43 protein-coding genes (1 of these 43 only partly in view) are annotated in these 43,011 nt (G+C 62.5%); 15 read left to right on the top strand and 28 right to left on the bottom strand.

Features of this window, described 5'->3' with window-relative positions; all coding sequences use genetic code 11:
- Positions 1–131: 131 nt before the first annotated feature.
- Positions 132–995 carry a universal stress protein gene (locus tag ABOA88_RS08185; protein WP_196170461.1) on the bottom strand — a complete coding sequence of 288 codons (864 nt, stop codon included), beginning with the start codon at positions 993–995 and terminating at the stop codon, positions 132–134.
- A gap of 153 nt (positions 996–1,148) precedes the next feature.
- Between ABOA88_RS08185 and ABOA88_RS08180 the strand changes: the two genes are divergently transcribed.
- The gene (locus ABOA88_RS08180; protein WP_196170460.1) at positions 1,149–1,766 is read left to right on the top strand and encodes a tRNA-(ms[2]io[6]A)-hydroxylase; all 618 of its coding nucleotides are present in this window, start codon (positions 1,149–1,151) and stop codon (positions 1,764–1,766) included.
- Between the two features lie 23 nt (positions 1,767–1,789).
- Here the strand turns inward: ABOA88_RS08180 and ABOA88_RS08175 are convergent, their stop codons facing one another.
- Positions 1,790–2,110 carry a DUF883 family protein gene (locus ABOA88_RS08175; RefSeq protein ID WP_196170459.1) on the bottom strand — a complete coding sequence of 107 codons (321 nt, stop codon included), beginning with the start codon at positions 2,108–2,110 and terminating at the stop codon, positions 1,790–1,792.
- A gap of 126 nt (positions 2,111–2,236) precedes the next feature.
- Here ABOA88_RS08175 and ABOA88_RS08170 point away from each other — a divergent pair, with 126 nt between their 5' ends.
- Positions 2,237–2,500, top strand: coding sequence for a hypothetical protein (locus ABOA88_RS08170; protein WP_070571827.1), 264 nt, complete (start codon positions 2,237–2,239; stop codon positions 2,498–2,500).
- A gap of 18 nt (positions 2,501–2,518) precedes the next feature.
- Here ABOA88_RS08170 and ABOA88_RS08165 read toward each other — a convergent pair whose 3' ends face one another.
- A complete protein-coding gene (locus tag ABOA88_RS08165; protein WP_196170458.1) occupies positions 2,519–2,998 on the bottom strand; it encodes an LEA type 2 family protein in 480 nt (159 codons plus the stop codon).
- Positions 2,999–3,087: 89 nt separating this feature from the next.
- Positions 3,088–3,978, bottom strand: coding sequence for a LysR family transcriptional regulator (locus ABOA88_RS08160; protein WP_367851903.1), 891 nt, complete (start codon positions 3,976–3,978; stop codon positions 3,088–3,090).
- Between the two features lie 102 nt (positions 3,979–4,080).
- Between ABOA88_RS08160 and ABOA88_RS08155 the strand changes: the two genes are divergently transcribed.
- The 6 genes from ABOA88_RS08155 to ABOA88_RS08130 all read left to right on the top strand — a co-directional run bounded on the left by ABOA88_RS08155 (position 4,081) and on the right by ABOA88_RS08130 (position 9,595).
- Positions 4,081–5,160, top strand: coding sequence for an extracellular solute-binding protein (locus ABOA88_RS08155; protein WP_196170456.1), 1,080 nt, complete (start codon positions 4,081–4,083; stop codon positions 5,158–5,160).
- Between the two features lie 27 nt (positions 5,161–5,187).
- Positions 5,188–6,153 (top strand): agmatinase, encoded by a 966-nt coding sequence (speB, locus tag ABOA88_RS08150; RefSeq protein ID WP_196170455.1) that lies wholly within the window; start codon positions 5,188–5,190, stop codon positions 6,151–6,153.
- Between the two features lie 194 nt (positions 6,154–6,347).
- Positions 6,348–6,668 (top strand): hypothetical protein, encoded by a 321-nt coding sequence (locus tag ABOA88_RS08145; RefSeq protein ID WP_367851902.1) that lies wholly within the window; start codon positions 6,348–6,350, stop codon positions 6,666–6,668.
- Positions 6,669–6,690: 22 nt separating this feature from the next.
- Entirely contained in the window at positions 6,691–7,830 is a 1,140-nt protein-coding gene (locus ABOA88_RS08140; protein ID WP_367851901.1) for a PQQ-dependent sugar dehydrogenase, read from the top strand.
- 62 nt (positions 7,831–7,892) lie between these two features.
- Positions 7,893–8,999 (top strand): cell division protein ZapE, encoded by a 1,107-nt coding sequence (gene zapE, locus ABOA88_RS08135; protein ID WP_367851904.1) that lies wholly within the window; start codon positions 7,893–7,895, stop codon positions 8,997–8,999.
- A gap of 11 nt (positions 9,000–9,010) precedes the next feature.
- Positions 9,011–9,595 carry a DinB family protein gene (locus tag ABOA88_RS08130; protein ID WP_367851900.1) on the top strand — a complete coding sequence of 195 codons (585 nt, stop codon included), beginning with the start codon at positions 9,011–9,013 and terminating at the stop codon, positions 9,593–9,595.
- A 70-nt stretch (positions 9,596–9,665) separates the two neighbouring features.
- Here ABOA88_RS08130 and ABOA88_RS08125 read toward each other — a convergent pair whose 3' ends face one another.
- The 3 genes from ABOA88_RS08125 to trhP all read right to left on the bottom strand — a co-directional run bounded on the left by ABOA88_RS08125 (position 9,666) and on the right by trhP (position 12,112).
- The gene (locus ABOA88_RS08125; RefSeq protein WP_196170451.1) at positions 9,666–10,103 is read right to left on the bottom strand and encodes a YqaA family protein; all 438 of its coding nucleotides are present in this window, start codon (positions 10,101–10,103) and stop codon (positions 9,666–9,668) included.
- Entirely contained in the window at positions 10,103–10,531 is a 429-nt protein-coding gene (locus ABOA88_RS08120; protein ID WP_367851899.1) for a DUF411 domain-containing protein, read from the bottom strand. The genes ABOA88_RS08125 and ABOA88_RS08120 overlap by 1 nt, the downstream gene beginning before the upstream one ends.
- A 237-nt stretch (positions 10,532–10,768) precedes the next feature.
- A complete protein-coding gene (trhP, locus tag ABOA88_RS08115; RefSeq protein ID WP_367851898.1) occupies positions 10,769–12,112 on the bottom strand; it encodes a prephenate-dependent tRNA uridine(34) hydroxylase TrhP in 1,344 nt (447 codons plus the stop codon).
- A 121-nt stretch (positions 12,113–12,233) separates the two neighbouring features.
- Here trhP and ABOA88_RS08110 point away from each other — a divergent pair, with 121 nt between their 5' ends.
- Complete coding sequence (locus tag ABOA88_RS08110) at positions 12,234–13,295, top strand: AI-2E family transporter (protein ID WP_367851897.1); 1,062 nt, start codon at positions 12,234–12,236, stop codon at positions 13,293–13,295.
- Between the two features lie 4 nt (positions 13,296–13,299).
- Here the strand turns inward: ABOA88_RS08110 and ABOA88_RS08105 are convergent, their stop codons facing one another.
- On the bottom strand, positions 13,300–15,360 hold the full coding sequence (locus ABOA88_RS08105) for a TonB-dependent receptor family protein (protein WP_437437102.1): 2,061 nt from the start codon (positions 15,358–15,360) through the stop codon (positions 13,300–13,302).
- A 228-nt stretch (positions 15,361–15,588) separates the two neighbouring features.
- On the opposite strand from ABOA88_RS08105, the gene ABOA88_RS08100 reads away from it, so the two are divergent.
- Together ABOA88_RS08100 and ABOA88_RS08095 are read left to right on the top strand one after the other, a co-directional pair.
- Positions 15,589–15,837 (top strand): helix-turn-helix domain-containing protein, encoded by a 249-nt coding sequence (locus tag ABOA88_RS08100; protein ID WP_196170446.1) that lies wholly within the window; start codon positions 15,589–15,591, stop codon positions 15,835–15,837.
- Entirely contained in the window at positions 15,834–16,274 is a 441-nt protein-coding gene (locus tag ABOA88_RS08095; RefSeq protein WP_419183393.1) for a head completion/stabilization protein, read from the top strand. The genes ABOA88_RS08100 and ABOA88_RS08095 overlap by 4 nt, the downstream gene beginning before the upstream one ends.
- Here ABOA88_RS08095 and ABOA88_RS08090 read toward each other — a convergent pair.
- Positions 16,223–16,624: a helix-turn-helix domain-containing protein gene (locus ABOA88_RS08090; protein ID WP_196170445.1), complete on the bottom strand. Its 402-nt coding sequence runs from the start codon at positions 16,622–16,624 to the stop codon at positions 16,223–16,225. The two genes, ABOA88_RS08095 and ABOA88_RS08090, sit on opposite strands and share 52 nt — an antisense overlap.
- A gap of 422 nt (positions 16,625–17,046) precedes the next feature.
- Here ABOA88_RS08090 and ABOA88_RS08085 point away from each other — a divergent pair, with 422 nt between their 5' ends.
- On the top strand, positions 17,047–17,337 hold the full coding sequence (locus ABOA88_RS08085) for an ogr/Delta-like zinc finger family protein (RefSeq protein ID WP_196170444.1): 291 nt from the start codon (positions 17,047–17,049) through the stop codon (positions 17,335–17,337).
- Positions 17,338–17,411: 74 nt separating this feature from the next.
- Here ABOA88_RS08085 and nuoN read toward each other — a convergent pair whose 3' ends face one another.
- From nuoN to ABOA88_RS08005, 16 genes are all read right to left on the bottom strand, one after another.
- A complete protein-coding gene (nuoN, locus tag ABOA88_RS08080; protein WP_196170443.1) occupies positions 17,412–18,881 on the bottom strand; it encodes an NADH-quinone oxidoreductase subunit NuoN in 1,470 nt (489 codons plus the stop codon).
- Between the two features lie 7 nt (positions 18,882–18,888).
- Entirely contained in the window at positions 18,889–20,421 is a 1,533-nt protein-coding gene (gene nuoM / locus ABOA88_RS08075) for an NADH-quinone oxidoreductase subunit M (RefSeq protein WP_043209137.1), read from the bottom strand.
- Positions 20,422–20,461: 40 nt separating this feature from the next.
- Entirely contained in the window at positions 20,462–22,315 is a 1,854-nt protein-coding gene (gene nuoL / locus ABOA88_RS08070) for an NADH-quinone oxidoreductase subunit L (protein ID WP_070091880.1), read from the bottom strand.
- Entirely contained in the window at positions 22,312–22,620 is a 309-nt protein-coding gene (gene nuoK, locus ABOA88_RS08065; RefSeq protein WP_023631349.1) for an NADH-quinone oxidoreductase subunit NuoK, read from the bottom strand. Before nuoK ends, nuoL begins: the two co-directional genes overlap by 4 nt.
- A gap of 3 nt (positions 22,621–22,623) precedes the next feature.
- Positions 22,624–23,124 (bottom strand): NADH-quinone oxidoreductase subunit J, encoded by a 501-nt coding sequence (gene nuoJ, locus ABOA88_RS08060; protein WP_043209139.1) that lies wholly within the window; start codon positions 23,122–23,124, stop codon positions 22,624–22,626.
- Positions 23,125–23,134: 10 nt separating this feature from the next.
- Positions 23,135–23,683 carry an NADH-quinone oxidoreductase subunit NuoI gene (gene nuoI / locus ABOA88_RS08055; protein ID WP_043209143.1) on the bottom strand — a complete coding sequence of 183 codons (549 nt, stop codon included), beginning with the start codon at positions 23,681–23,683 and terminating at the stop codon, positions 23,135–23,137.
- An 11-nt stretch (positions 23,684–23,694) separates the two neighbouring features.
- The gene (gene nuoH, locus ABOA88_RS08050; protein ID WP_043209145.1) at positions 23,695–24,702 is read right to left on the bottom strand and encodes an NADH-quinone oxidoreductase subunit NuoH; all 1,008 of its coding nucleotides are present in this window, start codon (positions 24,700–24,702) and stop codon (positions 23,695–23,697) included.
- On the bottom strand, positions 24,699–27,413 hold the full coding sequence (gene nuoG, locus ABOA88_RS08045) for an NADH-quinone oxidoreductase subunit NuoG (protein ID WP_196170442.1): 2,715 nt from the start codon (positions 27,411–27,413) through the stop codon (positions 24,699–24,701). Before nuoG ends, nuoH begins: the two co-directional genes overlap by 4 nt.
- A gap of 132 nt (positions 27,414–27,545) precedes the next feature.
- Positions 27,546–28,925: an NADH-quinone oxidoreductase subunit NuoF gene (gene nuoF, locus ABOA88_RS08040; RefSeq protein WP_043209150.1), complete on the bottom strand. Its 1,380-nt coding sequence runs from the start codon at positions 28,923–28,925 to the stop codon at positions 27,546–27,548.
- Positions 28,922–29,419 carry an NADH-quinone oxidoreductase subunit NuoE gene (nuoE, locus tag ABOA88_RS08035; RefSeq protein ID WP_084859167.1) on the bottom strand — a complete coding sequence of 166 codons (498 nt, stop codon included), beginning with the start codon at positions 29,417–29,419 and terminating at the stop codon, positions 28,922–28,924. Before nuoE ends, nuoF begins: the two co-directional genes overlap by 4 nt.
- A 2-nt stretch (positions 29,420–29,421) precedes the next feature.
- A complete protein-coding gene (gene nuoC, locus ABOA88_RS08030) occupies positions 29,422–31,203 on the bottom strand; it encodes an NADH-quinone oxidoreductase subunit C/D (RefSeq protein WP_043209154.1) in 1,782 nt (593 codons plus the stop codon).
- A gap of 79 nt (positions 31,204–31,282) precedes the next feature.
- Positions 31,283–31,960: a NuoB/complex I 20 kDa subunit family protein gene (locus ABOA88_RS08025; RefSeq protein WP_043209157.1), complete on the bottom strand. Its 678-nt coding sequence runs from the start codon at positions 31,958–31,960 to the stop codon at positions 31,283–31,285.
- A gap of 9 nt (positions 31,961–31,969) precedes the next feature.
- On the bottom strand, positions 31,970–32,383 hold the full coding sequence (locus ABOA88_RS08020; RefSeq protein ID WP_043209159.1) for an NADH-quinone oxidoreductase subunit A: 414 nt from the start codon (positions 32,381–32,383) through the stop codon (positions 31,970–31,972).
- Between the two features lie 379 nt (positions 32,384–32,762).
- A complete protein-coding gene (locus tag ABOA88_RS08015; protein ID WP_196170441.1) occupies positions 32,763–33,425 on the bottom strand; it encodes a lysoplasmalogenase in 663 nt (220 codons plus the stop codon).
- A gap of 186 nt (positions 33,426–33,611) precedes the next feature.
- Positions 33,612–34,937, bottom strand: a complete 1,326-nt coding sequence (gene aceA, locus ABOA88_RS08010) for an isocitrate lyase (protein ID WP_043209162.1) — start codon at positions 34,935–34,937, stop codon at positions 33,612–33,614.
- A gap of 488 nt (positions 34,938–35,425) precedes the next feature.
- The gene (locus tag ABOA88_RS08005) at positions 35,426–36,190 is read right to left on the bottom strand and encodes a secretin N-terminal domain-containing protein (protein ID WP_196170440.1); all 765 of its coding nucleotides are present in this window, start codon (positions 36,188–36,190) and stop codon (positions 35,426–35,428) included.
- A gap of 255 nt (positions 36,191–36,445) precedes the next feature.
- Between ABOA88_RS08005 and ABOA88_RS08000 the strand changes: the two genes are divergently transcribed.
- Positions 36,446–37,888, top strand: a complete 1,443-nt coding sequence (locus ABOA88_RS08000; RefSeq protein WP_196170439.1) for a SulP family inorganic anion transporter — start codon at positions 36,446–36,448, stop codon at positions 37,886–37,888.
- A gap of 137 nt (positions 37,889–38,025) precedes the next feature.
- On the opposite strand, the gene fusA is transcribed toward ABOA88_RS08000, so the two are convergent.
- Complete coding sequence (gene fusA, locus ABOA88_RS07995; protein ID WP_196170438.1) at positions 38,026–40,137, bottom strand: elongation factor G; 2,112 nt, start codon at positions 40,135–40,137, stop codon at positions 38,026–38,028.
- A gap of 149 nt (positions 40,138–40,286) precedes the next feature.
- Here fusA and dsdA point away from each other — a divergent pair, with 149 nt between their 5' ends.
- On the top strand, positions 40,287–41,648 hold the full coding sequence (gene dsdA / locus ABOA88_RS07990; protein ID WP_367851895.1) for a D-serine ammonia-lyase: 1,362 nt from the start codon (positions 40,287–40,289) through the stop codon (positions 41,646–41,648).
- A 22-nt stretch (positions 41,649–41,670) separates the two neighbouring features.
- Here the strand turns inward: dsdA and ABOA88_RS07985 are convergent, their stop codons facing one another.
- The gene (locus tag ABOA88_RS07985) at positions 41,671–42,099 is read right to left on the bottom strand and encodes a hypothetical protein (protein ID WP_196170436.1); all 429 of its coding nucleotides are present in this window, start codon (positions 42,097–42,099) and stop codon (positions 41,671–41,673) included.
- A 202-nt stretch (positions 42,100–42,301) separates the two neighbouring features.
- Between ABOA88_RS07985 and ABOA88_RS07980 the strand changes: the two genes are divergently transcribed.
- Positions 42,302–42,601 carry a hypothetical protein gene (locus tag ABOA88_RS07980; RefSeq protein ID WP_043209175.1) on the top strand — a complete coding sequence of 100 codons (300 nt, stop codon included), beginning with the start codon at positions 42,302–42,304 and terminating at the stop codon, positions 42,599–42,601.
- A gap of 4 nt (positions 42,602–42,605) precedes the next feature.
- Here ABOA88_RS07980 and ABOA88_RS07975 read toward each other — a convergent pair whose 3' ends face one another.
- A protein-coding gene (locus ABOA88_RS07975) for a 2-aminoadipate transaminase (RefSeq protein ID WP_367851894.1) crosses the window boundary here: on the bottom strand, positions 42,606–43,011 show its 3' portion. The gene runs 845 nt beyond the window's last position; 406 of the gene's 1,251 nt are visible here — the last part of the coding sequence; its start codon lies beyond the right edge, outside the window; its stop codon occupies positions 42,606–42,608.

Raw genomic sequence — 43,011 nt, 5'->3', positions numbered from 1 at the left:
CCCCATGTGAGAGTAGGTCATCGTCAAGATTCATTTCGCAAAACCCCTATCTGCGCGAGTAGGTAGGGGTTTTGTCTTTGTGCTCCTGAAACAAGCACCTATAGAGATCGTGTCGCAGCCCCTTGGCTCCATCAGCCACGCGCCAGCTCTGCCAGGTGCGCGACAGTCTCTTCGCTCTTGAGCACCAACACGTCACCCTCCAGGGCGTCGAGGACCACTTCCGAAGTATTGCCAATCAAGGCGCCGGAAATACCCGTGCGGGCCACAGTGCCAATGACGGTCATCACCGCATCGAGCTGCTTTTCTGTGTAAGGGATAAGAACATCTGCCGGACCTTCGGCAATGTGTAAATGATCATCAGGAATGTCGAATTCGGCCTGAAAGGCCTTGCAGGCTTCACGATATCGCTGCTCGATGGTTTCGGAGAGCTGGTACGTCGGATCAGACGCCGAAAGCATGGGAGAAGGGTGGGCGGTGATGACGTGCAGATCACCCTTGGCCAGGCCGGCAATGGCATAGCCATGGTCGATGATGCTGGCATGTAGACGCCTATGGTCTTCATCGTTGTTGCCTACATCCACCGCGGCAAGAATCGCGCCTCCGGTCCAAGGCCGCTCGTTCTTCACCATCAGTACTGCACAGGGGCAATAGCGCAGGAGTTTCCAATCGCTAGGGGTCAGTAGTGCCTTGCGCAGTGGATTGTCTGGGCGGTGCTCCTTGATGACCAGTTCGCAACCTTCGGCCTGCTGCACCTCGATGATCGAGTCATGCAGGCTTTCATGCCAGGTCTGTTCATGGGTGATGTTGTCATACCCGTCATCGTGTAGCTGGCTGCTCAACAGGCTGAGCAGGGCGCTGTGGTCCTGGCGCTTGTCGCACATCAGCAAGTGTAGGCGTGCGCCAGTCACCCCGGCGATGAGCTTGGCGCGCGTCAAGGCTCGACTGTGGGCGTGTTCGGGGTCTAGGACGACGAGGATGCTGCGGACGGCTTGCATGGGCATTAACTCCCTTGGTAGGTGGCGGCCAGTGCCTGACTATAGTCAGCATCCCGCGCAGTGCCGCTTGACATGTATCAGCATAGTCGCTGGCGATCGGCGCCACCCCCGGTATAATCGCCGATCCTGCCGTTGGCCTGTTGTTGTGAGCTTATGTCCCTGATTCCCGAAATCGATGCCTTCCTGGGCTGTCCTACCCCTGACGCTTGGATAGAAGCGGCGCTCGCTGACCAGGAAACCTTGCTGATCGATCACAAGAACTGCGAGTTCAAGGCCGCCAGTACCGCGCTGAGCCTGATCGCCAAGTACAACACCCATCTTGACCTGATCAACATGATGTCGCGCCTGGCCCGTGAGGAGTTGGTGCACCATGAGCAAGTCCTGCGTCTGATGAAGCGTCGTGGTGTTCCGTTGCGACCGGTGTCGGCGGGGCGTTATGCCTCCGGTCTGCGGCGTCTGGTGCGGGCTCACGAACCCGTCAAGCTGGTGGATACGCTGGTGGTTGGTGCTTTCATCGAGGCCCGCAGTTGCGAGCGTTTCGCAGCGCTGGTACCGCATCTGGACGAAGAACTCGGGACCTTCTATCACGGCCTGCTCAAGAGCGAAGCGCGCCATTACCAAGGCTACCTCAAGCTGGCCCACCAATATGGTGACGCCTCGGACATCGCTCGAGTCGTGGAGCAGGTGCGTGAAGCCGAGGCAGAGTTGATCAGTTCGCCAGATCAGGAGCTGCGCTTCCACAGCGGTATCCCAATGGCCACGGCGGCCTGAGCGGTTTCGGGGATTGGGGCGGGTCAGCGTCGCTGGCCCAACACAAGGCCGATCACCAGCCCCACACCCGCTGAGATTGCCACCGTCTGCCATGGATGTCCGCCCATGTAGTGCTCGGCAGCCTCCATCGCAGGCTGTGCCTTGCCACGCAGGGTATTGGCGGCCTGGCGTGCTTGGCGCAGCTTGAGGGCGATCTGGGCACGTAGGGTATCGGCCTCGTCCCCCACCAGCGCAGCACTGTCATGGAGCAGTCGCTCCGATTCTTCGATCAAGGCCTGCAGTTCGCTGAAAACCTGGTCCTTGATTTGTTCGTTGTCGCTGTGTGCGGCGATTTTCCTGGCCATGAACGTGTCCTCGATCGTAGGGGCTTGAGCAATGGATGCCGCACCGTGCGGAAAGTTGCCGCGGCGTACCGGTTGCTCGCCGCTACAGTGTAAGATAGCGGCCATTTTCAAGCGGTAGGTAATCCCATGAGTTTCAATCTGGCCAACAGAAGCTTCGAGGAACGGGCACAGATCGAGGCAGAGAAGTCCCGGCTGTTCGAACATTGGCAGAACAACCTCGGCAAGGCCAAGGGCGAGGCTGCCCGGCTGATCGGCGAGAAGCCACGGCGCAAGAGCAAATGGGCGGAATGGGTTCGCGCCGAACTCGATGGCATGTCTCCCCCTGAGTTCGCCAACATGGTGCGCAGCGAAGTCAACAAGATGATGGCCGCGGCCAGCAGCAATCGCTGATCCTCGCCGCCTGCGCGATCACCAGGTCGCGCTACCGACAGCGGGCAGGTCGAGCTTGCCCTTGTCGGTGAAACGCACGGTCCCCAAGGGGCCGCCCGCCATCTTGCCCTGCAGCACGTAGGGCAGCCCCTGCAGTGAACCCAGCCGTCCCAAGCCATAGGCTTGGCGCACCATCGCAAAGGCCGTGACGCTCATGGGCACTACGATGACCGCTTCGTCGTAGCGGCCAATGTGCCCCTTCTGATCGCTGACCCCAGCGGCCAGGGGCTGGCCGTTGACTTCAAGCTTGAGTGCGATGCCGTTGAAATCAACGGGCGTCTCGTTGGGATTCTGCACGCGGATCTTCACTGCCATGCGCATTTCCAGTTCCGCGGAGGGTAGTGGTTCGATCCCGACGACGTTGATGTTCAACGGATCACGCGCCTGGAACAGCGCGCAGGCATTGAGGGCGCAGGCCAACAGGGCAATCAGCCAGAAACGGAGGCGGCGGGTGGTCATGACAGTGGCCTTGGGGAAGGATCGAGCCCGCAGTGTGGCAAAAGGGTGCAGGCGTTGAAAGACCATCTGCGCCGGGTCCTCTGAAAGAGTCAGGCGAAGGCCTCCCGAAGGTCCTCGGCAAAGGCCTGCTGCGCCTCTCCCGGCGCTTGGGCACGATGCCGGGCGAGGGTAAAGGACACGCTGAAATCCAGGCCTGGATCCAGCGCCCGCAGCAGCCCGCGCGCTTCCCAGGGTGCGGCGCAATGGAGGGGCAGGTAGCCGATGTGGCGTCCCGAAAGGATGAATGTCAGGGCGCTGTCGATCTGCTCGGCCAAGGCAGAGCTGCGACGGCTCTGGAAGGGTTCGCCCGCTTTGAGGAAGCGGTAGGGGTGGCGGACCTGGTCTGCTTCGAGCAGCTCGTCGCTCCCCACCTGCATCACCGTGAACAACGGGTGCCCCTTGCCGCAATACAGCCGTTGGGTTTCGTCGAACAGCGGCTGGTAGTCGAACGCAGCTTGGCTGCCGGAGAAGTAGCTGATGGCGTAGTCCAGGCGCTGCTCGAGAAGCAGCCGCTCGAGCTCAGCCGGCGGCGCACTGATCAACTCCAGTTGCACTGACTCCTCGCGTTGGCGAAAGCGTGCGATGGCATTGGCCAGACGGAGCGTGACGCTGTTGTCCTGGTTCTCGGCCATGCCGATGCGTACCGACCCCAGCAGCCGTCCGCCGACACCATTGGCCTGTTGACGGAACTGCTCGATCTGTACCAGCAACTCCCGGGTAGCCTTGAGCAGCAATTCACCCTTTTCGGTCAGGCGAAAGCCCCCCTTGCCGCGACTGCACAGGCGGTATCCCAGGCGGGTTTCGAGGCGCCCCATCTGCTGACTGATGCTGGGCTGACTCAGGCCCAGCACGCCTTGGGCGGCACTGAAGCCGCCGGCCTCGACTACAGTGACGAACAGCCTAAGCAGATGCAGGTCCGGGTCGTGCAGTTGTCCGAGCATTACATCACTCCTGGTGAATGTCAGCTTTGCAAACTTGCGATTTTTTCAATGTAACCCGGCTGGCATGCTGAGGGCATCCACTCATTTGCCGAGGTGTTCGCCATGCGTCGATCGCTGTGTCTGCTGTCCCTGGTCCTGGCTTTGCCTCTCCAGGCCGAAGAGAAGGTCGTCAACCTCTACAGCTGGGCCGACTATGTCGCTGAGTCGACGCTCAAGCGATTCGAGCAGCAGACCGGTTACAAGGTGCGCTACGACACCTTCGACACGCCCGAAGTGCTGGAGACCAAACTGCTCACCGGCGGCAGTGGCTATGACGTGGTGGTGCCTTCATCCACGGTGCTGGCCAGAGCCCTCAAGGCCAATGCGTTGCAGCCCTTGCAGGCCCAGGAAATGCCTGGGTACAGCAACCTCGACCCGGACATGCTGGCCAAGCTGGCCGAGACCGATCCCGGCAATCGTTATGCCGTGCCCTACACTTGGGGCACCTTGGGGTTGGGCGTGAACGTCGAGGCAGTGCGCGAACGTCTGGGTGACGTACCGCTGGACAGCCTTGATCTGCTGTTCAAACCCGAATACGCCAGTCGCCTCAAAGGCTGTGGCATCGCCTTGCCCGACTCGCCTCAGGAAGTGATCGGGGTAACCCTCAATTATCTGGGCAAAGACCCATACAGCCAGAGCAAGGCCGATCTGGATGCGGCCCAGGCTTTGCTAAGCCAGTTGCAGCCCTCGGTGAGCTACGTGGCCAACGGCCGACAGATCAACGATCTGGCCAACGGCAGTGTATGCCTGGCGTTGACCTACAACGGCGATGCGGCTATGGCCGCCGATCAGGCGCGTCGTGCGGGCAAGGCCTTCGAAGTGATCTACCGCATCCCACGCGAGGGGACGTTGGTCTGGCAGGACAACCTGGTCATCCCAAAGGATGCCCCGCACCCGGAGGCTGCCCGCACCTTCATTGCCTTTATGCTGCGTCCTGAATCCGTGGCCGAGCTCACCAATACGCTGTTCTTCGCCAATGCCAACCAGGCTGCCACGCCGCTGGTGGACGATGCCGTGCGCAACGACCCGGACATCTATCCATCCGCCGAGGTTCGCCAGCGCTTGTATGGCGATCGCGGCATGGCGCTGTCCGACCTGCGCCAGCGCAACCGGATGTGGACTGCGTTTCGCAGCCGTCAGTAACGAACAACGACAACCAGGAGCTCGCCCGTGGAACACGCCCACAACAATGACCAGGCTATGACCCGCGATAGCCTCTACGGCACCGCTGCGGAAAGCACCTACGCTGGCATTACCAGTTTCTCTCGGCGCCGCTATAGCCGTGACCTGCGCGGCGTCGATGTGGTGGTCAGCGGTGTGCCGTTCGATACCGCCACCAGCAACCGTCCTGGGGCCCGCTTCGGACCGCGGGCCATCCGCGCCGCCTCGGTGCAGCAGGCATGGGCCAGACATTGGCCCTGGACGTTCGACCCCTTCGATCATCTGGCGGTGATCGACTACGGCGATTGCGCTTTTGACAGTGGCACACCCGAGTCGGTCCCGGCCAGCATCGAGGCCCATGCCAGGCAGATCCTCGACGCTGGGTGCGCCATGCTGACCCTCGGGGGCGACCATTTCATCAGCTATCCTCTGCTCAAGGCCCATGCCGAGCGTCACGGACCTTTGGCGCTGATCCACTTCGATGCGCACAGCGATACCTGGCCGGACGAGGAGGGCAAGCGTATCGATCATGGCACTATGTTCTGGCACGCGGCCCGTGAGGGCCTGGTGGACCCTTCCTGTTCCGTGCAGATCGGCTTGCGCACCACCAATGACGACACCCAGGGCTTTGCCATTCTCGACGCGCGCCAGGTGCACCGTCAGGGCACGGAGGCTGTGATCGCGGCGATCCGCCAGCGCGTAGGGGATCGACCGGTGTACCTCACGTTCGACATCGACTGCCTCGACCCTGCGTTCGCCCCTGGCACAGGTACGCCGGTCTGTGGCGGGCTGAGCACGGTGCAGGCGCTGGAGATCCTGGGTGGGCTGCGCGGCATCAACCTGGTGGGGATGGACATGGTGGAGGTGGCGCCGGCCTATGACCATGCCGACATCACCGCCCTGGCTGGCGCCACGCTGGCCATGGAGATGCTTTGCCTGTATGCCGCGCGGCACAAGGTCGACAGCAAGGCTTGAGAACCTCAATCAAGGCCGCTCGCGCCATTGAGCGATGAGTGGCCTTGTGTCGCGAAAGCCCAGCACCGCAATCCTCTAGGCTCATACTGAAACATCAAGAAATCTCTCTCCCTGCATTCGCACTTTTGCCGCGAACCTGTCGCGTCCTAGGCTATCCAACGCTTGAGCGCGCGATTGCGTACAGGAGGTGAAGCATGAATCCCACGATATCCGCTCTGGTTATCGGCCTTTCGCTGAGCCTGCCGCTGTCGGCTGCGCCGCTCCCCGAACCGTTGCTCATTGCCGCGGACCGCAACAACCCCTACAACAGCCCGATCCAGCGCGCCAACCCCAATAGCCACCAGGGCAGCATGCAGGCCACACCACCGGTCCGCGGGCCGTCCACTCAGCCGATCATCCGGCCTCCAACGCTGGACAACCGTGGCATAGGCAATGGCGACAACCTGCGGCGCGAGCAGCAAAGCCCGAACCTGGAACCCACTCGACCACCGCGTGATAACCAACGTGCGCCGTGAATCCCACTGGAAGGAACCGAGCATGACCCGCAGAATCTGGCTGGCCACCTTCGCCCTGGTACCCCTGTTGGCCCAAGCGGCCCCTGAACAGCACTTGCCCAGCGAGGCGGGGCAACTGACGGTCAGCACGATTGCCGAAGGTTTGCGCAACCCCTGGGCATTGGCCTTTTTGCCCGGCGGCCAGGGCATGCTGGTGACCGAGCGTCCCGGCAACCTGCGGGTGGTCAGTGCCGGGGGCAAGGTCGGCCCGCCGCTGAGCGGTGTTCCCGTGGTCTGGGCCCAGGGGCAAGGCGGATTGCTTGATGTGGTGCTGTCCCCCGAGTTCACCAAGGACCGCACGATATACCTCTCCTATGCCGAGCAAGGCGCCGACGGCAAGGCCGGTACCGCGGTCGGTCGTGGGCAGCTGTCCCAGGATCTCGCCCGGTTGGAGCATTTCACGGTGATCTTCCGCCAGCAGCCGAAGCTCTCTGAAGGCATCCACTTCGGCTCACGCCTGGTATTCGACCGTGACGGCTATCTCTTTATCGCGTTGGGTGAGAACAACCAGCGTGCCACCGCTCAGGACCTGGATAAACTCCAAGGGAAGATCGTGCGTATCCTCCCGGATGGCGAAATTCCCAAGGACAACCCTTTCGTCGGTCAGGCCAACGTGCGCCCCGAAATTTGGTCCTTTGGCCATCGCAACCAGCAGGGCGCCGCCCTCAACCCCTGGACTGGCAAGCTCTGGACCCACGAGCACGGGCCCCGTGGCGGTGACGAGATCAACATCCCTGAGCCCGGTAAGAACTACGGCTGGCCTATCGCGACCCATGGAATCAACTACTCGCTGTTACCGATCCCCGAAGCCAAGGGCCAGCACGTGGAGGGCACCCAGCCTCCTCACCATGTCTGGGAAAAGTCGCCCGCCATCAGCGGCATGGCGTTCTATGACAGCCCGACCTTCAAGGCCTGGGACCACAACCTGTTCATCGGTGCCCTGGCTACACAGGAGCTGATTCGCTTGCAGCTCAAAGGTGACAAGATCGTGCATGAGGAGCGCCTGCTGGGTGAGCTCAAGGCGCGAATCCGAGACGTGCGGGTGGGGCCGGATGGTTATCTGTATGTGCTGACCGATGCGAAGGACGGGGCGCTGCTCAAGGTGGGATTGAGCGAAGACTGACGGGCGTTTGCCCCCAGCAAGCCCGAATGCGTAGGATGCGTTCTTTTACCGAGCGTCAGGGCATGTCCTCCGATCCGCAAACCCTTTATCGCCAGGCTATCGACGAGCATGGGTTCGTCCATGACGGCGCCCAGGCGCTGGCAGTGGACGCGCTCCAGGCGTGTTTCGAGGCGCTGCGATTGGGCAAGCCCACCTTGGGCGTGTACCTCTGGGGCCCGGTCGGGCGAGGCAAGACCTGGCTGATGGATCAGTTCCACCGTAGCCTGCAGGTCCCGTCCCGACGCCAGCATTTCCACCACTTCATGGCCTGGGTACACCAGCGGCTGTTCCAGCTCAATGGCACCCGTGACCCCTTGCAGGCCTTGGCCAAGGCCCTGGCGACCGAGATTCGCGTGTTGTGCTTCGATGAGCTGTTTGTCAGTGACATCGGCGACGCAATCATCCTGGGACGCCTGTTTCAGACCTTGTTCGACCAGGGGGTGACGATCGTCGCCACCTCAAATCAACCGCCGGAGCAGCTCTACCGCGACGGTTTCAACCGTGAGCGCTTCTTGCCGGCGATTGCCGCCATCGGGCGGCACATGCGTGTGCTGAACGTGGCGGGCAAGCAGGACCATCGTCTGCATCCAGGCGCCCTTCGACAACGCTACTGGGTCGCTGAACCCGGACAGCCCACGGCCCTGGGGGCTGTGTTCGGTCAGCTGAGCCAGGGTGGGGCTGCCACTGACCAGCCGTTGTCGATCGGTTCTCGGCAAATCCGCGTGATTCGTCGCAGCGAGCAGGCCATCTGGTGTCATTTCAGTGAAGTGTGCGAGCAACCCTTGTCGGCTCTGGAGTTCATGGGGTTGTGTGACCGCTTTTCGGCGATTCTGGTCCAGGGCATCCCGGCCTTGGGCGGTGCCCAGCGGGCGGGACGCATTGCCCGTGGCACCGAGGATGGGGCCCAGCGGGTGGTGGCCGGAGACCGCGAACTGCCGACGCTGGCGCCCAAGGATGACAGCGTGCGTCGCTTCATTGCCCTGGTCGACGAATGCTACGACCGTCGGGTCGCCTTGTACCTGGAAGCCGAAGTCCCGCTCGAAGCGCTCTACACTCAAGGGTATCTGGCGTTCCCGTACCAGCGGACCCTGAGCCGGCTACGGGAGATGCAACTGCAACGCTTCGCCTGAAGGAGCCGACCATGGAGCCGCTGTCGCATCATCTGCTGACCCAGGCCTACAACAATGGCTGGGCCAACCATCGCCTGTACAAGGCATGCCTGCAACTGACCCAGGACGAGTTCGTCGCCCCGCGTTGCAGCTTCTTTCCTTCGATCAAGGCCACGCTCAACCACCTCCTGACGGTGGACTGGTTCTACCTGCATGCGCTGGAGTGCGAACAGCGCGGCGAGGCGCCGGACCCGGATGGCGAGCGATTCTTCGAGCCCGAGCAGCCTTTTGCCACCTGTGCCGACCTGCATGCCGAGCAGGCCCAGGCCGACCACCGGCTGATTGCCTATTGCCAGCTTCTGCGCGATGACCAATTGCAGCGCTACGTGAGCATCGTGCGCCCGGATCGTCTGCAGCGCGAGCAACGCCTGCGCTTGCTGTCGCACCTGTTCGAGCATCAGATCCATCATCGTGGCCAGGTGCACGCCATGCTCAGCGATACGGCAGTGCGACCGCCTCAGCTGGATGAGTTCTTCTGTGAAGAAGAGGCTTGCCTGCGGGCCGATGACTTCGCCGAGCTGGGATGGACCGAGGCGTTGGTCTGGGGACGCTTGTAACGGCAAAAGGTGGGCTGGCGGGCCTCGTGCGAGACAAGCCGCTCCTGCAAAGCTCAACGTCGGTCTACGATCAGCGTCCGTGCATCCAGCCCAGGGTGATCATCGCCAGTACCAGGTAGCGCCCGCCCTTGGCCAAGGTCACCAGCAGTACGAACCGCCAGAACGGTTCACGCATGATGCCGGCGATCAAGGTCAGTGGGTCGCCGATCACCGGCATCCAGCTCAGCAGCAGCGACCATTGCCCCCAGCGGTGGTAACGCTGCTGGGCGCGCTCCAGCTGTTGGGCACTGAAGGGGAACCAACGTCGATCACGAAGATGCTCGATGGCCCGCCCCAGCAGCCAGTTGACGATCGAGCCCAGCACGTTGCCGAGGGTGGCCACCACCAGCAACGTCGCCCAGGCATCGGGTTGGCTCAGCAGCAACCCCACCAGCACCGCCTCCGATTGCAGCGGCAGCAGGGTGGCGGCACCGAAGGCGCTGAGAAACAGCGCCCAGAGACTGAGCATCAATAGTTGGCCAGCACTTCGTCCTTGCCGTCCTGGGTCAGGCCGATGACCTGGTAGGCGTCCTTGTGGTCACCCATCTCCATGCCGGGCGAGCCCATGGGCATACCCGGGACGGCGATGCCTTTGAGGTCATTGCGCTTGGCGAGCAGGCGGACCTGTTCGGCCGGCACATGACCCTCGACGAACTTGCCGTTGATCACCCCGGTATGGCAGGACGCAAGACGTGGGGCTACACCCAGGCGCTGCTTGACCTCGCTCATGTTCGGTTCGACGTGGTCGTTGACCGTGAAGCCGTTGTCACGCAGGTGGCTGATCCATTCCTTGCAGCAGCCGCAATTGGGATCGCGGTAGACGTCGATGGTCTCAGCGGCCTGGGCCAGGCCGGCAATCGCCAGCAGGCCGAGGGAGAGCAGGTGTTTGCGCAGCATGGTGATAGTCCTCTAGATACGCAGGCAGATACTGGCGTCTGGTTGGGCCGCTCCCATGTCCCGCGATGTGCTGGGACACGCGCGAATACGTGGTCTGGAAGGGCGGCCCGTAACCCTGAATTGACCCGCAGCATAGCGTAACCGGCCTTCTGGCGCAGCGCGGTCGGTTGCCGCCCGTACCGGCGGCGGCCTGCGCGATGGTCGCTTTCGGCAGCTGTCAGCGGCCTGAACGCAGCATTACAGATCTGTCAGGCGCGTGTGCTCCAACTCCAGGTCGCGCATCAGCAGGCCGTATTCCAGAGAGACTTGTTCGGGAATGGGCAGGTAAACCACATGGCCATCGCCTGGCGCTACCTGGATGGGCTGTTGCTGGCGGTCGCGCAAGTAATTCAGGTCAAAGTGATAGTTGCCCCGTGGGGTCATCAGTTCCAGGTGATCGCCCACGGCGAAACGGTTCTTCACCTTGACCTCGGCCAGGCCCTCCACCCGTGTCCCGGTCAGTTCGCCCACGAACTGCTGGCGCTCGGAGACCGAGTTGCCGCGCTGATAGTTCTGGTACTCATCGTGAACGTGGCGTCGCAGGAAGCCTTCGGTGTAGCCCCGTTGGGCGAGGGACTCCAGGTTACCCATCAAGCCGCGATCGAAGGGCCGTCCTGCCACGGCATCATCGATGGCCTGGCGGTAGGACTGTACGGCGCGGGCGCAGTAGAAGTGCGACTTGGTCCGGCCTTCGATCTTCAGCGAATGCACGCCCATTTGGGTCAGCCGCTCCACGTGCTGGATGGCGCGCAGGTCCTTGGCATTCATGATGTAGGTGCCATGTTCATCTTCGAAGGCTGGCATTTCTTCGCCTGGGCGGTTGCTTTCCTGAAGCAGGAACACCTGCTCGGTCGGCGCGCCGATGCCCAGGGTCGGCTCGACCTCGTGGACGATTTCGCCGGTGGCGTTCTCTGTGGCCGGGGTGGCTTGGTATTTCCAGCGGCAGGCATTGGTGCAGGTGCCCTGGTTGGCGTCTCGACGGTTCAGGTAGCCAGACAGCAGGCAGCGACCGGAATAGGCCATGCACAGGGCGCCGTGGACGAACACTTCCAGCTCCATGTCGGGCACGTGCTGGCGGATTTCCTCGATCTCCTCCAGAGACAACTCGCGCGAGAGAATCACCCGGCTCAGGCCGAGCTGCTTCCAGAACTCGACACTGGCCCAGTTCACCGTGTTGGCCTGCACCGAAAGATGGATCGGCATCTGCGGGAAGTGCTGGCGAACCAGCATGATCAAGCCCGGGTCGGACATGATCAGGGCGTCGGGCGCCATCTCGATGACCGGAGCGAGGTCCTTGATGAAGGTCTTGAGCTTGGCATTGTGCGGGGCAATATTGACCACCACGTAGAAGCGCTTGCCCAGGGCATGCGCCTCCCGGATACCCAGCGCCAGGTTGGCGTGGTCGAACTCGTTGTTGCGCACTCGCAGGCTGTAGCGCGGCTGGCCAGCATAGACCGCATCGGCACCGTAGGCGAAGGCGTAGCGCAGGGTCTTGAGGGTGCCGGCGGGGGCCAGCAGTTCGGGCTTGGCGGGAGGGGTCATGTGCGCACCGGGCAAAGGCGCGGATGCTAAGGCCAGCGCGTCGATGCGACATTGATCTGGATCAACGGCACTTTTAACCAAGCGGCGGGCACTAAAGGGATGACCCCCGCGAGAAACCTCCATGAACCAGACCGCACTGCAGAACAAGGCCCTGATTGTCCTCCTGGCGCTGGTGACCATCGCCTTCCTGTGGATCTTGCTGCCGTTCTACGGTGCGGTGTTCTGGGCGGTGATCCTTGCCATCCTGTTCTCCCCGTTGCAGCGTGACCTGATGCTGCGCTTGGGGGGGCGGCGTAACTTGGCGGCAGCCTTGACGTTGTTGGTGTGCCTGCTGATCGCCATCTTGCCGGTGATCATCATTGGTACCTTGCTGGTGCAGGAGGGCGCGAGCCTGTACCAGCGCATCGAGAAGGGCGAGCTGGATATCGCCGGTCATCTGGAAAGTTTCAAGTCATTGCTGCCGGCCTTCGTCCAGAACGCCTTGGAGCGCCTGGGCATGGGCGATCTGGAAGGGCTACGTGACAAGATCACCAAGTGGGCCACGCAAGGCAGCCAGTTCCTGGCGGGCCAAGCGTTCAGCTTTGGCCAGGGCACGTTCGATTTTCTGGTGAGCTTTGGCATCATGCTCTACCTGTTGTTTTTCTTCCTGCGAGAAGGCGGGGAGCTGGCGCGTAAAGTGCGGCTGGCCGTGCCGCTGCCAGAGCAGCAAAAGCGTCGCCTGCAGTTGAAGTTCAGCCGCGTGGTGCGTGCCACGGTCAAGGGGAATCTGCTGGTGGCCATCACCCAGGGGGCGCTGGGTGGTCTTATCTTCTGGGTGCTGGGCATTCCCAGTGCGTTGGTCTGGGGTGTGCTGATGGCGTTTCTGTCGTTATTGCCAGCGGTGGGGGCGGGCATTGTCTGGGCACCGGTGGCGGTCTATTTCCTGGTCACCGGCGCAATCCTGTCAGGGGTGGTATTGATCGCTTTTGGTGTACTGGTGATTGGCCTGGTGGACAACCTGCTGCGGCCGATCCTGGTGGGCAAGGACACCAAGATGCCCGACTACCTGATTCTGATTTCCACCCTGGGCGGCCTGGCGGTGTTCGGCCTCAACGGATTCGTCATCGGCCCGCTGATCGCCGCGCTGTTCATGTCCAGCTGGGCGATCTTCACCAGTCGGTTGCAGGTGCAGTTGCCGTCATGACCTTTCAGAGAAAGCTGTAGGACACGCCGGCGTAGACGCCAAAGCCTTCGCCCGGCGTGGAGCGTGGTTTGTCCTTGCCCTGATCGTCATACCCAGGCGTCACCGTGGCGGCATAGCGTTTGTTGGTCAGGTTGCGCAGGTCCAGCCAGGTCTGCCAGTCCTGCTTCGGAGAGTTCCAGCCCAGCCGGGCGCCGAGCAGGGTGTAGGCATCGGCGTGGTAGCTGTTGGCGTAGTCGACCTGGACTTTGGACGCCATCTGGGTGTTGAGGCCTGCGTAGAAGCCGCTTGGCCAGTCGTAGCGCACCTCGGCCTGGTAATAGTGCATCGGGATGCCTGGCAGGCGGTTGTCGCCGAAGGTGTCGTCGTCCCGGTAGTGGAAGTCGCTGAAAGTATAGGCCTGGCGCAGGGAGACCTTGCCGATGCCGGCCTGTTCCCAGAGCGTGCTGTCCAGGCTGGCCTCGACACCTTGGTGCACGGTGGGGCTGGCGTTGAATTCCTTGGGCAGGGCGCCTTGCACGATTTCAACGGCCAGCAGTTCGTGACGTACCTGCGAGTAGTACCAGGCCAGGTCCCAATGCCCCAGATGCGAATCGCCACGTGCACCCAGTTCCAGCGTGGTGGCGGTCTGGTTTTGCATTTCGATCGGTTGGGTAGGGACTGTCGAGCTCCAGATCAGCGACCAAGGGTGCGGAGGTTCCACGGAGCGGCTCAGGTTGCCATACACCTGCACGTGTGGACTGATGTCATACCGCAAGCCCAGACGAGGCGCGTAGTCCCAGTCATGCTGGCTGACCTTGCCGCCATCCTGCGGGTAGGTCACATCGCTTTCGCGGCGGGTATAGATCATTGCCAGGCCGGTGGTCAGCCACAGGTCAGGCATGAGTTCCAGGTCGTTGCCGACATGCAGTACGGTGTCCGAGCCCTGGTAGCTGAAGTCCCGAGTACGAGGGCCGAAGACATCGCCAGTGCGCACGAACTGCGAGGCGCCACTGTTGGGCAAGTGCTTGGTGGTACGCCAACCGATGGTGGTGTTGCTCTGAAGCCCGAACAGGGTGTCGCGACGCACATAGTTGAGGGTCCCGCTGACATCGGTATAGGCGACCTTAAGGCGCATGGGGCCTTCGCGCAGGTCCATCGGGTAGTCGTGGTAGACCAGTCCCGCTTCCAGGCGAGCGTCATCCTCCAGGTAGAAGGTGGTCTTGTTGGCCACCCAAGTACTACCCGGTTGCGGGCGACTGTCGTCTCGGGCCAGGTAGTCTGGATTGGCTGCACGTGGATCATGCTTGACCTGTTCTTTGGTCAGGCGCCCAGCCAGGTCGTTCTCTGTTTCGCGGTAGCGCAGGTAGAAGCGTGTTTCCAGGTTGGGATTGAAGCGATAGCCGACGTTGGCGGCGAAACCCTTGGCACTGCCGCTGCTGTGTTCCTGATAGCCATCGTATTCGGCGTCGGTCAGGGCCACGTAGTAGTCCAGATCCCCCAATACCTGCCCGGAGCTCACGTGCCGATGGGCGTATCCGCGACTGCCCACTTCATAGCGCACTTGCGCAGGCGCGGCGTCGTAGCCGGTGTGGGTCACATAGTTGATTGCGCCGCCGAGGGCCAATGCCCCCTGGTCGAAGCCATTGGCTCCACGCAGCACCTCGGCACGGCTCAGCCACAGCGGCTCGAACAGCTCGTAGGGCGTGCCCCCCGGGCCCGTCAACGGTAGGCCGTCGAACATCGTGTAGACACCAGAACCATGGGCTCCGGGGGCGCGATTGATGCCTGAGCCGCGGATTGACAGCTTGATGCCATCGTTGCCGGCCGACTGGGCGAAGACACCAGGTTGATAGGCCAGCACGTCCTGGTTGCTGGCGACACGCCCTTGCTCGACACGTTGCATGTCGATGAGGTTGGTGGCCCCAGGGACCTCCCGTAGGCGCTGCGCGGCGGACTCCAGCTCACTTTGCTGCTGGCCTTCGATCACGACCTGCTCCAGTTCCAGAGGTGCAGCGGCCATTGCCGAGTTGCCGGTAGCAACGACCCATAGGCCGACAGCGCAAGGGATAGGTGAAACGGGACGCATCGTACAACTCCAGGCAGTAGGGCGGGCAACAGGTGTCAGACGCACGCAAAATCCTTCAGAGCACGTCACTTTTTTAGGGAAAAAGTGCCCCTGCGCATGTAAGACGTTTTGTGTAGGACGCCGACCTACAACCCTGGATGCTGGAGTAACGCGACGATGGCTTCGTAAGGTTCAAGCACATCAAACGTAAATGCCTTTGGGCTCTTATGACCGTAGGGAGTGTGCTCCATGAACCTGCAACGCCAACTGGTACCTGACGTCAACATTGATCAGCCCATCCACCTTACCCCCAGGGAACGGGAAGTGCTGCTGTGGTGCGCCTACGGCAAGACTTCCTGGGAAATTGGCCAGATCGTGGGCTGCAAGGAGTCAACGGTCAATTTCCATGTCAGCAATATCTTGCGCAAGTTCGCGGTGAACACCCGGGTAGCGGCGGTGATCAAGGCGATACGTTACGGCATGCTGAACAACCAGTGAGTGGGGGGCGATCCGTGAATCGGGAGTCGTGCTCCTTATTTGAGTGCCCGCCCAAACGCTATCTGGTCTATCACGATCCGTTCTGGCCGCGGATAGAGCTAGGGTGGTTGCGTGAACGTCTGGGGCTGTCATTGGATGTCAGCGATACGCGACTGGAACTGGCCGGCAGGGTTTCGATGGAGGTTGCAGCGCGCGAGTTCGCCAATTGGCGCCGCTGCCTGCGCGAACGTGGCTATCGGCGTCTGATCGATGTCGACAGTCATGAGCAGGGGCGGGCGCTTTCGATTTGCTATCTGCGCCTGGTGGAGGTCCAGACCCGCTGGAGCCTGGCCCAACAGGTCAGGGAAACGACGGTGAGCGGCACCGCTAGCGAAGCGCGGAAGGGTCAATGCTTGACAGGGCGATGGGTCAACTCTTCGAGACGACGCTCCAGCTGAGAGATGCGCAACTTGTCCTCAATGGTCGCGCGGATGGCTTGCAGATCCAGTGCCGACAGCGCCCGCAACTGCTTGAGCAGATCCGTCTCCCAAGCAGATGAATGCCCTTGAGGGGGGGATGCAATAGATGTTCGGTTTTGTTGCCCGTCCCCTAGGAACAGCCAATCGAGGGACACCCCTTGTTCCTGCGCCAACTCCATGCACAACGCGTAAGGAATGCTCTCGCGTATCTTCCAGCTGCTCAAGGTTTGCGGGCTGATACCCAATGCTTTGGAAAGTTCGGCATCGGTTTTGGCGCCGGTGAGGTCCTTCATTCGATGCAATATCGCGGAGAGGGAGGGTGTACTCATTATGAATACCAAAAAAGGAGTATGTATGAGATTTGTAGGCAAAAATATGCGATAAGAATATATTGAGAGCACCAGACACATCGGTAACGGTATGAATGATGATTGCAGCGAAAACGCCTACATTTGCTCAGCTATATACCTACAACAACAATCAAACAAGATTATGGACAAATCACAGGCAAAAGATAGTCAGGCAGGACGTTTGGTTCGGCTATCGCAGGACGGAAAAAATACTCAATACGAGTAAATGTTTCTGTAAGCCCATGAGCCGTACTCATCTGGATGGATGGGTGAAGGTCCACTCAGCGTCGGATGGTAAGTAACATGAATTTATCGAGAAGTCTTATATCTGTGGGGGCGTACACTGACCGTGATCGTCACGGTGTCTTACACGCGTCGAGGGTACCCAATAGGAGGTGCCTGTGAGCAGCTATAAATTGGTATGCCCTCATTGCACCGGCAAGATGCGAATTCGCACCAGTGAAGGGCGTCATATCTTCCTTCGTATCGCCTATCTGCAATGCGTCAATGAGGCCTGCGGCTGGTCGGTACGTGCCCAGTTCGAGATGACCCATGAACTCTCCCCCAGCGGTATGCCAAATCCAGATGTCCACCTGCCGAGCGCCTATGGTGAACTGCGGCGCGCGGCCCACAACCCGGGCTGTTCACGCAAGCCGGCGCGCAATGGCAAGAACACACCAGGCGCAGCATGACACCCACCATTGCCCATATGGAGCAGAAAACAAAACACCCCGCATGTGCGGGGTGTTTTGTGTTTGCAGATTGATCAGCCGATCAGTTGCAGGCCGGCTTGCTGGACCAGTTCCAACAGAGGCTGCGGGTACACGCCCAGGATGAAGGCGAGTATAGCGATGGCCAGCAGCATGACGCCGCCAGTGCGCTGTTCCCACTTCAGCGGAGCGTCGTGGCGACGCAGGTTTGGCTCTACCAGGTACAGGGTGACCATGACGCGCAGGTAGTAGTACACGCCGATGGCGCTACCGATTACCAGGGCACCGACCAGCCACCACAGGTGCGACTCGACGCCGGTGGCGATGATGTAGAACTTGCCGATGAAGCCTGCGGTCAGCGGGATACCTGCCAACGACAGCATCATCACGGTCAGTACCGCGGTCAGGTACGGACGGCGCCAGAACAGGCCGCGGTACTCGTACAGGGCATCGGCGTCACGACCGGCATAGGGCGACGACATCAGAGTGATCACGCCGAAGGCGCCCAGGCTGGTGATGACATAGGTCACCAGGTAAACACCCATGGCCTCCAGGGCCAGGCCCTTGCTGGCGACCAGGGCGATGACCAGGTAGCCGAAGTGGGCGATGGACGAGTAACCGAGCAGTCGCTTGAGGTTGCTCTGGGTCAGCGCCAGCAGGTTGCCGATCAGGATCGAGGCGACAGCGATCACGGCCAGTACGGTGCTCAGTACACCGCTGCTGGCGGCAGGGGAGAGCATGAACAGGCGAACGACCACGGCGAACACCGCGACTTTGCTGGCAGTGGCCAGGAACGCGGCGACCGGTGCCGGAGCACCTTCGTACACGTCCGGAGTCCACAGGTGGAACGGTACCAGCGACAGCTTGAAGGCAAGGCCCACCAGCATCATGCCCAGGCCCAGCTGGGCCAGCAGGCTCGGCATGCTGGTGGCAGCCAGTGCCTTGCCGATCTGGTCGAAGGTCAGGCTGCCGGCGTCGGCATACAGTAGGGCCATGCCGAACAGCAGGAAGGCAGAACCTGCCGCCGAAAGCACCATGTACTTGATGCCGGCTTCCAGCGAACGCTTGTTGAAGAACGCATACGCCACCAGGCCATAGACCGGTACCGACAGCAGTTCCAGGCCAATGAACAGGCCAGCCAGGTGGTTGGCGCTGACCAGCACCAAGCCGCCCAGGGCGGACATCAGCAGCAGCAGGTACAGTTCTTCACGGTTGCCCGGATAGCCCTTGGACCCTTCGCCCAGATAGGCATGGGCGAGGGTGACGCAGGCCAGCGTTGCTACCAGGATGATCGCCATGTACAGGCAGGCGAACTTGTCGATGGTCACCAGCGAGGTGACCGCCAGCGGCGCGACCTTCAGCGCCGGCAGGATCGACAGCAGGGCCAGGTTCAGGCCCACGGTGGACAGCAGGAAGGTCTGCGAGTGATTGCGCTTCCAGGCGATCGCCAGCATCACCACCACCGTCGTGACGGTGGTGATGAGCATCGGCGCCAATGCGATGAAGTGTTGAGTGGTGAATTCCATAGCGCTCTTACCGGGCCGAAGCGAGTTGAGTGAAAGCGGAACCGATCCACTGCTGCACACCGCTCATGGTGGCGGCAGAGGTGTCCAGGAACGGCTGCGGGTACACGCCGAGCAGGATCAGCAGGCCGGCCAGGCCCAGGACCATGACCAGTTCGCGACCGTCCATGCCGGCCAACACGGTGTCGGACTTGGCCGGACCGAAGTAGGCGCGGTGGATCATGATCAGCGAGTAGACCGAGCCGAAGACCAGGCCAGTGGTGGCGATCACGGTGATCCATGGCACATGGACGAAGCTGCCGATCAGGATCAGGAACTCGCCGACGAAGTTGCCGGTACCCGGCAGGCCCAGGGAGGCAGCGGCGAAGAACAGGCTGATGGCTGGCAGGTAGGCGATGCGGTGCCACAGGCCGCCCATCTCGCGCATGTCACGGGTATGCATGCGCTCGTACAACTGGCCGGCCAGGATGAACAGCGCCGCGGCCGACAGGCCGTGGGCCAGCATCTGGATCACTGCGCCCTGCAGGGCTTGCTGGCTGCCGGAGTAGATGCCGATCAGCACGAAGCCCATGTGCGAGACGCTGGAGAACGCCACCAGGCGCTTGATGTCGGTTTGCGCGAAGGCCAGGAAGGCGCCGTAGAAGATACCGATCAGGCCCAGGGTCATGGCGATCGGAGCGAACTCGGCCGAAGCGTTCGGGAACAGCGGCAGGGCGAAGCGCAGCAGGCCGTAGGCCGCAGTCTTCAGCAAGATACCGGCCAGGTCCACGGAACCTGCAGTCGGTGCCTGGGCGTGAGCGTCAGGCAGCCAGGAGTGGAACGGCACCACCGGCAGCTTCACCGCGAAGGCGATGAAGAAGCCAAGCATCAGCAGGTATTCGGTACCGGCTGGCAGTTCGGCCTTGAGCAGGTCGCTGTAGTTGAAGGTGATGACGCCGGTGCTGTTGTAGTTCACCAGCACCAGGCCAAGGATCGCCACCAGCATGATCAGGCCGCTGGCCTGGGTGAAGATGAAGAACTTGGTGGCGGCGTAGATCCGGGTCTTCTTGCCATCGGCGGAGCTGTGACCCCAGAGCGCGATGAGGAAGTACATCGGCACCAGCATCATTTCCCAGAAGAAGAAGAACAGGAACAGGTCCAGGGCCAGGAACACACCGACCACACCGCCCAGGATCCACATCAGGTTGAGGTGGAAGAAGCCGACGTGGCGCTGGATCTCTTTCCAGGAACACAGGACCGAAAGCACACCCAGCAGGCCGGTGAGCAGGATCATCAGCAGCGACAGGCCGTCGAGGGCCAGGTGAATGCTGATGCCGAAGCGCTTGATCCACTCGACTTTGTATTCGAGGGTCCAGGCCGGTTCCGCGCCCGGGGCAGGGGCCAGGGTGTAGTCGCCGTTAGCCCACAGCCACAGGCCGATGCCAAGCAGCAGGGACATGGTCAGCAGCGCGATCCAGCGGGGCAGGGTGGCGCCGAAGCGCTCACCCAGCCAGCACAGGAGGCCGCCGATGAAGGGGATCAGGATCAGCCAAGGCAGAATCATGACGGGTTCGTTTCCTTTCGCAAAGTCGCAAGGTTCATAGTCATACCGCGGCCACTACCACGGCGCCGAGTACCAGAACGGCACCCACGGCGATCGAGGCGGTGTACCAGCGCAGCTGGCCGGTTTCGGTCTTGCTCATGGCGACGTGACCGCCGCGAGCCATCCGAGGAATCAGGCCGATGCTGCGGTCAACCGGATCCTTGCGCAGGATGTGGCTGATCAGCAGATAAGGTTTGACGAACAGCTTGTCGTAGATCCAGTCGAAGCCCCAGGCGGCGAACCACCAGGCCGACAGGACGCGACCGATGCCGCTGTTGGCGATTGCGCTGACCAGGGTGCGTTTACCCAGGAACAGCACCGCTGCCAGCAGGATCCCGGCGATGGCGATGGCGCCCGAGACGATTTCCAGCGAGTGCTGGGCTTCGCCGCCGGCATGGCCGACGCTCTGTGGCAGCACGCCAGCCAGAGGCGGGTGGATCCAGGCGCCGACGAAGGTCGACAGCACGATCAGCACGCCCAGTGGCAGCCAGTGGGAAATACCGTGGCCGGCGTGGGCTTCGGTCTTCGCTTCGCCATGGAAGGCGATGAAGATCAGGCGGAAGGTGTACAGCGAGGTCATGAACGCGCCGACCAGGCCTGCGTACAACAGGCCGGTGTGGCCGCTGGCGAAGGCTTCCCAGAGGATCTCGTCCTTGGAGTAGAAGCCCGCGGTCAGGATCGGCAGGGCGGCCAGGGCGGCACCGCCGACCACGAAGCTGGCGTAGGCCAACGGCAGTTTCTTCCACAGGCCGCCCATCTTGAAGATGTTCTGCTCATGGTGGCAGGCAACGATGACCGCACCGGAGGCAAGGAACAGCAGGGCCTTGAAGAAGGCGTGGGTCATCAGGTGGAAGATCGCGCCTTCCCAGGCGCCGACGCCCAGGGCCAGGAACATGTAGCCGATCTGGCTCATGGTCGAGTAGGCGAGGATACGTTTGATGTCGGTCTGGACCAGCGCGGCGAAGCCGGCCAGGACCAGGGTCACGCCACCGACGATACCCACCAGGTGCAGGATGTCTGGCGCCAGCAGGAACAGGCCGTGGGTACGGGCGATCAGGTAGACGCCCGCAGTCACCATGGTTGCGGCGTGGATCAGCGCGGAGACTGGAGTCGGGCCGGCCATCGCGTCGGCAAGCCAGGTCTGCAGTGGCAACTGGGCCGATTTACCGACGGCGCCGCCGAGCAGCATCAGGGTCGCCAGCACCATCCAGGTATCACCTGCCTGGAACTTCTGCGGTGCCAGCACCAGCAGTTCCTGGACGTTCAGGGTACCCAGCTGGGCGAACAGGATGAACAGGCCGATGGCCATGAACACGTCGCCGATACGGGTGACGATGAAGGCCTTCAGTGCGGCGTTACCGTTGTTGCGGTTGCTGTAGTAGAAACCGATCAACAGGTACGAGCACAGGCCCACGCCTTCCCAGCCGAAGTAGATGAACAGCAGGTTGTCGCCCAGCACCAGGAACAGCATGCTGGCGATGAACAGGTTGGTGTACGAGAAGAAGCGCGAGTAACCGGCTTCGCCGCGCATGTACCAGGACGCGAACAGGTGGATCAGGAAGCCCACACCGGTGACCACGCCGAGCATGGTGATCGACAGGCCATCCACGTACAGGGTGAAGTTCGGCGCAAAGCCGTCCACCGACATCCACTGCCACAGCAGTTGGCTGTACGCACCGCCTTCAGGCGGCGCGACATTGAATTGCCAGATCACATAGGCGGCCACGGCGGCCGACAGGCCAACGGAGCCGACGCCGATCAGCGCGGACAGGTTCTCCGAGAACCGCCCGCGCGAGAACGACAGCAGCAGGAAGCCGATCAGGGGGAAGACGAAAGTCAGGAAGATAAGGTTCATCCGCGCATCTCACTGGCAGCATCGATGTCGAGAGTGTGGAAGCGGCGATACAGCTGCAGCAGGATCGCCAGGCCAATGCTGGCCTCGGCGGCTGCCAGGCTGATCACCAGAATGAACATCACCTGACCGTCGGGTTGAACCCAACGGGCACCGGCGACGATGAACGCCAGGGCAGCGGCGTTCATCATGACTTCCAGGCTCATGAGCACGAAGAGGATGTTGCGGCGGACCATCAGGCCAACCAGACCTAAGCAGAACAGGATGCCGGCGACCGCCAGCCCATGCTCGAGAGGGATAGCACCCATGATTTACTCCTTCGCCTCGTTGCGGCCCAGGTGGAAGGCGGTGACGGCCGCGGCCAGCAGCAGCATCGAGGCCAGTTCGACCACCAGCAGGTAAGGACCGAACAGGCTGATGCCCACGGCCTTGGCGTCCACGGTGGTACCGCTGATGGCCGCGCCGCTTGGCTCGGCGAACAGCACGTACAGCAGCTCAAGCAGCAGCAGGGCGGCCAGGAACACAGGCCCTGCCCAGATACCCGGCTTGAGCCAGCCACGCTCCTGGGCGACCGAAGCCGGCCCGAGGTTGAGCATCATCACCACGAAGACGAACAGCACCATGATGGCGCCAGCATAGGCGATCACTTCCAGGGCGCCGGCAAACGGCGCACCCAGGGAGAAGAAGATCATCGCCACGGAGATCAGGGAAATGATCAGGTAGAGCAGGGCGTGCACGGGGTTGGTGCCGGTCACCACCCGAAGGGTGGAGACCACGGCGATCCCGGATGCGAAGTAGAAAGCGAATTCCATCTTTCTGTCCTTATGGGAGCAAGCTCTTCACGTTGATCGGCTCGGCTTCGTTCTGTGCAGCGCCCTTCGGCTTGCCAGCGATCGCCATACCCGCAACACGGTAGAAGTTGTAGTCAGGGTTCTTGCCGGGGCCGGAGATCAGGAGGTCTTCCTTCTCGTACACCAGGTCCTGACGCTTGAACTCGGCCATTTCGAAATCCGGAGTCAGCTGGATCGCGGTGGTCGGGCACGCTTCCTCGCACAGGCCGCAGAAGATGCAGCGCGAGAAGTTGATGCGGAAGAACTCCGGATACCAGCGGCCGTCCTCGGTCTCGGCCTTCTGCAGCGAGATGCAGCCAACCGGGCAGGCTACCGCGCAGAGGTTGCACGCCACGCAGCGCTCCTCGCCGTCGGGATCGCGGGTCAGGACGATGCGACCGCGGTAGCGCGGTGGCAGGTACACGGGCTCTTCGGGGTATTGCAGGGTGTCGCGCTTGCGGAACCCGTGGGAGAACACCATCACCAGGCTGCGCAGCTGGGTGCCGGTGCCTTTAACGATGTCGCCGATATATTTGAACATGGGTCAAATCCTCACTGGGCCGCGACGGCTGGCGTGTTGTAAAGCACGATCGCAGCGGTCACCAGCAAATTGATCAAGGTCAGCGGCAGGCAGAACTTCCAGCTGAAGTCCATCACCTGGTCATAGCGTGGGCGCGGAATCGAGGCGCGCAGCAGGATGAACAGCATGATGAAGAACGCGGTCTTCAGGGCGAACCACAGGAACGGAACCTGTGGCAGCAGGCCGAACGGGCCGTGCCAGCCGCCGAAGAACAGGGTCACCAGCAGCGCCGAGATCAGGATGATGCCGATGTACTCACCGACGAAGAACATGCCCCACTTCATGCCGGCATATTCAATGTGGTAGCCGTCGGCCAGTTCCTGTTCTGCTTCTGGCTGGTCGAACGGGTGACGGTGAGTCACGGCGACGCCAGCGATGAAGAAGGTGCAGAAGCCGAAGAACTGCGGAATGATGAACCACAGGTTCTGTGCCTGGTAGTCGACGATGTCGCGCATGTTGAACGAACCGACCTGAACCACCACGCCCATCAGCGCCAGGCCCAGGAACACTTCGTACGACACGGTCTGGGCCGAAGCACGCAGGCTGCCGAGCAGGGCGTACTTGTTGTTCGACGACCAGCCGGCGAACAGCACCGCATACACCGACAGACCGGCCATGGCGAAGAAGAACAGCAGACCGATGTTCAGGTCAGCCACGCCCCAGACCGGGGTGATCGGGATGACCACGAAGGCGATCAGCAGCGCGCTCATGGCCACGACTGGCGCCAGGGTGAAGATCATGCGATCGACGAAAGGCGGGTTCCAGTCTTCCTTGAAGAACATCTTCAGCATGTCGGCAGCGATCTGGAACATGCCGAACGGGCCGACACGGTTCGGACCGTAGCGGTCCTGCCACCAACCCAGCAGGCGACGCTCGACGAAGCTGAGCAGCGCGCCGCAGACCACCACCGCCAGCAGGACCACGATGGCCCGGACGACGGTGAGGATCACATCGATCACTTCGGGGGTGAACCAGCTCATTGTGCTGCCTCCTGCAGACCTTCGACGGATGCTCCGAAGATGGCAGGCGGAATGCCGGCCAGGCCTTTCGGCAGCGCGACCAGGCCAGCGCCCAGCTCTTCATTGACACGCAGCGGCAGGCGCAGGGAGACGCCCGCCACGTTCAGGCTCAGCAAGGCACCCTCGTTGACGCCCAGGCGGTCGGCCTCGGACTTGGCCAGTGCTACGTAGGCGGCCGGGATGCGTTCTTGCACCGGGGCGGCGCGGGAAGAGGACTCTTCGCTGCCGAACAGGTGGTAGAACGGCACGGCAGTCCAGGTGCCGCGGGCCGGGTTGAAGGCAGCCGGGATGGTGGTGAACCAGTGCAGGCGATCGCCTTGCGGCTCGATCAGGCGCACACCTGGATCGCCAGCGCGCAGGTGGCCGCCGACCTCATCCTGGAACTTGTTCCAGGCCTGCGGGGAGTTCCAGCCCGGCGACCAGGCGAACGGTACCTGCTGGCGCGGTTCTGCCGAGCCCGAGTAGCCTTCCATGGAGAAGGCGAAGGCGGTGTCTTTGTCTTGCGGGGTACGCGGTTCGTGCACGCTGATGTTGGCACGCATGGCGGTACGGCCGGAGTAGCGCAGCGGTTCACGGGCCAGTTTCATGCCCTTGATGCGGAACGCGGCGGAAGGCGCTGCGTTGACGATGCCGGCCAGTTGCGGGGCGGCTTCGGCGCAGGCGCTGGTGACGTGGTCCAGCTGGGTCCAGTCGACTGGCTTGTTCAGCAGGGTCGCACGCAGGGCGTGCATCCAGCGCCAGCCTTCATGAACCAGGATGCTGCTGTCCAGGTATTGCGGGTCGAACACCTGGAAGAAGCGCTGGGCACGGCCTTCCTGGCTGACCAGGGTACCGTCGCCTTCGGCGAAGGTGGCCGCCGGCAGCACCAGATGGGCGCGGTCGGTGGTCGGGGTCTTGGAGTGGTCGGCGACGATCACCACCTTGGCCGCGGCCAGGGCAGCGTCAACCTTGGCGGCCGGTACGCGGGCGTACAGGTCGTTCTCCAGTACCACGATGGCGTCGGCCTGGCCGCTGATGACGGCATCAAGCGCGGCGTCGACGGACTCACCGCCCATCATGGCCATGCCGAGGCTGTTGGCTTCCGGCACCACCAGGCTCAGCGAGCCGTTCTTTTCGCGCAGTTTCAGGGCCTTGGCGATGTTGGCGGCGGCTTCGATCAGTGCGGGGTCGGCAAGGGAAGTGCCAGCGACCACCAGCGGACGCTGGGCGGCGACCAGGGCATCGGCGATGCGCTGTGCCAGTGCCTTGGCGTCGGCATCCAGGCCGTCGACGGCAGGCGCGCTTGGGTCGATAGCGTGGGCCACGGCGAAGCCCAGGCGAGCCAGGTCTGCCGGGGCTGCGTGGACGCACTCTTCGGCGACGTCGTCGAGCTTGGTTTCAGCCAGCGAGGCGATGAACAGCGGATACAGCGCGTGCTGGCCGATGTTCTTGACCGCTGCATCGAGCCACGGCTGTACGCGCATGGCATCGGCCATGGCTTCGGCCTTGCCCTTGGTGGCCTGGCGTACGGCCAGGGCGACGCGGGCGGCGGTCTGGGTCAGGTCTTCACCGAGGACGAACACGGCGTCGTGATCTTCGATGTCGCGCAGGGTAGGCACGGGCAGCGGGCTATTGTTCAGCACCTCAAGGGCCAAGCGCACGCGGGCCAGCTCACCGGCTTCCATACCTGAGTAGAAATAGTCGGCGCCGACCAGCTCACGCAGGCCGTAGTTGCTCTCCAGGCTGGCGCGTGGCGAGCCGATACCGACGATGGTGCGACCGCGCAGCAGGTCGGCGGCCTTGTCCAGGGCGGCGTCCAGGCCCAGCTTGGTGCCGTCGGCCAGGTGCGGCTGGCGTGGGCGGTCGCTGCGGTTGACGTAGCCATAGCCGAAGCGGCCACGGTCGCACAGGAAGTATTGGTTGACCGAACCGTTGAAGCGGTTCTCGATACGGCGCAGTTCACCGTAGCGCTCACCGGGGCTGATGTTGCAGCCACTGGAGCAGCCGTGGCAGATGCTCGGGGCGAACTGCATGTCCCACTTGCGGTTGTAGCGCTCGGAGTGGGTCTTGTCGGTGAACACGCCGGTCGGGCAGACCTCGGTCAGGTTGCCGGAGAACTCGCTCTCCAGCACGCCGTCTTCGACGCGACCGAAGTACACGTTGTCGTGGGCGCCGTAGACACCCAGGTCAGTGCCGCCTGCGTAGTCCTTGTAGTAGCGCACGCAGCGGTAGCAGGCGATGCAGCGGTTCATCTCGTGGGCGATGAACGGGCCGAGGTCCTGGTTCTGGTGGGTACGCTTGGTGAAACGGTAGCGGCGCTCGTTGTGGCCGGTCATTACCGTCATGTCCTGCAGGTGGCAGTGACCGCCTTCCTCGCACACCGGGCAGTCGTGCGGGTGGTTGGTCATCAGCCATTCGACGACGCTGGCGCGGAACGCCTTGGACTCTTCATCGTCGATGGAGATCCAGGTGCCGTCGGAGGCAGGGGTCATGCAGGACATGACGATACGACCGCGGGTGTCGTTCTCGTCGGTGTACTGTTTGACCGCGCACTGCCGGCAGGCGCCGACGCTACCGAGCGCCGGGTGCCAGCAGAAATAGGGGATGTCGAGGCCGAGCGACAGACAGGCCTGTAACAGGTTGTCCGCACCATTGACTTCGAGCGCTTTGCCGTCTACGTGGATAGTGGCCATGGTTCAAAGTTCTTCGTTGGCCCGCGTGAGCAGGCGTGGCTAATGGAAATCGGTGAGCCTGCGGCCAGCCACGAATCGTTCGGGCCGGCCTGCAGGCTGGCGGATGACACGGACCATCCGCGATTCATCTTGTTATGCGCCGACCACGACCGGCCCGGTCGGTATCGGCTTGGCCAGGTTCGGGCGCAGGGCGTCGCCAGCGCTGGCTGGGGCGACACCGGCCTCGAACTCGGACCGGAAATACTTGATGGCACTGCCCAGAGGCTCGACGGCACCCGGTGCGTGAGCACAGAAGGTACGGCCTGGGCCAAGGAAGTTGACCAGCCCCAGCAGCGTCTCGATGTCCTCGGCGCGGCCTTGGCCTTTCTCCAGGGCGCGCAACATCTTCACGCTCCATGGCAGGCCGTCACGGCACGGGGTGCACCAGCCGCACGATTCACGGGCGAAGAACTCTTCCATGTTGCGCAGCAGCGAGACCATGTTGATGCTGTCGTCGACTGCCATGGCCAGGCCCGTACCCATACGGGTGCCGACCTTGGCGATGCCACCGGCATACATCTGGGCGTCGAGGTGCTCGGGCAGCAGGAAGCCGGTACCGGCGCCGCCTGGCTGCCAGCACTTGAGCTTGTAGCCGTCGCGCATGCCGCCGGCGTAGTCCTCGAACAGCTCGCGGGCGGTGACGCCGAACGGCAGTTCCCACAGGCCAGGGTTCTTCACCTTGCCGGAGAAGCCCATCAGCTTGGTGCCGTGGTCTTCGCTGCCTTCGCGGGCCAGCGACTTGTACCAGTCGTTGCCGTTGGCGACGATGGCCGGAACGTTGCACAGGGTCTCGACGTTGTTCACGCAGGTCGGCTTGCCCCACACGCCGACGGCGGCAGGGAAGGGCGGCTTGGAGCGTGGGTTGGCGCGGCGGCCTTCCAGGGAGTTGATCAGTGCGGTCTCTTCACCGCAGATGTAACGGCCGGCACCGGTGTGCACGAACAGTTCGAAGTCAAAACCGCTGCCGAGGATGTTCTTGCCCAGAAGGCCTGCGGCCTTGGCTTCCTCGATGGCGCGGTTGAGGTTCTTGGCCGCGGTGGTGTATTCGCCACGCAGGAAGATATAGCCGCGGTAGGCTTTCAGGGCGCGGGCGCTGATCAGCATCCCCTCGACCAGCAGATGGGGCTGTTGCTCCATCAGCATGCGGTCCTTCCAGGTGTTGGGCTCCATTTCGTCCGCGTTGCACAGCAGGTAGCGGATGTTCATGGACTCGTCCTTGGGCATCAGGCCCCACTTAACGCCAGTGGGGAAGCCAGCGCCGCCACGGCCCTTGAGGCCGGAGTCCTTGACGCTTTGGACGATATCATCCGCAGACATTTGCGCCAGCGCCTTGCGGGCGGCGGCGTAGCCGTTCTTGGCCTGGTACTCTTCGAGCCAGATCGGCTCGCCGTCGTCGCGCAGGCGCCAGGTCAGCGGGTGGGTTTCAGCCGAACGCGCGATGCGGTTGGCCGGGCCGAAGGAAGTGATGGTCATACGTAACCCTCCAGCAGTTTGGCAACGCCGGCAGGTTGCACGTCGCCAAAGGTGTCGTCGTCGATCATCAGCGCCGGGGCCTTGTCGCAGTTGCCCAGGCAGCAGACCGGCAGCAGGGTGAAGCGGCCATCGGCAGTGGTCTGGCCCAGGCCGATGCCCAGTTCGCTCTGGATCTGGCTGACCACCGACTCGTGGCCACCGATGTAGCAGACCATGCTGTCGCAGACGCGAATGATGTGGCGACCGACCGGCTGGCGGAAGATCTGGCTGTAGAAGGTGGCTACGCCTTCGACGTCGCTGGCCGGGATGCCCAGCACTTCGCCGATGGCGTAGATGGCGCCGTCCGGCACCCAGCCACGTTCTTTCTGAACGATCTTCAGGGCTTCGATGGACGCCGCGCGCGGATCCTCGTAGTGGTGCATCTCATGCTCGATGGCCGAGCGCTCGGTTTCGCTCAGGACGAAACGGTCGGTTTGGATAAGCGTGCTGTTCATGCTTAGCGGTCCACGTCAGCCATAACGAAGTCGATACTGCCCAGGTACGCGATGAGGTCCGCGACCATGCTGCCTTTGATCACCGATGGGATCTGCTGCAGGTGCGGGTAGCTCGGGGTACGGATCCGGGTGCGGTAGCTCATGGTGCCGCCATCGCTCGTCAGGTAGTAACTGTTGATGCCCTTGGTCGCCTCGATCATCTGGAACGACTCGTTGGCCGGCATGACCGGGCCCCACGAGACTTGCAGGAAGTGGGTGATCAGGGTCTCGATGTGCTGCAGGGTGCGCTCTTTCGGCGGCGGCGTGGTCAGCGGGTGATCCGCCTTGTACGGGCCTTCCGGCATGTTGCGCAGGCACTGGTCGATGATGCGGATACTCTGGCGCATCTCCTCGACGCGGACCATGCAGCGATCGTAGGCATCGCCGTTGTGGGCCAGCGGTACTTCGAACTCGAAGTTCTCGTAGCCGGAGTAGGGGCGGGCTTTACGCAGGTCGAAGTCGCAACCGGTAGCACGCAGGCCGGCACCGGTGGTACCCCACGACAGCGCTTCCTGGGTGTTGTACGCGGCGACGCCGATAGTACGCCCCTTGAGGATGCTGTTCTTGAGCGCGGCCTTTTCGTACTCGTCCAGGCGCTTGGGCAGCCACTCGACGAAGTCCTTGACCAGCTTGTCCCAGCCGCGCGGCAGGTCGTGGGCGACGCCACCGATGCGGTACCAGGCCGGGTGCAGACGGAAACCGGTGATCGCCTCGATCACGGTGTAGGCCCGCTGGCGGTCGGTAAAGGTGAAGAATACCGGGGTCATGGCCCCAACGTCCTGGATGTAGGTACCCAGGAACAGCAGGTGGCTGGTGATCCGGAAGAACTCGGCCAGCATGACGCGAATGGTGTCGACCTTCTGCGGCACCTTGATGCCGGCCAGCTTCTCGACGGCCAGGACGTACGGCAGGTTGTTCATTACCCCACCGAGGTAGTCGATACGGTCGGTGTAGGGGATGAAGCTGTGCCAGGACTGGCGCTCGGCCATCTTCTCGGCGCCACGGTGGTGGTAGCCGATGTCCGGAACGCAGTCGACGATCTCTTCGCCGTCCAGTTGCAGGACGATACGGAAGGCACCGTGAGCCGAAGGGTGGTTGGGGCCCAGGTTGAGGAACATGTAGTCCTCGTTGGCGCCGTGACGCTTCATGCCCCAGGCTTCGGGGTTGAAGCGTGCCGATTCCTCTTCAAGCTGCTGCTTGGCCAGGTTCAGGCTGTAAGGATCGAATTCGGTGGCGCGCGCCGGGAAGTCCTTGCGCAGCGGGTGGCCTTCCCAGGTCGGTGGCATGAGGATGCGCGACAAGTGCGGATGGCCGGCGAAGTCGATGCCGAACATGTCCCAGACTTCACGCTCGTACCAGTTGGCGTTGGGCCATATGCCAGTGACCGACGGCAGGTTCAGGTCGCCTTCGCTCAAGGCCACCTTGATCATCACGTCGCTGTTTCGCTCGACCGACAGCAGGTGGTAGAACACGCTGAAGTCGGCGGCCGGCAAGCCGCGGCGCTGGGTACGCAGGCGCTCGTCCACACCGTGCAGGTCGAACAGCATGCTGTACGGCTTGGCAACGTTGCGCAGGAAGGAGAGGACGTCTTTGAGCTGGGCGCGGTTCACCCACAGGACCGGCATGCCGGTGCGGGTTTCCTGGGCGACGAATGCGTCTGCGCCAAAACGGTTGTGCAGTTCGACGACCACATCCTGGTCGTCAGCCTTGTAAGGCGGAATATAAATAGCGGTGTCCGCTGTCATGGTCTCGGTCGCTTTGAGTCAACGTAGAGAATGAAGCCAGGCCGCCGGCTCCTTCCGGAGCGGGCGGCATGTCGCTGGATCAGACTTCGTCGGGGCTGCGCAGGTTGGTGACCTGGATGCGCTGTTCACGACGCAGGTCTTTCTGGGCGGGCATCTCGGCACGGTAAATGCCTTGATCACCGACAACCCAGGAAAGCGGGCGTCGCTCCTGGCCGATCGACTCCTGCAACAGCATCAGGCCCTGCAGGAAGGCTTCGGGGCGAGGCGGGCAGCCAGGCACGTAGACATCCACGGGGAGGAACTTGTCGACCCCCTGAACGACCGAGTAAATGTCGTACATACCGCCGGAGTTGGCGCACGAGCCCATGGAGATCACCCACTTGGGTTCGAGCATCTGCTCGTAGAGGCGCTGAATGATCGGCGCCATCTTGATGAAGCAGGTGCCGGCGACGACCATGAAGTCGGCCTGACGCGGCGAGGCCCGGATGACTTCGGCGCCGAAGCGGGCGATGTCATGGGGCGCCGTGAAGGCCGTGGTCATTTCCACGTAGCAGCAGGACAGGCCGAAGTTGTACGGCCAGAGGGAGTTCTTGCGACCCCAGTTGACCGCGCCACGCAGCACATCTTCGAGCTTGCCCATGAAGATGTTCTTGTGGACCTGGTCCTCTAGCAGTTGATCGGTGACGGTTTCCCGTTCACCGACCGGGTACTGCTCGTTGGGCGCATCCGGATCGATTCTGGTGAGATTGTATTGCATGCCAAAGCCTCATTGTTTCAGCTTCGCTTGCCGCTTGCGGCGACCTTCGGGAGCCCAATCGAGCGCCCCGACGCGCCATAGGTAGACAAGACCAGCCAACAGAATTGCAATGAAAACGAGTGCTTCGACGAATCCGGTCCAGCCGCTTTCGCGGACGGACACAGACCATGCATACAGGAAGAGGGCTTCGATATCGAAGATCACGAATAGCATCGCGACCAGATAGAATTTGGCGGACAGGCGCAGACGGGCACTGCCGACGGGCAGCATGCCGGATTCGAAGGGTTCGTTCTTGGCGCGACCCCAAGCCTTGCTACCGAGCAGGCTGGAGAGGCCGAGCATGAAGGCACACAGGCCGACGACACCCAGGAGGAAGATGGCAAAGCCCCAGTTGTGGGCGATGAGTCCTACCGAATCGGACATGCTAGAAATCCTTATACAGAGACCCAGCTCTGCAGTCTGAAATAAGTAGAGCGGCGACGCGTGTCGCGGTTGCAGTGACCAAATGTCGCAGCTGAATCAATCGGGCTGATTTTATGGGTAAACCCGGTGCAAGTAAAATTTCTGTGGCAAATTTATTCGTAGGATTAAGAACAAAAAAATCTCGTAAATGGCTGAAACCCTTGAGCTTCGGGCATTCCACGCGCTTTTGTTAATTATGTTTCTTGTACGATGTAACGACCTTTTGTCTCTGTAATGATAATTAATATCATTTGTTCTGGTGTGCTGTTTTAAACCTGGCCTGACGCTTGCTAAGTTCGTTTTTCCAGCGCGCATCTTGCAAATAAGAAAGCCTCTCGTTCTAGCAGCTGGGATCGCGTCTTGCACCGCTCTGAATCAACAGTTTATCGATTGAGTCGCGATGAGCTGACGCGGCAATCGCCCATTGGCCCAGCCAGTAGGCGAGGATGACCAGAAACTGGGCTGCGGCGAACGGGCTGACGAAGCGGTCGATGCCGATCAGGCTGTCGGAGAACACGAACAGGCCGGCCCCGATTGCAGCCAGCCCGCCGCAGGCGAGGGCGCGCCAGAGCATTGTGCCAATCGCCAGGGCATAGAGCGCCACGGGTATCAGTAAGGACCCCAGGCCGTGGCTGGCCAGCAGTGCGAACAGCGCGAAGGTGAGCGGTACGCACACCGCCAGTGGGGCCAGGGCGGGGCGCCGTGTGATGCGGCAATAGGCATGCAGGTAGGCCAGGTGTGCGCAGAAGAATGCTGCCAGGCCGAAAACGAACCAGTCGCGTGGAATGGCGAGGATGATATCGCCCAGTACCGAAAAGCCGAGGCCGATGTTGATCCAGCGCGTGTAGGGCGTGGCAGGGGCGCTGCAGAGCCAGGCAATCAACGCCAGTACCGGCAATGGCTTGGTCAGCAAAGCGAGCGGAGTGTTGTCGCTGGCCAATGCATATATATAGAGGGCGGCGGCCGTGAGGGCGATGATGATCAGGTGGCTTGGACGGGGCATGGGGGGTCCTTGCTGCTGGGTAGCCACAAGCATAGACCCATGTTGTCCGCGGTGCTGCGAGCGCTGAGGGCTAAGCCGGTTCCTACGCGGTAATCGGAAGTGCCCGTAGGAACAGGTTTGAGGCCCCGAATAAAGAAGAAGGCCCGACACCTTGGCAGGGTCGGGCCTCGTTCGAGGGCGTTACACTCAGTGGAACTGCTCTTCCTCGGTCGAGCCGGTCAGAGCGGTCACCGACGAAGCGCCACCCTGGATCACGGTGGTCATGTCGTCGAAGTAGCCCGTGCCGACTTCCTGCTGGTGCGCCACGAAGGTATAGCCTTTGCTGGCGTCAGCGAACTCCTGCTCCTGCAGCTTGACGTAGGCGGTCATGTCGTTGCGGGCGTAGTCGTGCGCCAGGTTGAACATGCCGTGCCACATGTTGTGGATGCCTGCCAGGGTGATGAATTGGTGCTTGTAGCCCATGGCCGACAGTTCGCGCTGGAACTTGGCGATGGTGGCGTCGTCCAGGTTCTTCTTCCAGTTGAAGGATGGCGAGCAGTTGTACGACAGGATCTGGTCCGGGTACTCCTTCTTGATCGCCTCGGCGAAGCGGCGAGCTTCTTCCAGGTCCGGCTTGGCGGTTTCACACCAGATCAGGTCAGCGTACGGGGCATAGGCCAGGCCGCGGGCGATGGCCTGGTCGAGGCCGGCGCGGACTTTGTAGAAGCCTTCGCGGGTGCGCTCGCCGATCACGAACGGCTGATCGTACGGGTCGCAATCGCTGGTCAGCAGGTCTGCGGCGTTGGCGTCGGTACGGGCCAGGATGATGGTCGGTACGCCAGCGACGTCCGCAGCCAGGCGGGCAGCAACGAGTTTTTGCACGGCTTCCTGGGTTGGGACCAGTACTTTGCCGCCCATGTGGCCGCATTTTTTCACCGAGGCCAGCTGGTCTTCGAAGTGAACGCCAGCAGCGCCTGCCTCGATCATGTTCTTCATCAGTTCGTAGGCGTTCAGCACGCCGCCGAAACCGGCTTCGGCGTCTGCCACGATCGGTGCGAAGTAGTCGATGTAGCCTTCATCGCCTGGGTTCTTGCCTGCTTTCCACTGGATCTGGTCGGCGCGGCGGAAGGCGTTGTTGATGCGCTTGACCACGGTCGGAACCGAGTCGACCGGGTACAGCGACTGGTCAGGGTACATGGACTCGGCCGAGTTGTTGTCGGCGGCCACCTGCCAGCCAGACAGGTAGATGGCCTGGATGCCGGCCTTGACCTGCTGGACTGCCTGGCCGCCGGTCAGGGCGCCCATGCAGTTGACGAAATCTTTTTCAGGGCGGAAGGACGGGTGGGCACCCTCGGTGACCAGCTTCCACAGTTTCTCTGCACCCTGGCGAGCGAAGGTGTGCTCCGGCTGCAGGGAACCACGCAGGCGGACGACATCGGCGGCGGTATAGGTACGGGTCACGCCTTTCCAGCGCGGGTTCTCGGCCCAGTCTTTCTCAAGGGCTGCAATTTGCTGTTCGCGTGTCAGTGCCATGGAAGTAAAACCTCGTCGCATCAGTCTTTGAAGTAAGTGCTTGTGCTCTGCGGTTCAGAAGCCTGGCGGCTGTCCTGTCCGGCGGAAGGTGAGTGCGTACGAAGGCGGCTCGAAGAGGAAGGGGTGCAGGGCCGGGCGAGGTGTGGCGGCAGGTCGGCTCGTGGATGCCTTGCTGCGGTGCGACAGGACTGCCAGGTGCTGCGGTGATGCGCTTCCGTCCCTCGGGACAACTTCTTCGTTGCAGTCACTATCCCGTCGAACCGCCTTGTGGGCCGTATAGACACGAGACGCCTCCAGGGGTAAGGAGGAGCGCGTCTCGAAGGCCCTTGCCAGGGCCTCTGATTAGCGGGAGCGAGGCCATCATGCCCTTGGGAAAAAGTGCCTGTCAAATGTTTTGTAGTGGTTTTTTTCGCTTACTACATCTTTGGTCTAATGCGACTCCTCGGTCAGTTTCAAGGCCTTTGGTCGAGGCCTTGAATTGCCTGGGATCAGTCAAGAAGGTCGACTTTGACGCGCAATGTCATGTTTTCACCCCGTTGGGTGCTGTAGGTGTAGCTTGAGGCACTGCGTTCGGCTTGGCTCTGCTGATTGAACCCGGCCAGGGTAATCCACTCGCCGAGCTTGCCGGTGATGGTCGTGTCGGTGCTTTGAACCTTTACTACATCCTGACGTTCAAGGCTCATTCGGTCATTATTGGTGCTTATTTGTAGACGAACCGTATCGCCGCTCAGGCTCGGCGTGACATAGAAACCTTGGGTGACATTGCGGTATTCAGTGTCGCTCTGAATGCGTCCGTAGCCGTCGGTGCTGGTACTGGTGATGGGGATGCTCTGACCGATCTGGATCAACGCCGGCTGGCCTTCACTGGCCTGGATCTGCTGCATCCCGCCCTCACGGTTGCTCGTGCCGTAATGGATGATGCGGGCGTTGCCACGGTTGTCCTGGAAGTTGCTGTCGTCGTTGTCGACGCTGATCAACAGGCGCTTGGGCGCGGTGTCGAGCTGTTGCAGCAGAGCGCGCAGGTCATCGATGCGTTCGGGGCTGGCGTTGACGATCAGCTTGTTCTCGAAGGCGCTGACGGTGCCGTCCTTGCCCAGGAATGATTGAGCGGTAGGCAGCAGTTCGGCGCTGGTGCGATGTTGCAGCGGCAGCACCTCGGTGGCCGCCTGGGCGGTGAGGCTGACGGCCAGCAGGAAAGAAGTGATGAAGGGGCGTAGCGGCATGTCCATGATCTCCGCAGGTGGAATGATCATGATGGCAAATTTGTCGCGCCTCTGCTGGGTCTGGATCACATGCTGGGATCACCGCCAACATCGCCGCCTCAGTGAACTTGTCGAAGAGTTCGGCGCGCCTAGACATGCTGCGGGCACTGGGCCTGGCGGTACAGAGTCGCGAGCACGTGTGCTGAGCTGCCGGGCGGTGGTCGCTATCGGGCAAATCTCGTAACATCGCGCCCCTCGATTTTCAGCCCGGATCGCCTTTGGATCCGGACACGACACAGGACCCCCATGAAACCTGCCCGACTTCGCGCCGACGTGCTCGCTGGCCTGACCACGTCTTTCGCCCTGGTGCCTGAGTGTATCGCCTTCGCCCTGGTGGCCCACCTCAACCCCCTCATGGGCCTGTACGGCGCCTTCATCATCTGTACCTTGACCGCGCTGTTCGGTGGACGTCCCGGGATGATCTCCGGCGCCGCAGGCTCCATGGCGGTGGTGATCGTCGCCCTGGTGGTACAGCACGGTGCCCAGTACCTGCTGGCCACGGTACTGCTCGGTGGGGTGGTGATGATCCTGTTTGGTGTACTGCGCCTGGGCAAACTGGTACGCCTGGTGCCGTATCCGGTGATGCTCGGGTTCGTCAACGGCCTGGCGATCGTCATTGCCCTGGCCCAGTTGGAGCACTTCAAGGACGGCGAGCACTGGCTCAGCGGTTCGGCGCTGTACCTGATGGTCAGCCTGGTGGCGCTGACCATGCTGGTGGTCTACGTGTTGCCGCGCCTGACCCGCGCCGTGCCCCCGGCGCTGGTCGCGATTCTTGGCGTCGGCCTGCTGGCCTATCTGCTCGGTTTGCCGACCCGCACCTTGGGCGACATGGCGCACATCGCAGGCGGCCTGCCACAACTGGCCCTGCCAGAGGTGCCGTGGAACCTTGAGACGTTGAAGATCATCGCGCCCTATGCAGTGTTGATGGCGATGGTCGGCCTGCTGGAAACCCTGTTGACCTTGAACCTCACCGATGAGATCACCGAAAGCCGCGGCTACCCCGATCGCGAATGCGTGGCGTTGGGGGCGGCCAACATGGTCTCCGGTCTGTGTGGTGGCATGGGTGGTTGCGCGATGATCGGCCAGACCGTGATCAACCTCAGCTCCAATGGCCGCGGCAGGCTGTCGGGCGTGGTGGCGGGCGGGATGATCCTGCTGTTCGTGCTGTTCCTCTCGCCGCTGATCGAGCGTATCCCGCTGGCGGCGTTGGTCGGCGTGATGTTCGTGGTCGCCCAGCAGACCTTTGCCTGGGCATCGCTTCGGGTGTTGCGCAAGGTGCCGGTCAGCGACGTGCTGGCGATTATCGCAGTGACGGTGGTAACGGTATTGACCGACCTTGCGACCGCCGTGCTGTTTGGCATCGTTATCGCCGCGATCAACTTTGCCTGGCAGCACGCCCGCGAGCTGTATGCCGACAGCCATCTGGATGATCAGGGCGGCAAGGTATACCAGGTGCATGGCACGTTGTTCTTCGCCTCGACCACGCCGTTTCTCGACCAGTTCGACCCCGCGCGGGATCCCTCCAGTGTGACCCTGGACTGCAAGCACCTGAGCTTTGTCGATTATTCGGCGATCGCGGCGTTGAAGACCTTGCGTGAGCGTTATGCCAAGGCCGGCAAGCACCTGCGCGTGACGCACCTGTCCGAGCGCTGCAAGACGCTGCTCAAGCGGGCGGGGGAGCAGCATTGAGCGGCTTTGACGCCTGAGCCGGCGCTTTCGCGGGTAAACCCACTGCCACAGGTTCTCCGGTGTTCTTGAGATCACCGCTGTGGCGGCGGGGCGGGTTTAGCCGCGAAGCCGTCGGATCAGACAGCCAGGAGACTGGGTTATTCCCCCTTGTTCTTCTTGACGATGACGTCGGCGATGCTCGCCGGCGCCTCTGCATACTTGGTGAACTCCATCGAGTAACTAGCCCGGCCCTGGGTCATCGAGCGCATGTCGGTGGAGTAGCCAAACATCTCGCCCAGGGGCACTTCGGCACGGATCACCTTGCCTGCGGGGCTGTCCTCCGAACCCTGGATCATGCCGCGCCGACGGCTCAGGTCGCCCATGATGTCGCCCAGGTATTCCTCGGGCGTGACCACCTCGACCTTCATCACCGGCTCCAGCAGCACGGCACCGCCTTTCTGGGCCAGTTGCTTGGTGGCCATGGACGCGGCGATCTTGTAGGCCATCTCGTTGGAGTCCACATCGTGGTACGAGCCGTCGTACACCGCGGCCTTGAGGCTGATCAGCGGGTAGCCGGCCAGCACACCGTTTTGCATCTGCTCCTCGATGCCTTTCTGGATCGCGGGAATGTACTCACGTGGCACCACGCCGCCGACGATCTCGTTGATAAATTCCAGGCCTTCCTTGCCGTCGTCGCCCGGCGCAAAGCGGATCCAGCAGTGGCCATACTGGCCGCGACCGCCGGACTGGCGGATGAAGCGCCCCTCGATTTCGCAGGTGTTGCGGATCTTCTCGCGGTAGGCCACCTGCGGCTTGCCGATATTGGCCTCGACGTTGAACTCGCGGCGCATGCGATCGACGATGATGTCCAGGTGCAGCTCACCCATGCCTGAGATGATCGTCTGGCCGGTCTCCTCGTCGGTCTTGACCCGGAACGAAGGGTCCTCCTGGGCCAGCTTGCCCAGGGCAATGCCCATTTTTTCCTGGTCAGCTTTGGTTTTGGGCTCAACGGCCACGGAAATCACCGGGTCGGGAAAATCCATGCGTTCGAGGATGATCGGCTTGTTCATGTCGCACAGGGTGTCGCCGGTGGTGACATCCTTCATGCCGATCAGCGCAGCGATGTCGCCGGCGCAGACGTTCTTGATCTCGGCGCGCTGGTTGGCGTGCATCTGCACCATGCGCCCGACCCGTTCCTTCTTGCCCTTGACCGAGTTGAGCACGGCATCGCCGGAACTGAGCACGCCAGAATAGACGCGGGCGAACGTCAAGGTGCCCACGAACGGATCGGTGGCGATCTTGAAGGCCAAAGCCGAGAACGGTTCGTTGTCGTCGGCGTGGCGCTCCAGGTGCTTTTCCTCGTCATCTGGGTCGACGCCCTTGATCGAGGGAATCTCGCTGGGGGCGGGCAGGTAGTCGATCACGGCATCGAGCATCAGTGGCACGCCTTTGTTCTTGAAGGACGAGCCGAGGATGGTCGGCACGATCTCGTTGGCCAGGGTGCGCTGGCGCAGCCCGGCCTTGATTTCGTCAACGCTCAGCGCTTCACCCTCGAGAAACTTCATGGTCAGCTCGTCATTGGCTTCGGCGGCGGCTTCGACCATGTGCGCGCGCCATTCATCGGCCAGGGCGCGCAGCTCGGCGGGAATCTCCTCTTCGCGATAGCTGGTGCCCTGGTCGGCGTCGTTCCAGTAGATGGCTTTCATCTTCACCAGGTCGACCTGCCCGACGAAGTGCTCCTCGCTGCCGATGGCCAGCTGGATCGGCACTGGGTGGTGGCCCAGGCGCTGGTCGATCTGCTTGACCACCCGCAGGAAATCCGCGCCCTGGCGGTCCATCTTGTTGATGTAGGCCAGGCGCGGCACGTGGTACTTGTTGGCCTGGCGCCAGACCGTCTCGGACTGCGGCTCGACGCCGTCGGCGCCGCTGAACACCACCACTGCGCCGTCGAGCACGCGCAGCGAGCGCTCCACCTCGATGGTGAAGTCGACGTGGCCGGGGGTGTCGATGATGTTGAAGCGGTACTTGTCGGCAAATTGCTTGGTCGAGCCCTGCCAGAACGCCGTGGTCGCCGCCGAGGTGATGGTGATGCCGCGCTCCTGCTCCTGGGCCATCCAGTCCATGGTGGCGGCGCCGTCATGAACTTCGCCCATCTTGTGGTTGACCCCGGTGTAGAACAGGATGCGTTCGGTGGTGGTGGTCTTGCCGGCGTCCACGTGGGCGACGATGCCGATGTTGCGGTACAGCTCGATGGGAGTCGTGCGGGCCATGGTCATTCACCTGTGGGTGAGCGGGTTCTCCCAAGGTAGCAGACGATGGCGCTGCTGATGGGGCCCTGGCCAAGTATCCGACGGTTGCCAAGGGGGGCTCATGTGCCGCCTAATCCAGGCCCTGCCTACTGATCCGCCTGGAGTCGCCCATGGCCCTCGAAGTACCGCTGCAGACCTGGTGTCAGCAGCACCCGTTGATTGCCGACCTGGTGCGCCACGCCCCGGTCGCTTGGTTCAATCCTCGCGTCGCACCGTGTGCCCAGGCGTTGGGCGATGTACCGCTGGGGGCAGGCGATATCGCCGAGGCCAGTGCACGGTTGACGCGTTTTGCACCGTTCATCGCCTCGGCCTTCCCGCAGACCCAAGCCGCTGGTGGGTTGATCGAATCGCCATTGTTGCCGTTGCCCAGCCTGCAGGCCGCCTTGTGCGATGAGCTCGACATTGCGCCGCTCGGCACGCTGTGGCTCAAGGCCGACAACCTGCTGCCGATCTCAGGCTCGATCAAGGCCCGTGGCGGTATCTATGAAGTGCTCAAGCACGCCGAGGGTCTGGCCCTGGCCGGCGGCCTGCTCAAGCCTGGGGATGATTACGCAACGCTCGACAGCGACGCGGCGCGGGCCTTCTTCAGCCAGTACAGCATCGCCGTCGGCTCGACCGGCAACCTGGGGTTGTCCATCGGGGTCATGGGCGCGCGCCTGGGGTTGCGCACGACGGTCCACATGTCCGCCGATGCCCGTCAATGGAAGAAGGATCGCTTGCGGGCCTGTGGCGTCAAGGTGCGCGAATACGATGCCGACTACGGCGTCGCGGTCGAGCAGGGGCGGCGCGAAGCCGATACCGATCCCAAATGCCACTTCGTCGATGACGAAAATTCCACCGACCTGTTCCTGGGCTATGCCGTGGCGGCCGAACGCTTGCGCGGGCAGTTGCAGGCGGCGGGCATCGTCGTCGATGCCGAGCACCCGCTGTTCGTCTATCTGCCCTGTGGCGTGGGCGGTGGCCCAGGGGGCGTGGCCTTTGGCTTGAAGCAGGCGTTCGGCGATGCGGTGCATTGCCTGTTCGCCGAGCCCAGCCATTCGCCGTGCATGCTGTTGGGGGTGTACACCGGTTTGCATGAGCAGGTGTCGGTCTATGACTTCGGCTTGGACAATCACACCGCCGCCGACGGGCTGGCGGTCGGCAGGCCTTCAGGGTTTGTCGGCCGGGCCATGCAGCGCTTGATCGACGGCTATTACACTGTCAGCGATGCCGAACTGTTCCGCTTGCTGGCGCTGGTGGAGCAACTAGAAGGGCTGGCGTTGGAGCCTTCGGCGCTGGCGGGAGTGCCAGGCATGGGCCGGGTGTTGCTGGAAAACCAAGGCTATCGTCAGCGTCTGGGGCTGGATGAGCGGCGCATGGCCAATGCCACCCACCTGGTCTGGGCGACGGGCGGCAGCATGGTGCCGCGTGAGGAGATGGATGCTTATCTGGAAAAAGGCCGTGCCATCGTGCATGGCCGCCAGGGGCGCTAAGCCCGGCGGCCAGGCGCCCGGGTCAGTCGGCCAGGGTTTGCAAGAGCCACTGGCCGTCGGTTTCGCGGGCCAGGCCGCTGGCCGGCAGCAGGGCTAGCAGACGCTCGTGCAGGGCGGTTTCGGTGAACGTCTTGACGGTGGCCAGCTCCAGCGCGCCAGTCAGTGGCAGATCGTTCTTGGTGTAGGACAGCCAGGCCTTCTTCAGCACCAGCAGGACATCGCTCCCCGCGGTGTTGGCGAAGCGCCGGTGCACGGTACGGCCTTCGAGTGCGAAGGTGTGCTGGTGGCTGTAGCCACTTTCGTCGCCACCCCGTTCTAGGCAGCGGTGGCAACGGCAGGCGCCTTCGCCGAAGGCATTGCGCAGGTAGGCGTTGAAGTCCACGACGGGCTTGAGACTCAGGCGTTTGTCGACTTCGAACAGGTCGGCGATCAGGGGTTCTTCGGCGCTCACTCGGGATCCTCGTGTGGTGGGGCGTGCATCGGCGGGCACCCTAACAGATTTCGGGGCCGCGGTCTCGGGACGGGCGGATGCCTGTGAACGAGCCGTTTGCCTGGGCAAATGCGCGCGCGGTACTCGCGCGCGCGCATCGCCTGCCGTAACCTACGCACCCTTGGCGCCTGATGCGCCGTCCCTTTCCTGCGAGGCAATCCGATTGAGCAAGTACCCCTACATCGCCACCGTGACCGTCAGCGCCGAAGACCGTGGGGGTGATGCCGAAGCCATGGAAAACCCCAACATGCGCGTAGGCCTGGAAGCAGTCACCGAAACGCTGAAGAAGGTGCACTTCGTCGGCACCCTGGCTGCGCCGGAAAAGTCTGCCACGCACATCTGCGTGACGCTGGAGAACGGCCTGACCTACTACGGCCCGATCGTCAACGGCCATGCCGAACTCGAAGGCGGCTGGATCGCCTTCGAGTCCGACATGCTCACCCCCGAAGAGTTGGGCCTCTAACGCGTCAGCCCAGCGCGGCGAGGCACTGTTCGAGGATATCCAGGCCTTCTTCGAGGACCTGCGGCTCTATCGTCAGCGGTGCCAGCAGGCGAATGATGTGCCGCGCCTTGCCGCTTGGCATCAACAGCAGGCCTTTGGCGCGGGCCGACTCGAGTACCTTGGCCAGCTGCGCTGGCGCGGGGCTGCCGTCGGTGTTGACCAGCTCCAGCCCGCGCATCGCTCCGGTGCCGGTCAGGCGACCTAACGCCGACGTCAGCCCGGTGGCCTTCCAGCGCTGGTAGCGGCCCACGATGGCCTGCTCCTGGCGCTCTCCCCAGGTCGCGAGATTCTCGTCGGTCATCTGCTCCAGGCTGGCCAAAGCCGCCGCGCAGGCGATCGGGTTGCCCGAATAGGTGCCACCCAGGCCGCCC

It is taken from the genome of Pseudomonas sp. PKS, assembly GCF_051913525.1.
Classification (GTDB): Bacteria; Pseudomonadota; Gammaproteobacteria; order Pseudomonadales; family Pseudomonadaceae; genus Aquipseudomonas; species Aquipseudomonas guariconensis_D.
This window is presented reverse-complemented; position numbering and strand designations above follow the sequence as displayed.

What these genes read in the sequence shown, in the direction of transcription:
- ABOA88_RS08185 (WP_196170461.1), bottom strand. Translation starts at nt 995, where the DNA reads ATGCAAGCCGTCCGCAGCATCCTCGTCGTCCTAGACCCCGAACACGCC.
- ABOA88_RS08180 (WP_196170460.1), top strand. Translation starts at nt 1,149, where the DNA reads ATGTCCCTGATTCCCGAAATCGATGCCTTCCTGGGCTGTCCTACCCCT.
- ABOA88_RS08175 (WP_196170459.1), bottom strand. Translation starts at nt 2,110, where the DNA reads ATGGCCAGGAAAATCGCCGCACACAGCGACAACGAACAAATCAAGGAC.
- ABOA88_RS08170 (WP_070571827.1), top strand. Translation starts at nt 2,237, where the DNA reads ATGAGTTTCAATCTGGCCAACAGAAGCTTCGAGGAACGGGCACAGATC.
- ABOA88_RS08165 (WP_196170458.1), bottom strand. Translation starts at nt 2,998, where the DNA reads ATGACCACCCGCCGCCTCCGTTTCTGGCTGATTGCCCTGTTGGCCTGC.
- ABOA88_RS08160 (WP_367851903.1), bottom strand. Translation starts at nt 3,978, where the DNA reads ATGCTCGGACAACTGCACGACCCGGACCTGCATCTGCTTAGGCTGTTC.
- ABOA88_RS08155 (WP_196170456.1), top strand. Translation starts at nt 4,081, where the DNA reads ATGCGTCGATCGCTGTGTCTGCTGTCCCTGGTCCTGGCTTTGCCTCTC.
- ABOA88_RS08145 (WP_367851902.1), top strand. Translation starts at nt 6,348, where the DNA reads ATGAATCCCACGATATCCGCTCTGGTTATCGGCCTTTCGCTGAGCCTG.
- ABOA88_RS08140 (WP_367851901.1), top strand. Translation starts at nt 6,691, where the DNA reads ATGACCCGCAGAATCTGGCTGGCCACCTTCGCCCTGGTACCCCTGTTG.
- zapE (WP_367851904.1), top strand. Translation starts at nt 7,893, where the DNA reads ATGTCCTCCGATCCGCAAACCCTTTATCGCCAGGCTATCGACGAGCAT.
- ABOA88_RS08130 (WP_367851900.1), top strand. Translation starts at nt 9,011, where the DNA reads ATGGAGCCGCTGTCGCATCATCTGCTGACCCAGGCCTACAACAATGGC.
- ABOA88_RS08125 (WP_196170451.1), bottom strand. Translation starts at nt 10,103, where the DNA reads ATGCTCAGTCTCTGGGCGCTGTTTCTCAGCGCCTTCGGTGCCGCCACC.
- ABOA88_RS08120 (WP_367851899.1), bottom strand. Translation starts at nt 10,531, where the DNA reads ATGCTGCGCAAACACCTGCTCTCCCTCGGCCTGCTGGCGATTGCCGGC.
- trhP (WP_367851898.1), bottom strand. Translation starts at nt 12,112, where the DNA reads ATGACCCCTCCCGCCAAGCCCGAACTGCTGGCCCCCGCCGGCACCCTC.
- ABOA88_RS08110 (WP_367851897.1), top strand. Translation starts at nt 12,234, where the DNA reads ATGAACCAGACCGCACTGCAGAACAAGGCCCTGATTGTCCTCCTGGCG.
- ABOA88_RS08105 (WP_437437102.1), bottom strand. Translation starts at nt 15,360, where the DNA reads ATGCGTCCCGTTTCACCTATCCCTTGCGCTGTCGGCCTATGGGTCGTT.
- ABOA88_RS08100 (WP_196170446.1), top strand. Translation starts at nt 15,589, where the DNA reads ATGAACCTGCAACGCCAACTGGTACCTGACGTCAACATTGATCAGCCC.
- ABOA88_RS08090 (WP_196170445.1), bottom strand. Translation starts at nt 16,624, where the DNA reads ATGAGTACACCCTCCCTCTCCGCGATATTGCATCGAATGAAGGACCTC.
- nuoN (WP_196170443.1), bottom strand. Translation starts at nt 18,881, where the DNA reads ATGGAATTCACCACTCAACACTTCATCGCATTGGCGCCGATGCTCATC.
- nuoM (WP_043209137.1), bottom strand. Translation starts at nt 20,421, where the DNA reads ATGATTCTGCCTTGGCTGATCCTGATCCCCTTCATCGGCGGCCTCCTG.
- nuoL (WP_070091880.1), bottom strand. Translation starts at nt 22,315, where the DNA reads ATGAACCTTATCTTCCTGACTTTCGTCTTCCCCCTGATCGGCTTCCTG.
- nuoK (WP_023631349.1), bottom strand. Translation starts at nt 22,620, where the DNA reads ATGGGTGCTATCCCTCTCGAGCATGGGCTGGCGGTCGCCGGCATCCTG.
- nuoJ (WP_043209139.1), bottom strand. Translation starts at nt 23,124, where the DNA reads ATGGAATTCGCTTTCTACTTCGCATCCGGGATCGCCGTGGTCTCCACC.
- nuoI (WP_043209143.1), bottom strand. Translation starts at nt 23,683, where the DNA reads ATGTTCAAATATATCGGCGACATCGTTAAAGGCACCGGCACCCAGCTG.
- nuoH (WP_043209145.1), bottom strand. Translation starts at nt 24,702, where the DNA reads ATGAGCTGGTTCACCCCCGAAGTGATCGATGTGATCCTCACCGTCGTC.
- nuoG (WP_196170442.1), bottom strand. Translation starts at nt 27,413, where the DNA reads ATGGCCACTATCCACGTAGACGGCAAAGCGCTCGAAGTCAATGGTGCG.
- nuoF (WP_043209150.1), bottom strand. Translation starts at nt 28,925, where the DNA reads ATGACCATCACTTCCTTCGGCCCGGCCAACCGCATCGCGCGTTCGGCT.
- nuoE (WP_084859167.1), bottom strand. Translation starts at nt 29,419, where the DNA reads ATGAACAGCACGCTTATCCAAACCGACCGTTTCGTCCTGAGCGAAACC.
- nuoC (WP_043209154.1), bottom strand. Translation starts at nt 31,203, where the DNA reads ATGACAGCGGACACCGCTATTTATATTCCGCCTTACAAGGCTGACGAC.
- ABOA88_RS08025 (WP_043209157.1), bottom strand. Translation starts at nt 31,960, where the DNA reads ATGCAATACAATCTCACCAGAATCGATCCGGATGCGCCCAACGAGCAG.
- ABOA88_RS08020 (WP_043209159.1), bottom strand. Translation starts at nt 32,383, where the DNA reads ATGTCCGATTCGGTAGGACTCATCGCCCACAACTGGGGCTTTGCCATC.
- ABOA88_RS08015 (WP_196170441.1), bottom strand. Translation starts at nt 33,425, where the DNA reads ATGCCCCGTCCAAGCCACCTGATCATCATCGCCCTCACGGCCGCCGCC.
- aceA (WP_043209162.1), bottom strand. Translation starts at nt 34,937, where the DNA reads ATGGCACTGACACGCGAACAGCAAATTGCAGCCCTTGAGAAAGACTGG.
- ABOA88_RS08005 (WP_196170440.1), bottom strand. Translation starts at nt 36,190, where the DNA reads ATGATCATTCCACCTGCGGAGATCATGGACATGCCGCTACGCCCCTTC.
- ABOA88_RS08000 (WP_196170439.1), top strand. Translation starts at nt 36,446, where the DNA reads ATGAAACCTGCCCGACTTCGCGCCGACGTGCTCGCTGGCCTGACCACG.
- fusA (WP_196170438.1), bottom strand. Translation starts at nt 40,137, where the DNA reads ATGGCCCGCACGACTCCCATCGAGCTGTACCGCAACATCGGCATCGTC.
- dsdA (WP_367851895.1), top strand. Translation starts at nt 40,287, where the DNA reads ATGGCCCTCGAAGTACCGCTGCAGACCTGGTGTCAGCAGCACCCGTTG.